The organism is Devosia sp. MC1541 (assembly GCF_012847305.1).
Classification (GTDB): Bacteria; Pseudomonadota; Alphaproteobacteria; order Rhizobiales; family Devosiaceae; genus Devosia.
Genome location: NZ_JABBDZ010000001.1, coordinates 517777 through 575447 on the forward strand (window position 1 = coordinate 517777; position 57671 = coordinate 575447).

General features: G+C 56.9%; 52 protein-coding genes and 7 tRNA genes (2 of these 59 only partly in view). 22 read left to right on the forward strand and 37 right to left on the reverse strand.

Annotated elements, in window-relative coordinates; all coding sequences use genetic code 11:
* The 3 genes from HKD40_RS02370 to yajC form a co-directional block, all read right to left on the reverse strand.
* On the reverse strand, positions 1-360 hold the 5' portion of the coding sequence (locus tag HKD40_RS02370; protein WP_169194105.1) for an MTH938/NDUFAF3 family protein. 33 nt of this gene lie to the left of the window's left edge; only the first 360 of its 393 coding nucleotides appear in the window; the start codon lies at positions 358-360; its stop codon lies beyond the left edge, outside the window.
* A 100-nt stretch (positions 361-460) separates the two neighbouring features.
* Positions 461-3022, reverse strand: coding sequence for a protein translocase subunit SecD (gene secD, locus HKD40_RS02375; RefSeq protein ID WP_169194106.1), 2562 nt, complete (start codon positions 3020-3022; stop codon positions 461-463).
* A 59-nt stretch (positions 3023-3081) separates the two neighbouring features.
* The gene (gene yajC / locus HKD40_RS02380; protein WP_169194107.1) at positions 3082-3429 is read right to left on the reverse strand and encodes a preprotein translocase subunit YajC; all 348 of its coding nucleotides are present in this window, start codon (positions 3427-3429) and stop codon (positions 3082-3084) included.
* 201 nt (positions 3430-3630) lie between these two features.
* Here yajC and HKD40_RS02385 point away from each other — a divergent pair, with 201 nt between their 5' ends.
* On the forward strand, positions 3631-4494 hold the full coding sequence (locus tag HKD40_RS02385) for an ATP-binding protein (RefSeq protein ID WP_169194108.1): 864 nt from the start codon (positions 3631-3633) through the stop codon (positions 4492-4494).
* A 74-nt stretch (positions 4495-4568) separates the two neighbouring features.
* Here HKD40_RS02385 and HKD40_RS02390 read toward each other — a convergent pair whose 3' ends face one another.
* The 11 genes from HKD40_RS02390 to HKD40_RS02440 all read right to left on the reverse strand — a co-directional run bounded on the left by HKD40_RS02390 (position 4569) and on the right by HKD40_RS02440 (position 17004).
* Positions 4569-5798, reverse strand: coding sequence for a M23 family metallopeptidase (locus tag HKD40_RS02390; protein ID WP_169194109.1), 1230 nt, complete (start codon positions 5796-5798; stop codon positions 4569-4571).
* Positions 5799-5967: 169 nt separating this feature from the next.
* Positions 5968-6732, reverse strand: a complete 765-nt coding sequence (surE, locus tag HKD40_RS02395; protein WP_169194110.1) for a 5'/3'-nucleotidase SurE — start codon at positions 6730-6732, stop codon at positions 5968-5970.
* A 5-nt stretch (positions 6733-6737) separates the two neighbouring features.
* Complete coding sequence (gene serS, locus HKD40_RS02400; RefSeq protein WP_169194111.1) at positions 6738-8060, reverse strand: serine--tRNA ligase; 1323 nt, start codon at positions 8058-8060, stop codon at positions 6738-6740.
* 132 nt (positions 8061-8192) lie between these two features.
* Positions 8193-9011, reverse strand: a complete 819-nt coding sequence (gene tatC, locus HKD40_RS02405) for a twin-arginine translocase subunit TatC (RefSeq protein ID WP_169194112.1) — start codon at positions 9009-9011, stop codon at positions 8193-8195.
* The gene (tatB, locus tag HKD40_RS02410; protein WP_169194113.1) at positions 9011-9685 is read right to left on the reverse strand and encodes a Sec-independent protein translocase protein TatB; all 675 of its coding nucleotides are present in this window, start codon (positions 9683-9685) and stop codon (positions 9011-9013) included. Before tatB ends, tatC begins: the two co-directional genes overlap by 1 nt.
* Positions 9686-9741: 56 nt before the next feature.
* Positions 9742-9969, reverse strand: a complete 228-nt coding sequence (locus tag HKD40_RS02415; protein ID WP_169194114.1) for a twin-arginine translocase TatA/TatE family subunit — start codon at positions 9967-9969, stop codon at positions 9742-9744.
* A 113-nt stretch (positions 9970-10082) separates the two neighbouring features.
* Entirely contained in the window at positions 10083-10754 is a 672-nt protein-coding gene (gene scpB / locus HKD40_RS02420; protein ID WP_169194115.1) for an SMC-Scp complex subunit ScpB, read from the reverse strand.
* Positions 10747-11535: a ScpA family protein gene (locus tag HKD40_RS02425; protein WP_169194192.1), complete on the reverse strand. Its 789-nt coding sequence runs from the start codon at positions 11533-11535 to the stop codon at positions 10747-10749. Before HKD40_RS02425 ends, scpB begins: the two co-directional genes overlap by 8 nt.
* A gap of 77 nt (positions 11536-11612) precedes the next feature.
* Positions 11613-13940 carry an SPOR domain-containing protein gene (locus tag HKD40_RS02430; protein ID WP_169194116.1) on the reverse strand — a complete coding sequence of 776 codons (2328 nt, stop codon included), beginning with the start codon at positions 13938-13940 and terminating at the stop codon, positions 11613-11615.
* Positions 13941-14037: 97 nt separating this feature from the next.
* Positions 14038-15783, reverse strand: coding sequence for an arginine--tRNA ligase (gene argS / locus HKD40_RS02435; protein ID WP_169194117.1), 1746 nt, complete (start codon positions 15781-15783; stop codon positions 14038-14040).
* A 30-nt stretch (positions 15784-15813) separates the two neighbouring features.
* A complete protein-coding gene (locus tag HKD40_RS02440; protein ID WP_169194118.1) occupies positions 15814-17004 on the reverse strand; it encodes a deoxyguanosinetriphosphate triphosphohydrolase in 1191 nt (396 codons plus the stop codon).
* Between the two features lie 86 nt (positions 17005-17090).
* Here HKD40_RS02440 and HKD40_RS02445 point away from each other — a divergent pair, with 86 nt between their 5' ends.
* The 3 genes from HKD40_RS02445 (at position 17091) to xth (ending at position 19424) form a co-directional block, all read left to right on the forward strand.
* On the forward strand, positions 17091-17441 hold the full coding sequence (locus tag HKD40_RS02445; RefSeq protein WP_169194119.1) for an iron-sulfur cluster assembly accessory protein: 351 nt from the start codon (positions 17091-17093) through the stop codon (positions 17439-17441).
* Between the two features lie 83 nt (positions 17442-17524).
* The gene (locus tag HKD40_RS02450) at positions 17525-18628 is read left to right on the forward strand and encodes a serine hydrolase domain-containing protein (RefSeq protein ID WP_169194120.1); all 1104 of its coding nucleotides are present in this window, start codon (positions 17525-17527) and stop codon (positions 18626-18628) included.
* 16 nt (positions 18629-18644) lie between these two features.
* On the forward strand, positions 18645-19424 hold the full coding sequence (gene xth, locus HKD40_RS02455; protein WP_169194193.1) for an exodeoxyribonuclease III: 780 nt from the start codon (positions 18645-18647) through the stop codon (positions 19422-19424).
* Between the two features lie 42 nt (positions 19425-19466).
* On the opposite strand, the gene HKD40_RS02460 is transcribed toward xth, so the two are convergent.
* The 8 genes from HKD40_RS02460 to HKD40_RS02495 form a co-directional block, all read right to left on the reverse strand.
* Positions 19467-20276 carry a tetratricopeptide repeat protein gene (locus tag HKD40_RS02460; RefSeq protein WP_169194121.1) on the reverse strand — a complete coding sequence of 270 codons (810 nt, stop codon included), beginning with the start codon at positions 20274-20276 and terminating at the stop codon, positions 19467-19469.
* A 753-nt stretch (positions 20277-21029) separates the two neighbouring features.
* Positions 21030-23780: a valine--tRNA ligase gene (locus tag HKD40_RS02465; protein WP_169194122.1), complete on the reverse strand. Its 2751-nt coding sequence runs from the start codon at positions 23778-23780 to the stop codon at positions 21030-21032.
* A gap of 127 nt (positions 23781-23907) precedes the next feature.
* Positions 23908-24654, reverse strand: coding sequence for a DUF2497 domain-containing protein (locus tag HKD40_RS02470; protein ID WP_248305857.1), 747 nt, complete (start codon positions 24652-24654; stop codon positions 23908-23910).
* A 176-nt stretch (positions 24655-24830) separates the two neighbouring features.
* Positions 24831-26225: a TolC family outer membrane protein gene (locus HKD40_RS02475; protein ID WP_169194123.1), complete on the reverse strand. Its 1395-nt coding sequence runs from the start codon at positions 26223-26225 to the stop codon at positions 24831-24833.
* 125 nt (positions 26226-26350) lie between these two features.
* The gene (locus HKD40_RS02480) at positions 26351-27001 is read right to left on the reverse strand and encodes a protein-L-isoaspartate O-methyltransferase (RefSeq protein WP_169194124.1); all 651 of its coding nucleotides are present in this window, start codon (positions 26999-27001) and stop codon (positions 26351-26353) included.
* A 104-nt stretch (positions 27002-27105) separates the two neighbouring features.
* Positions 27106-27543 (reverse strand): hypothetical protein, encoded by a 438-nt coding sequence (locus HKD40_RS02485; protein WP_169194125.1) that lies wholly within the window; start codon positions 27541-27543, stop codon positions 27106-27108.
* 199 nt (positions 27544-27742) lie between these two features.
* Positions 27743-27816, reverse strand: a tRNA-Cys gene (locus tag HKD40_RS02490).
* Positions 27817-27929: 113 nt separating this feature from the next.
* Entirely contained in the window at positions 27930-28163 is a 234-nt protein-coding gene (locus tag HKD40_RS02495) for a hypothetical protein (RefSeq protein WP_169194126.1), read from the reverse strand.
* Between the two features lie 137 nt (positions 28164-28300).
* On the opposite strand from HKD40_RS02495, the gene HKD40_RS02500 reads away from it, so the two are divergent.
* From HKD40_RS02500 to HKD40_RS02545, 10 genes are all read left to right on the forward strand, one after another.
* Positions 28301-29485, forward strand: a complete 1185-nt coding sequence (locus HKD40_RS02500; RefSeq protein ID WP_169194127.1) for a benzoate/H(+) symporter BenE family transporter — start codon at positions 28301-28303, stop codon at positions 29483-29485.
* A complete protein-coding gene (locus HKD40_RS02505; protein ID WP_169194128.1) occupies positions 29482-30069 on the forward strand; it encodes a molybdenum cofactor guanylyltransferase in 588 nt (195 codons plus the stop codon). The genes HKD40_RS02500 and HKD40_RS02505 overlap by 4 nt, the downstream gene beginning before the upstream one ends.
* Before the next feature lie 105 nt (positions 30070-30174).
* Positions 30175-30250: transfer RNA gene (locus HKD40_RS02510), tRNA-Asn, on the forward strand.
* Positions 30251-30301: 51 nt separating this feature from the next.
* Positions 30302-30377: transfer RNA gene (locus HKD40_RS02515), tRNA-Asn, on the forward strand.
* A gap of 97 nt (positions 30378-30474) precedes the next feature.
* On the forward strand, positions 30475-31695 hold the full coding sequence (locus tag HKD40_RS02520; RefSeq protein ID WP_169194129.1) for an MFS transporter: 1221 nt from the start codon (positions 30475-30477) through the stop codon (positions 31693-31695).
* Positions 31692-32138: an SRPBCC domain-containing protein gene (locus tag HKD40_RS02525; protein ID WP_169194130.1), complete on the forward strand. Its 447-nt coding sequence runs from the start codon at positions 31692-31694 to the stop codon at positions 32136-32138. Before HKD40_RS02520 ends, HKD40_RS02525 begins: the two co-directional genes overlap by 4 nt.
* Positions 32139-32219: 81 nt before the next feature.
* Complete coding sequence (locus HKD40_RS02530; protein ID WP_248305858.1) at positions 32220-33617, forward strand: deoxyribodipyrimidine photo-lyase; 1398 nt, start codon at positions 32220-32222, stop codon at positions 33615-33617.
* Positions 33618-33771: 154 nt separating this feature from the next.
* Complete coding sequence (locus HKD40_RS02535) at positions 33772-34812, forward strand: cysteine synthase A (protein WP_169194132.1); 1041 nt, start codon at positions 33772-33774, stop codon at positions 34810-34812.
* Between the two features lie 135 nt (positions 34813-34947).
* Entirely contained in the window at positions 34948-36399 is a 1452-nt protein-coding gene (gene cls, locus HKD40_RS02540) for a cardiolipin synthase (RefSeq protein WP_248306576.1), read from the forward strand.
* 7 nt (positions 36400-36406) lie between these two features.
* On the forward strand, positions 36407-37120 hold the full coding sequence (locus HKD40_RS02545) for an alanyl-tRNA editing protein (RefSeq protein WP_169194133.1): 714 nt from the start codon (positions 36407-36409) through the stop codon (positions 37118-37120).
* A 6-nt stretch (positions 37121-37126) separates the two neighbouring features.
* Here the strand turns inward: HKD40_RS02545 and HKD40_RS02550 are convergent, their stop codons facing one another.
* The 5 genes from HKD40_RS02550 to HKD40_RS02570 all read right to left on the reverse strand — a co-directional run bounded on the left by HKD40_RS02550 (position 37127) and on the right by HKD40_RS02570 (position 42960).
* Positions 37127-38143, reverse strand: coding sequence for a transporter substrate-binding domain-containing protein (locus tag HKD40_RS02550; protein WP_169194134.1), 1017 nt, complete (start codon positions 38141-38143; stop codon positions 37127-37129).
* A gap of 130 nt (positions 38144-38273) precedes the next feature.
* Positions 38274-39077, reverse strand: coding sequence for an amino acid ABC transporter ATP-binding protein (locus HKD40_RS02555; protein ID WP_169194135.1), 804 nt, complete (start codon positions 39075-39077; stop codon positions 38274-38276).
* Between the two features lie 5 nt (positions 39078-39082).
* Positions 39083-40192, reverse strand: a complete 1110-nt coding sequence (locus tag HKD40_RS02560; protein WP_248305886.1) for an amino acid ABC transporter permease — start codon at positions 40190-40192, stop codon at positions 39083-39085.
* 37 nt (positions 40193-40229) lie between these two features.
* A complete protein-coding gene (locus HKD40_RS02565) occupies positions 40230-41765 on the reverse strand; it encodes an ABC transporter permease subunit (protein ID WP_169194137.1) in 1536 nt (511 codons plus the stop codon).
* Between the two features lie 178 nt (positions 41766-41943).
* A complete protein-coding gene (locus tag HKD40_RS02570; protein ID WP_169194138.1) occupies positions 41944-42960 on the reverse strand; it encodes an amino acid ABC transporter substrate-binding protein in 1017 nt (338 codons plus the stop codon).
* A gap of 218 nt (positions 42961-43178) precedes the next feature.
* Here HKD40_RS02570 and metC point away from each other — a divergent pair, with 218 nt between their 5' ends.
* Positions 43179-44366 carry a cystathionine beta-lyase gene (metC, locus tag HKD40_RS02575; protein WP_169194139.1) on the forward strand — a complete coding sequence of 396 codons (1188 nt, stop codon included), beginning with the start codon at positions 43179-43181 and terminating at the stop codon, positions 44364-44366.
* Here the strand turns inward: metC and HKD40_RS18150 are convergent.
* Positions 44354-45097, reverse strand: a complete 744-nt coding sequence (locus tag HKD40_RS18150) for a phosphatase PAP2 family protein (protein WP_169194140.1) — start codon at positions 45095-45097, stop codon at positions 44354-44356. The two genes, metC and HKD40_RS18150, sit on opposite strands and share 13 nt — an antisense overlap.
* Positions 45098-45183: 86 nt before the next feature.
* On the opposite strand from HKD40_RS18150, the gene HKD40_RS02585 reads away from it, so the two are divergent.
* From HKD40_RS02585 to HKD40_RS02605, 5 genes are all read left to right on the forward strand, one after another.
* Positions 45184-45260: transfer RNA gene (locus HKD40_RS02585), tRNA-Pro, on the forward strand.
* A 105-nt stretch (positions 45261-45365) separates the two neighbouring features.
* A tRNA-Pro gene (locus HKD40_RS02590) sits at positions 45366-45442 on the forward strand.
* Positions 45443-45776: 334 nt separating this feature from the next.
* Positions 45777-45853: transfer RNA gene (locus tag HKD40_RS02595), tRNA-Pro, on the forward strand.
* A 26-nt stretch (positions 45854-45879) separates the two neighbouring features.
* A complete protein-coding gene (locus tag HKD40_RS02600) occupies positions 45880-46185 on the forward strand; it encodes an ETC complex I subunit (protein ID WP_169194141.1) in 306 nt (101 codons plus the stop codon).
* Positions 46186-46292: 107 nt separating this feature from the next.
* Complete coding sequence (locus tag HKD40_RS02605) at positions 46293-47156, forward strand: TraB/GumN family protein (RefSeq protein WP_169194142.1); 864 nt, start codon at positions 46293-46295, stop codon at positions 47154-47156.
* 48 nt (positions 47157-47204) lie between these two features.
* Here the strand turns inward: HKD40_RS02605 and HKD40_RS02610 are convergent, their stop codons facing one another.
* The 8 genes from HKD40_RS02610 to HKD40_RS02645 form a co-directional block, all read right to left on the reverse strand.
* A complete protein-coding gene (locus HKD40_RS02610) occupies positions 47205-48356 on the reverse strand; it encodes a Gfo/Idh/MocA family oxidoreductase (protein ID WP_169194143.1) in 1152 nt (383 codons plus the stop codon).
* A gap of 91 nt (positions 48357-48447) precedes the next feature.
* The gene (locus tag HKD40_RS02615) at positions 48448-49503 is read right to left on the reverse strand and encodes a sugar phosphate isomerase/epimerase (RefSeq protein WP_169194144.1); all 1056 of its coding nucleotides are present in this window, start codon (positions 49501-49503) and stop codon (positions 48448-48450) included.
* A gap of 154 nt (positions 49504-49657) precedes the next feature.
* Positions 49658-50800 (reverse strand): Gfo/Idh/MocA family oxidoreductase, encoded by a 1143-nt coding sequence (locus tag HKD40_RS02620; RefSeq protein WP_169194145.1) that lies wholly within the window; start codon positions 50798-50800, stop codon positions 49658-49660.
* Between the two features lie 5 nt (positions 50801-50805).
* The gene (locus HKD40_RS02625; RefSeq protein WP_169194146.1) at positions 50806-51555 is read right to left on the reverse strand and encodes a sugar phosphate isomerase/epimerase; all 750 of its coding nucleotides are present in this window, start codon (positions 51553-51555) and stop codon (positions 50806-50808) included.
* A 145-nt stretch (positions 51556-51700) separates the two neighbouring features.
* Positions 51701-52783 carry an ABC transporter ATP-binding protein gene (locus HKD40_RS02630; protein ID WP_169194147.1) on the reverse strand — a complete coding sequence of 361 codons (1083 nt, stop codon included), beginning with the start codon at positions 52781-52783 and terminating at the stop codon, positions 51701-51703.
* A 5-nt stretch (positions 52784-52788) separates the two neighbouring features.
* Entirely contained in the window at positions 52789-53712 is a 924-nt protein-coding gene (locus HKD40_RS02635; RefSeq protein ID WP_169194148.1) for a carbohydrate ABC transporter permease, read from the reverse strand.
* Positions 53709-54650: a sugar ABC transporter permease gene (locus tag HKD40_RS02640; protein ID WP_169194149.1), complete on the reverse strand. Its 942-nt coding sequence runs from the start codon at positions 54648-54650 to the stop codon at positions 53709-53711. The genes HKD40_RS02635 and HKD40_RS02640 overlap by 4 nt, the downstream gene beginning before the upstream one ends.
* A 94-nt stretch (positions 54651-54744) precedes the next feature.
* Positions 54745-55986: an ABC transporter substrate-binding protein gene (locus HKD40_RS02645; RefSeq protein WP_169194150.1), complete on the reverse strand. Its 1242-nt coding sequence runs from the start codon at positions 55984-55986 to the stop codon at positions 54745-54747.
* 223 nt (positions 55987-56209) lie between these two features.
* Here HKD40_RS02645 and HKD40_RS02650 point away from each other — a divergent pair, with 223 nt between their 5' ends.
* Positions 56210-57250: a LacI family DNA-binding transcriptional regulator gene (locus HKD40_RS02650; protein ID WP_169194151.1), complete on the forward strand. Its 1041-nt coding sequence runs from the start codon at positions 56210-56212 to the stop codon at positions 57248-57250.
* 55 nt (positions 57251-57305) lie between these two features.
* Positions 57306-57382 (forward strand) — tRNA-Arg (locus HKD40_RS02655).
* 153 nt (positions 57383-57535) lie between these two features.
* Here HKD40_RS02655 and HKD40_RS02660 read toward each other — a convergent pair.
* A protein-coding gene (locus tag HKD40_RS02660) for a DUF4344 domain-containing metallopeptidase (protein ID WP_169194152.1) crosses the window boundary here: on the reverse strand, positions 57536-57671 show its final stretch. Its footprint extends 2480 nt past the window's final position; the window shows 136 of its 2616 coding nt (coding positions 2481-2616); the start codon falls outside the window, past its right edge; its stop codon occupies positions 57536-57538.

Sequence of the window (57671 nt, forward strand, 5' to 3'; positions counted from 1 at the left end):
TGCAACCTGACGGTCTTCGGCGAGCAACACATTATAGGTCCGCACTGCCCCACCAGTCTGCGTCGCTTCTACGATAATGCCACGCGCCCGTAATGCAGTCCGAATGGCAAGGTCAATGGCGGCAACCTTTTCACCCAGTCCGATGAGAAGAACCTCAATCTCGTCGGCGTGGTCAAGGACCGGCTGCAAAGACTCTAACGTCAACTCCTGCGCCTCAGCGATCTCCCATGCGTACATGCCACTGGGCAAGCACAGCAGCGAGCCTTTGTGGGACATATCGGCAAAGCGAAATCCACCATTGCCATAGGCATCAATGCCAACGCGTTGGGGATAGAAACCTGTGGGCGATGAGCTGGTCATAGAGTGCTTTCAGTTCGCCGATCCAAATGGAGCAAAAAATAGCCCCGGCCAATAGGTCGGGGCTATCACAGCTTTTCAGATGTTTAAAGCAGTGCACCGATTAAACGGCAGCACCATCAGCATTGCGCTTCTTCTCAGCGTCTTCTGCGGCCAGCTGCTCATCAGTTTTCTGCTTCAAGCCGAAGTTGATGAGAATTGGACCGTTAACGATGACCGACGAGTACATGCCGACGATAGAGCCGAATGTCATCGCGATAACAAAGCTGCGGAGCGATTCACCGCCAAAGAGAACCAGCGGAATCAGCGCCAGCAGAAGTGTGAACTGGGTGAGCGAGGTACGCACGATGGTCTGGTTGATCGACAGGTCGATCAGCTCTGGCAGAGGCATCTTGCGGTATTTCGTGAGGTTTTCACGAATACGATCCGAGACCACCACAGTTTCGTTCAGCGACAGACCGACTAGCGTCAGCACCGCCGCGATAGAGCTCAAATTGAACTCCAATCCGGTCAGCGAGAAGAGCCCGATCGTCATGATCAAGTCGTGGCTGGTGGTGGTCACCGCCGCCATAGCGAATTGCCATTCGAAGCGGAACCAGATGTAGATCAAGATACAGGCGAGCGCGATGATGACCGCGATAGTTCCGGTCCAAGCCAATTCGCCTGAAACCGTACCACTCACTGCCTCAGTACGTCGTACCTCATAGTTCTCAGCAGCCAGAACTTCGGTGACCTTGGCAACAGCGATCTGGTCAGCGGACTGGCCGCCTTCTTGCGCCTGCACACGAACGAGAACGTCCTGCGGCGTACCAAAGCCCTGAACCTGGATTTCGCCAAGTCCCAAGTCACTGGTCAACTCACGCACGCGACCCACGTCTGCTGGGCCTCCGACGTGCTGGATTTCAATCGCAGTACCACCAACAAAGTCGATGCCGAGGTTGAAGCCCTTGAACACAGCCGAGCCGATGGAAACACCGGTCATGATGATCGAGAAGGCAATCACATACTTCGATATCTTCATGAACGGAATGGTCGTGCCGTCCGGAATGAAGCGGAAGTGCTGGATCTTGAGCGTCTTAGGGCGACGCAGCTTGAACCACAGACCAACCTGATAGGAGGTCACGGTGTAGGAGGTGAAGAGCGAAGTAATAATGCCGAGACCAAGCGTGACCGCAAAGCCTTGGATCGGGCCGGAGCCCATGAAGTAAAGCACCACAGCCGCAACGAGCTGAGTCAGGTGCGAGTCGATAATCGTACCCCAAGCGCGCGAGAAACCCGCGTTGATCGCCTGAATTGGTGTCTTGCCGGCACGCTGTTCTTCACGCATGCGTTCATAGATCAGAACGTTCGCGTCCACGGCCATACCGATGGTCAGGACGATACCGGCGATACCGGGCAGCGTCAGCGTCGCACCGAGGGTAGAGAGCGCGGCAAAGATCAGAATGATGTTGAGGATCAGGGAGACGTTCGCAAACACGCCCCAGATGCCGTAGGCGATGACCATAAAGGCCAGAACAAGCACTGCCGCGACCACACCAGCGGTGAAGCCGGCCTGAATCGAGTCAGCACCAAGGCTCGCGTCAACAGTACGTTCTTCGATGACGTTCAAGCTTGCAGGCAAAGCGCCCGCGCGCAGCAGAACTGCGAGATCGTTAGCAGTTGCCGTGGTGAAGGTGCCCGAGATCTGGCCCTGACCACCGGTGATCGGCTGCTGAATAACCGGAGCCGTGATGACCTGATTGTCGAGAACAATAGCGAAGCGCTGACCGACAGCCTTGCTGGTGATTTCGCCGAACGAAATCGCGCCGCGGGTGTCGAACTTGAACGAAACAACAGGAATGCCGCGCTGCTGGTCATAAGACGGCTGCGCATCAACGAGCGATTCACCGCCCAGAGCGACGTCTTCATAAAGCAGCTCACGACCACCATCCTGGCTTGGCAGGATCATGGTGCCAGCAGGCAAACCCTGCACTTCGGCCTGATCGGCAGACAGACCCGGATAGACCATGTGGAAGGTCAGGCGCGCGGTTTGTGAAATGAGGTTCTTGAGGCGAGTTGAATCGCCGAAGCCTGGCACCTGCACCATAACGCGGGTATCACCCTGGCGCTGAATGGTGGGCTCAGTCGTACCGATTTCGTCGATACGGCTGCGGATGACTTCCATGGACTGAGCAACCAGCGAGCTCATGCGCTGGGTGATGCCATCTGGGGTCAGAGTAATCGACAAGCGACCGTCTGGCGTTTCGCCAAAGGCCATTTCATCAACACCGACGCCGCCAATGAGAGCGTTGCTCAGCGTATTCTGAAGCCCGCGAATTGCGGTTTCGGCCTGCGCCTTCTGGGTCGGATCGGTCAATTCGATGAAGATCGCATTGCGATCAGCATCCGTTGTGATGAGGTTGCCGATACCATTCTGGTTCGCGAGGACGTTACGCGCATCGCGGCGAACATCACTCAAGCGCTGATCCACGATCCCTTTTCGGTCGACCTCAAGCAGAAGGTGCGAACCACCTTGCAAGTCCAAACCAAGGACAAGACCGGGTTTTGGGAGCCAGTCGGGCAAAGCATCCTGCACATTCTTGGGCAAGAAGTTTGGAGCTGCCATGAGAATGCCAGCGATTGCCACGAACAGGATAATGAATACGCGGAACGGCGAGTGATTCATAAATAACGTCCTGAGAAGGATAAAGCCGGAGCCTGATGGCCCCGGCTGATACGGCTAGATTAAGCCGGCTTGTTGTCGTTGACCGGTTCAGACTTCGAACGAACGTCTGCGATCATGCCACGAACAACCTTGACCTTCACGCCCTGCGCGATTTCGACTTCAAGGTCTTCACCGTCGACAGCCTTGGAAACCTTACCGACCAGACCACCAGTGGTCACAACGGTGTCGCCACGACGGATCGCAGAAAGCATGGCCTGCTGTGCCTTCAGGCGCTTCTGCTGCGGACGGAAGATCAGCAACCAGAAGATTACAACGAGCAGAGCAATCGGCATAAGCTGGATGAGAATGTCAGCCATGCCTCCTGGTGCCACGCCGCCGTCCTGTGCAAAGGCAGGGGTTACAAACATCAAGCAAACTCCATTTAATTTTTCTTGTGACGCTCAGGATTGGGTGGCAATGCGCTGATCGAATGCGCTGTGGACGCTATCGGGCTTAACCGCACTTGCGCCCAGGCCAAAATCGGCCGGACTATACAATTGGGGTTGGCTGATTGCAAAGCCCAATCAAGGGCTCCCAACATTGGGGCTGACACAAGGACGGGACTCGTGATGACAGAAGATTATCTGAGCAGAATTGCGGCGGCACTTGAGGCCATTGCTCAGAAACTACCAAATAGCGACAACATCACGCCGAACCCGGCGTTGGGCCCTGAAAACGCTTACCATTGGCAGGGCGAGATAGGCACTCTACTCGCTGTTCCAAAGGTCAGCCGAGTGCCCCTCGAGATGCTACGAGGCATCGACACAGTCCGTGACATTCTGCTGCGCAATACCGAGCAATTCGCGCGTGGACACGGTGCAAACAATGCCCTGCTGTGGGGCGCGCGTGGCATGGGCAAGAGCTCTTTGGTGAAGTCGATTCACGCAGACATCGAATCTCGGAGTGGTTTCGATCGATTGATCCTGATCGAGATCGCGCGAGAAGACCTAGAGACCCTCCCCCAACTCATGCGCCTTATCGCTAATGAACCCGCTCGCTTCATCGTCTTCTGCGACGACCTGAGTTTCGACAAGGGCGAGACCAGCTACAAATCGCTCAAGACCATTCTTGATGGCGGTCTTGAAGGGCGGCCAGAAAACGTCCTCTTCTACGCGACCTCAAATCGACGCCATCTCATGCCGCGCGACATGATCGAAAATGAACGATCGAGCGCGATCAATCCAAACGAAGCAGTCGAAGAAAAAGTCTCTCTGTCGGATCGTTTCGGTTTGTGGCTCGGGTTCCACAATTCTGACCAGGACAATTATCTCGCCATGGTTTCCGGCTATGCCGACTACTATGGGCTCAGCATCGGGACGGAAGCCTTGCGTGCACGCGCCATTGAATGGGCCGCAACACGTGGCGCTCGCTCGGGCCGCGTGGCGATCCAGCTCGTTCGCACTTTAGCAGGTGAAGAAGGCAAGGCAGTTTAAGCCCCTCCCCGCTTCACCAAAGAAAAGGGCCACAGCAACAGCCGTGGCCCTCGAAATTCAATCGGCGCGGAGCTTTAGCTCGCGAGCAGCGGAACCGGATCAACCGGCGTCGCGCCCTTACGCAGCTCAAAGTGCAGCTGCGGCTTGGAAACAGAACCTGTGGAGCCGACCGTGCCGATGGTGTCACCACGGGTAACAGTTGCGCCCTTGTCGACATTCATGCCCTTGAGATGGGCGTAGGCCGAAACGAAGCCGTTCGGATGACGAACGAGGATCAGATTACCGTAACCCTCAACGCCCGAACCGACATAAATGACGGTGCCGTTCTCGGCAGCCTTAACGGCTGAGCCTTCTGGAACGTCGATATTGATACCTGTGCCACGCGATGCGGCAAAATCGGTGATGATCCGACCAGACACCGGCCAACGGAACTTGTCATTGCCCGAAGCGACTGGTTCGGCCTGTGGCAGTGCAGCCTGCTGGATCGGCGCGGCGACAGGGGCAGTTTGAGCAACAGGTGCCGCAGCCAAAACAGGTTGTGGTGCCGCAGCAGCCGGAGTGGTTGGAACGGTGGAAATCGTCGCAACCTTCGTGATTTGCTCAGAACCTGGAGCTGGGTTCAGATCCGAACGGCCAGGAATGATAATTTTCTGACCCACGATGATCTTGTCTGGCGAGCTCATGCCATTGGCATGAACGAGAGACTGGGTCGTGACATCGTAGCGGCGTGCAATTGTGTGCAACGATTCACCGCTTGCGATGGTGTGCGTGTAACCGTTCGTGTTCGCAGCAGGCGAAACCTGCACAGGAACATTTGAGTTAAGCGGAAGCGAAGCGTTCGGATTGCCCATGGCAACGGCCGCAGGCGCAGCCGGCATTGGGGCAAGATTCTGCTGAGCGAGCATGGCTTGCGAATTTCCCATTGGAGACGAGTTCAGTGCAGGCAAATCTTGAGTTTGGACAACTGGCGACGTTGCCCCCATCATAACTGGTGATGTCGGGGCATTGTTTTGCCAGAAACCGCCCTGCGCTGGCGCAGGGGGCAGCATCCCGCCGCCACCACCACCTACATTCGCAGGAGGCAGGAAGGCAGTGTTCTGCGCACCCTGAACTGCACCGAGGCTCGGCGGCATGGGTTGATTTGCAAAGAACGGGGCTGGTTGGGCTGTTGAGCCCGTGACGGTCTGGTCGCCAAACGTACGGCTACCAAGACTAGAGCAGCCGGACAATGCGACTGCTGCAACCATAAGCCCAGCCATAGCGACAGAGACTTTATGGGTCCGCCGGGGAACGCGAATACTCATCGGCTTACTCGTACGCAGATACTAAACAACTAGACCCGAGATTAGGCCGGTAAGGTAAAGACGAGTTTAAGACCGATGCGATTTGAGCGAATTCACATCGACATGATTCAGCACTGGTTAGGGTTAAAACCGAGCGAGCCGTCGAGTGCTAAAATACCACCTGCCACACTTACAGTGACAAGCTGGCAAGGCTCGCTAGAGCATCCTGATGGGTTTGTTGCAGCGCAACCGGAGTAACGGTGATGGCGCTCTGGCGGCGCATCACCTCAAAGTCCGCTTTCGGATCAAGTGGAGTGGGCGTTGAGGGAATCGCCATAAAGAATTTGCCCTCATTGTCGCTGGGATAGTAGCGAATTGGCGATCGGGAGAAACGCTGCTGAGCTGCCGCGCGTATCCCAGTCACAGCCTCCGGCGGGCAATATGGGAAATTGACGTTGTAAAAGACGTCATGGCCCGCATGGCTTCGCAGAATGGCTTCAACGGTTCTCACACCAAAAGCCCGAGCATTTTCCCAGTTTGGCTCCAGCGTCAGCTCATAATCAAGCGCTTGGCTGAGCGCGATACCGATAGCGCCTTGCAGAACGCCTTCACGGGCGCCAGCGGCCGTGCCTGAACAGTTGACGATATCGCCAAGGTTCTGCCCGGCATTGACGCCGGACAAGACCAGGTCAGCCGGCTTGTCACCCAGCAGATGGGTCATCGCGGCAACGACACAATCGGCAGGTGAGCCACCCACCACAGCAAAGGTTTTGTCGTCCTTGCGGTCAAAGCTGAGTTCGCGCCCGAAGGAGAAGCGGTGCCCTACCCCCGATTGATTTCCGTCAGGAGCCACAATCCAAACGTCATCGGAGATAGAGCGTGCAATATCAGCGAGTACGGCAAGACCCGGCGCATCAATACCATCATCATTGGTGAGCAAGATGCGCAGGGACATGGGCCTTAGCCTCCGATTTTGGTGAGGCCGCCCATATAGGGACGCAGCACTTCAGGGATAACCACCGAGCCGTCTTCCTGCTGATAGTTTTCCAACACAGCAATCAAGCAACGGCCAACGGCGGTGCCGGAACCATTGAGCGTATGCACGTAACGCAGTGCCTGCTTCTCGCCGGACGGGCGGTAACGCGCTTCCATACGGCGTGACTGAAAATCACCGCAGACCGATACCGACGAGATTTCGCGGTAGGTGTTCTGACCGGGAAGCCAGACTTCAAGGTCATAGGTGCGACGCGCACCAAAGCCCATATCGCCGGTGCACAGTTTCATGACGCGATAGTGCAGACCAAGCTTGGTCAAAACAGCTTCAGCGGCCGCGAGCATGCGCTCGTGTTCGTTTTCGGCTTCTTCCGCGGTCGTGATCGCGACCAGTTCAACCTTGTTGAACTGATGCTGACGCAGCATGCCACGGGTATCGCGCCCTGCCGAACCGGCTTCGGAACGGAAGCACGGCGTCAACGCCGTGAAGCGCATCGGTAATTCGTCTTCGGCGAGAATAGATTCACGCACGAAATTGGTCATCGGAACTTCCGCCGTCGGAATGAGCGCCAGACGGCTCTCACCATGCGGGGTGAAGAACAGATCTTCTTCGAACTTCGGCAGCTGACCTGTACCAAACAACGCGTCGTCGCGAACGAGGACAGGTGTCTGCACTTCGAGATAGCCGTGTTCGGTCGAATGGAGGTCAAGCATGAACTGGCCAAGCGCTCGCTCAAGGCGCGCAATCTGGCCCTTCAGGACAACGAAGCGACTACCGGCGAGCTTGGCCGCAACTTCAAAATCCATGTTCTTTTCAGAAACACCAATTTCAAAGTGTTCTTTGGGTGCAAACGTAAAGCTAGGCTTTACGGGACGCACAGTGGCAGCTGTCTCAGCATTGCCGTTGAGGCCAAAGTACTCGACGTTATCACTCTCATCCTTGCCGAACGGCACATCCGCTAGCGGAGCGTTTGGAATGGTCGAGAGCGCGTCACGGAGTTCTTTCTCGACGGCGCGTTCGTCTGCTTCCCCCGAAGGGATGAATTCTTTGAGCGAGGCGACCTCTGCCATCAGCTCTTGGGCCTTGGCTTCGTCCTTCTGGGCCTTGGCCTGACCGATCTGCTTGGACAGAGCGTTGCGCTTTTCTTGCGCTTCGTTGAGACGCACAATGATCGCGCGGCGGCGATCGTCGATCTCAATCAGGGTATCGGCCCGCTGAGAGGACCCGCGGCTTTCCATGGCCTGGTTAAAGGCATCAGGATTGTCTCGGACCCATTTGATATCGAACATTGTACGTTACGAGCGAAAGCCCGCCTCTTTATTGGTGTGTGGCTTGTCTAAAGTTGAAGACTGTGGGCCGCAAGTGGGCATTCTCGAAAAGCCAAAAACCAACGCCCCAATCTTGCGAATGGGGCGTTGAAACTAGGCTGTTTCGTTCTCTTGCGCGGCGAGCGCTGCTTTTCGTCGGCGCTCAATCATACGCACCGACAGAATCGAAAGCTCGTAGAGGAGATACATCGGTATCGCCAAACCAATCTGCGAGATCGGATCGGGCGGTGTGATGAACGCGGCCACGATCAGAATACCGACGATAGCGTAGCGACGGCCCTTCTTAAGCTGCTCAACGCTGACGAGGTCAATCTGCGCCAAGAGTGTCAGCACGACCGGCAACTGGAAGCAGATGCCAAATGCCAAGATCAACGTCATCGCGAGACTGAGGTATTCCGACACCTTCGCCAGAAGCTTGATCTCGTCGGTCTGCATTCCTGCAAAGAAACCCAATGCCATTGGCAAAACGACGAAATAGACCATTGCCGCCCCGGCCACAAAGAAGACCGGCGTGGCCACGAGGTAGGGCACTAAAGCCTTACGCTCGTGCTTATACAGCCCGGGCGCGACAAAGCCGTAGATCTGCGTTGCCAAATAGGGGAACCCGAGGAAGATCGAGCCAAAGAAAGCCAGATTAAGCTGGGTGAAGAAGAATTCCTGTGGCGCTGTATAGATCAACTCCATATCGCCCGGATTTGGGTAAATCGAACGGTATGGGTTGAGCAGAATATCGAAAATCTGCCCTGCAAAGAGGAAGCAGACAATCAAGAGGACAACGATCGCAATGGCGCAGTGGATCAACCGCTTACGCAGTTCGATCAAATGCTCCAATAGCGGCGCTTCGCTACCGGCGAGTTCATCAACCGGCTCAGCTTGCGACTTATCTTCGATTTTTGCCTGAGTATCGGCCATTATTCGCTCTTTTCACCCGTGCTGGTGGCCTTTTTGCGAGGCGCACGAGGCTTAGCCGGAGCCTTTTCACCCGCGTCGGCCACAACGGCCTTGGCGAGTGGCTTCTTCACTGGCTTTTCTGCAGTGTCGATTGAGGCAGCAGTCTTCGTGGACGGTCTTGGGCGGGCAGCCTTAACAGGCGTTGGCTTTTCTGCTGCAGGCTCGGCAGCCTTTGGCGCTACGGGCGCTGTGGCAGTATCAGCACTTTGCGCAGATGGCGCCTCAGGCTTAGCGCTAGACTTGAAGCCATACTCGGATGCGAGATCGTCGTTTGATTTCGCAATAGGCGGCATGCCCGCCTTTTCGCGAATTTCGTTGACGACACTTTCTGAGGACGGATCAGCGGGTTTGATTACTCCGCTTGGCTTAGGACCATCCGCCGACATCGTGTTGAACTCGCGCCGGATTTCTTCGGCGGTCTGCTTCAATGGCGACGTGATGGAGTTGCGGAGGCTCCGCACCTCATCCAAACCCGAAGTCTTGTTGATTTCGCGCTGGAAATCACGTCCCATGCGCTGAATTTGGCCAATGATCTTGCCAACCTTGCCCATCATGACGGGCAGGTCTTTGGGACCGATAAAGATCAGCGCAACCACGCCGATCACAAGCATCTCTGTCCAGCTTAGACCGAGCATAAAGCGATCTCCGAAGTACGGCGAAAGCGCCGCGAATATTCAGATGAAGGCGCTGATTAAGCGTCCTTGCTCCGATCAACTTCTGCAGCGTCAACAGTCTGCGGCTTTGCAGCAGTTGCAGTGTCGATACGTTCAGCAGGCTTGTCTTCGTCCTTCATGCCTTTTTGGAAGGCTTTAATGCCCTGAGCGACTTCGCCCATCATGCCGGAAATCTTACCACGGCCAAAAAGCAGGATAACGACAACGGCGACGACGAGAATGCCCCAGATGGATGGCGCGTGCATGGATGGTCTCCCTTAGGCTAACGGTACGCGATACACGCGACACATAATTCGAGAAATAAGTTTAAACTGCACCGAACACAAGGATGTGTTCAAAATCAACATGTGAAAGCGTTTTAGTCACGCTCTTCAACCTCATCTTCCGTCTCTACCTCACCCAGATCATCTGGGCTCAGCGGATCTTCATCTTCGCGCAAAGCATCTCCATCAAAAGGCAGAGGAATTTGCAAATCAGGCGGCAGACGAGACGACAATAGGCCAGCACCTTTCAATTCATCCAGACCCGGTAAATCGGCAAGCGCCTCAAGACCAAAATGGTCTAAAAATGCATCCGTTGTTCCGTAAGTGACTGGGCGCCCAGGTGTGCGACGGCGGCCGCGCATGCGAATCCAACCCGCTTCCATCAACAGATCCAAAGTCCCCTTCCCCGTCGCAACGCCGCGCACTTCTTCTATCTCCGCCCTCGTGGCGGGTTGATGATAAGCGATGATGGATAGGGTCTCGAGCGCGGCGCGAGACAGGGGGCGCGTTTCTTGTTGCTCACGGCGCAGCAAAAATCCGAGGTCTTCGGCTGTCCGAAATGCCCACCCGTCCCCGCGCCTTACCAAGTTTACGCCCCGCGGAGCGTATTGCGCTTGCAGCGCCTTCAACAAGGGGAGCACAGAAACACCCTCCCCCAGAAAGCTCGCCATTTCGTGGGGTTTGAGCGGCTCCGCGGAGGCAAACAAAAGCGCCTCAATAATCCGCAGTTGCCGGGTTCGAACTTCGCTGTCTTCGCCGTCAATCATGAGAGGTCATTCGCTTACGCAGCATGATTGGAGCAAAGGTATCGCGCTGTTTGATTTCCATCACACCTTGCCTGACCAGTTCCAAGCTAGAGGCAAATGATGACGCTCGAGCCGTTCGCCGTTCCTCAGGTGTGGCAAGATAATCATACAAAAATCCATCGAGTGAAAGCCAATCCGCCGTTTCCCCAATCAGCTTTTCGAGCAATTCTCGCGCGTCCTGAAGCGACCAGACAGTGCGGACATAGGGCGAATATTCGACGATTGCTGTGCGCTCGCGCTGGTCGGAGTAGGCTTTGAGAAGATCATAGAGCGTCGCTTCCCAAATCGACTTTCGTTCGATCTCAATGGGTTCAGGCGCCCCGCGCGCAAACACTTTCGCACCGACGCGCGCTCGGTTGATGAGCTGCGTGGAGACATTGCGCATTGCTTCTAGTCGCTTGAGTCGAAAATGAAGCAATGCTGCCAGCATCTCACCACTTGGCTCATCATCATTGACCGCTTGGGGCACCAGCAAACGGCTTTTGAGATAGGCCAGCCAAGCCGCCATTACCAAATAATCGGCGGCAACCTCGATCCGTAACTGACGGAGGTCTTCGATGAACGCGAGATATTGCTCGGTCAACGCCAGAACAGAGATAGCTGAGAGGTCCACTTTTTGTCGGCGGGCGAGATCGAGGAGAAGATCGAGCGGTCCTTCGTAGCCCTTTACGTCGACACGTAGCGCCTGCTCCGCAGCATCGTCAGGAGCCGCCGAGATCCAATCCGTCTGCGCTATACTCATGGACGAAAAACAAAAAAGGCTGTCATCGGCGCACAATGGACACCGATGACAGCCATCGTCAAGTCAGGCAATATTTTTTAGAGCAGCAAGCAGTCGCCGCCCGCAGCCCGCACATTGGTACAGACATTGACGGCCGCTTCACGCGAGGCAGCAGGCACGAGCACGCGATAGTAGATACCGCGTTCGCCCAAGTTCACCTGCTGAATCTCGAGGTTCGCGCCGCCGAACAACACACCAAAGCGTGTCGCAATGGCCTGTGCACTCTCACGCGCAGCCGCTTCTGTGCGCTGGGACGAGAGCTGGACATAGGCACCGCCAGACGCTGGAGCCGAAGCAGGTACCGCCGCAACCGGGGCAGCTGCAGCCGGTGCCGCGAGATCCTGTGGCGCAGGCGCTGCCGCCGCTGCAGAAATTGCGGCCGCTGCAGTCGACGCGAAGTCAGAAGGCTTCACCGACGGAATTGCGACCGTCCGGCCAGCGACAGCTGCGCCGCTTGCGTTCACCACAGGCACGACCGAACCCGGCTGCACAGGTGGGACAGCTGGATTCGCCGGAGTTTCAACAACTGGCGGAGCCGCTGCAGCTGGAACTGTCTCTGACGGCGCAGTTGTATTCGCAGCTGCGGTATTCCCTGGAAGTTCAGGGACGTTTGGTCGATCAACCGGCAACATGGACGTACCAGCCAAACCGCTATCGCCACTCACGATGGTACCGTCCGGACGCACCGTAACCGTTCGCACGCGTCGGTTTACGAGGCCATCAGGGTTGGTCGTGCCCTGATCTATCGAATTGATAACATTGCCGATACCGGAGTTCTGAGTAGCCTCAGAAATGGTTTCAGGATCAGCCTGATCGCGCGGGACGATCTGCTCGTTCGCGCCATTATTGCCACCAGCCATCTCGTTGAAAATGACCGACTGTGCAGGAGCCTCTGTGCTCGGCTCAGGCTCTTCCTTGATCGGAGCTGTGTCCGCGACGATTGTCGGCGCCGGGCCCGATGAGCCGCCCGATCCGAGCATGTAATAAAGCGCACCGCCACCTGCACCGAGGAGGAGAATGGCGAGCAAAGGCCCGAGAACGGCTTTGTTCACGCCGAACGAACGACGGCGACGCGGTTCGCTGTATTCGCCACCATCATCGGCATCGCTTCCGGCCGTATGATCGACCCATTCAACGCGCGCGCCAGAGGCCGCAGCTGCTGCAAGGATAGCATCGTCCACCGAACTGGTGTCCGCTGACGACGCACGGCGGCGTGGTCCGCGTGGAGCCTGTTCAGTTTCCGGCGGTAAAGTTGGTGTTGCCAGGCTTCGCAACGGTGCCGGAGCTGACTTCGGCTCGGCTTGCTCGATGGGTTCAGGCGCAGGGTCCTGCTGGACACTCATGCGCACCGCTGGACCTACAAGCCGCTCAATTTCAGCGAGCGGGTCAGTCCCAAAGCCGGGTTCTTGACGTCGCTGATGTGGTGTCGCCGAGGCAGGTTCGGGAGCAATGCCAAAGCTAGGCTCGTCAAACGGAGAGCTCGCAGCTCTTACTGAATCGGAGAAATCAGCTGCGGCGTACACTGACGGCTGCTCGACGCCACGCGTGTGCGTCGCGACTTGAGAGAAATAGTCGTCAGACTGTGGTGCGACACTATCGGGTTCAACCTCGAACTCGAAATTGCCACCCGTATTATCTTCGCTCTGCAGCTGATCCTTGGCCAATTCAGATGCAATCAGATCGGCCAAGCTATCTTGATCAAGATTGATTGGCTCGGGCTCGTCCTCAACCACAACTGGCGCTGTGGAGACGACCTGAGCCTGCATGGGTTCACGCCGAACAGGCGTCGGTTCAACAGGGCGCTGTGGCGAAACTGGCTGTTGAGGAACGAATTGAGGAGCCTGCTCGCGACTCGCCATTCCTTGGTCGAGCGACGGCTGTGGCGAAGCGACCGCCGGGGCCGATGGCACAGGCGACGTTGGAGCAGATGGCCGCTGAGCAGAACGCAGATCAAAGTCGAACGCAAAGGGTTCAACCGGTGGCTGCGGGGGCTGCGTGAGCGGCTGTGTTGGTGCGGCGGTCACACCCGGGCGAAGAGCGAAATCAAGGCTCGGTGTCGGCGCTTGCGGCGGCACAGGCGCGGGAGATGGCACGCGAACTTGCGGCTGAGACGCTGGTGGAGCGCCTACCGGCTGAGTAACAGGACGCGGCGCGACCGGTGGAGCTGGGGGAACAACGCGCTCGCTGGGCGGTTGCGCGGTAAAATCAAACCGCGGAACAGGCGACATTTGCGGCGAGTCGTCGCCGGGAATACGGACGCGCGGTTGCTCCGGCTCACTCGGAGCGTTTTCAGGGCGCGCCTCTCCCGCCATCAGGCGGGCCAATTCGGCGATCAGATCGTCCGGGGCATCACTTTGTCCGGCCATATGCTGCGGCTTCGCTGACGTACTCCGACAGCGCCTCTAGATAGCGGGGGGGCCCAATGGACACCGCCCCGCGATTGATCACACCAATGCGCCCGAATTATGAGAGTTCATCGGGGGCTGACACACCAAGCATGCCGAGACCATTGCGGATAACCTGGCGAACGGCATCGACAAGGGCGAGTCGAGCCAAGCTCAACTTCGGGTCAGACTGGTTAACGAAACGTAAAGACGGATCATCCTTACCTTTAGCCCAGAACCCATGCAGGGCTCCAGCCAATTCGTGCACGTAGAATGCAATACGATGCGGCTCGTGGGCAACAGCTGCTGCTGCCACCGTCCGTGGCCAAGCGCCGAGCAGTCGGATCAGTTCAATATCCGCGGCACTATCTAGGCGCTCCACTTCGGCCTTGGCGAGAGCCGCTGGGGAAATATCGAGGTCCGGCAGGTCGCGCTGCGCAGTGCGGAAAATCGAACAAGCGCGGGCATGGGCATACTGAACATAGAAAACCGGGTTGTCGCGGGTCTGTTCTTTGACCAAGGCAAAGTCAAAATCCATCGACGCGTCGTTGCGACGGAAGAGCAACATGAAACGCGTCGCGTCAGGACCAACTTCGTCTACAACGTCAGCAAGGGTGACGAGGTCGCCCGAACGCTTGGACATCTTGAACGGCTCACCGTTTTTGAGCAAACGCACCAGCTGGCAGATACGGACATCCATATCCGCTTCTTGGTTCGATACGGCCTTCACAGCCGCCTGCAGGCGCTTAACGTAACCGGAGTGGTCAGCGCCCAGCACGTTGATCATGTGGTTGAAGCCGCGCAGGTGTTTATTGCGGTGATAGGCAATGTCAGCGGCGAAATACGTGTAGGAACCGTCTGACTTGATCAGGGCACGATCCGTATCGTCGCCATAATCTGTCGCGCGGAACAGTGTCTGCTCGCGGTCTTCCCAATCTTCTGGGGTCTTACCCTTAGGCGCTTCGAGGCGGCCTTCGTAGACCATGCCTTCTTCGCGCAGCCAAGCAAGCGTCGACTCAATGTCGCCCCCTGCCCCGTGCAGTGTACGCTCGGAGAAGAACACGTCATGATGGATATTGAGCTTGGCGAGATCTGCCCTGATCAATTCCATCATGCCCTTGAGAGCGACTTCACGCGCGATAAGCGCAGCTTCCTGCTCATCCATTTCCAGAAGCTTGGTGCCGTATTCGGCGGCAAGTTGCTGTCCGACCGGGATCAGATAGTCGCCAGGATAAAAGCCCGATGGAATTTCAATGGTTTCGCCCAGTGCTTCGCGGTAACGGAGCAAGGCCGAACGGCCCAGAATGATCGTCTGACCACCGGTGTCATTGATGTAATATTCGCGGGTAACGTCATACCCTGTCCACTGCATGAGAGAGGCCAATGCGTCGCCGAAAACGGCGCCACGGGTATGGCCGACGTGCATTGGGCCGGTCGGATTTGCCGACACAAACTCAACATTGACGCGTTCGCCCTGACCAAGGTTCGAGCGGCCGAAATGGACGCCCTGCTCTGAAACAGACTTCAGGACCTGGTGCCAAACCGAGTTATTGAGACGGAAATTGATAAAGCCCGGACCTGCAACTTCCACCGAGGCAACGTCTGCATCAGAGGCGAAGCGGCCCGCAAGAGCAGTCGCTAGCTCACGTGGGTTCTTACCCAAAGGCTTCGCAACCACCATGGCGGCGTTGGTCGAAAGGTCACCATGGGTTGCGTCGCGCGGAGGCTCTACAACCACGCGCGCGAGCAGGCCCTCATCGAGATCGGGGTAGTCGGCACGCAGGGCCGCGTGGACCCGGGTAGTGAAGAGCGCAAAGATATCCATGTCGAACCTACGGAATTTGGTCGGGCCGGGTTAACGGAATTCGGGCCGAGCGTCAAACAAGCGGTAGTGCTCATCTAATGCATAAGGGTCCGTCATACCCGCAATGAAGTCAGCTACAACTCGGGCACGATTAGGGCCTGAGCAGGCTTTTGCTTTCTCACCCCAGCGGCCGGGCATGTCAGCGTCCGACATATAGCGCGCAAAAAGGCGTTCCACTACTGCTTCGCTCTCCAAGACTGGCTGCATGACTGACTTGTGCCGGTAAACTCGCGTCAACAGGAAGTTTTTGAGGCCTTTTTCGGCGATTGCCGTCTCTGGGGAAAAAGTGATGATTGTCGTTCCGGCCAGTCTAACATCGTCGACCGACTGCGGCGCAATGCGTGCGATATTGGCGGAACTAAACGAAATTACGTCCTCGATGGCCCGCGTAATCATGCGCCGCTGAACTTCGTGAGTCTGACGATTGACTGGAATGCCCGGATAACGCTCAAGGACTTCGCGTACGATTGGCCCTGCCATTGGCACTTCGAGAAAGTCCTCAAGGTTCAGGACACCAGCACGCAACGCATCGTCAATATCGTGCGCATTATAGGCGATATCATCGGCTATCGCCGCCGCTTGCGCTTCTAAGCTGGCGTAGGTGTCGAGGCGAAGATCGGACACAGCGGGAATGTCATTCACCCCGCTTGGCAGGCCTTCATGCGCGTAACGCCCTACAGGGACGCCAGAAGCATCAATGAGCGGGCCGTTGTGCTTCAGTATGCCTTCGAGCGTTTCCCACGTGAGGTTCAGGCCATCATGCTCGGCGTAGCGATTTTCGAGCTGAGTGACGACGCGGAGTGCCTGCACATTGTGGTCGAATCCACCAAAGTTCGACATTGCCCGATGCAGGGCGCGCTCTCCAGCATGGCCGAACGGCGTGTGCCCAAGGTCATGGCTCAACGCGAGCGCCTCAGCCAAATCTTCGTTCAAGCGCAATGCACGAGCGATTGAACGGGCGATCTGACTAACTTCAAGCGTGTGCGTCAGTCGATTGCGAAAATGCCGCCCCTCATGCGCAAGAAAAACCTGCGTCTTGTGCTGAAGGCGACGAAATGCGGTTGAGTGGATAATTCTGTCCCGGTCGCGCTGGAATTCGGAGCGCGTTGGGCTCGGCCCTGCACCATAAAGCCGGCCCAAAGTGTCTTCGGGCTTGCTAGCATAGGGGGCGGTATCGCTCATGTGTGAATTCCAGGTCTTTGCAATTTGGCGCGACGCGCCTATCTTAGGAAAAGCGTTATGACATTACGATCGCTTTGGGAAAACCCATGACCGCTGCAGCACAAGTAGTACCGACAGTAAGCCTCTCCGACCGCGCCGCAAAGCGCGTTGCTCGCATCCTCTCCAAGGAGGTGCCGGGGACTGTTCTGCGTATTTCTGTGGCGGGCGGCGGATGTTCCGGCTTTCAATATGAATATAATCTTGTTCAGGAAACGGCGAACGGCGACGATCTTGTTCTTCAAAAAGGCGAAGCGACCGTTCTGATCGATTCTCTCTCGCTCGAATTTATGGGCGGCTCGGAAATCGACTTCGTAGACGATCTGATCGGCCAAGCTTTTCAGATTAAGAATCCGAATGCCGTCGCATCCTGCGGCTGCGGCACAAGTTTCGCCGTCTAAGACACTTTACGTTCTACTTTAGTTCCCTATCTTCTATGCAACCCGGGATCGTCGATTCCGGGGTTCTGCTTGGGGAGGTAGGAATGGGACATCGCGTAAACGCTGTCATGGACAGCGCAATTGAGCAGCAGAAAATCGTCGGTGCGGAACTGCTCGTTTTTCAGCACGGCAAGCAAATCATTCGGCGCACCGCGGGCCATTTCGACCGCGAAGCCAATGTGCCGATGATCGAAAACGCGATCTATCGCCTCGCCTCCGTCACCAAACCCATCATTGCCGCGACCGCCTTGGCTATGGTCGACAAGGGCCTGCTGAAGCTTGATGACGCGGTTCGCGACTACCTGCCCTATTTCACACCACGGTTGCCCGATGGTTCTGAGGCGGTGATCACGATCCACCATCTTCTCACCCACACGTCTGGTCTGGGGTACGATTACTCGGCAGATCCGCTCATTTCCGGCGGTGTTGGGCCAACTGACAATAATTTCGAAGAGAATTTTACGCGCGTCGCCAAACTGCCGCTGAACTTTGCCCCAGGCACGGCGTGGCTCTATTCAGTCGCGATTGACGTTCTTGGCGCAGTGCTCGCAAAAATTCATGGTGGGACTCTCGATGAGACAGCGAAAACCTATGTCACCGGCCCGCTGGGAATGGCTGACACCGGCTTTTTCGTTTCTGACCTTACGCGCTTAGCCAAGCCCTATGCCGATGGCGCTCCACCACACCAAATGCGTGACCCCGAACCGGTAATGAACGCCGAAGGAAACACCACTGTCTTTTCGCCAAAGAGGATATTCTCAGCGAAGGCCTGCCAATCGGGCGGCGGCGGTATGGCTGGCACTAGCTCTGATATGGCAACATTCTTTGAGACCATGCGCAAGGGCGGCGGCGATGTCGTCAGCGAGGCATTGGTCAGGAGAGCTTTCACAAATCAGACGGGAGGCTTACTGGGCCCCGACGCCGGACGGAGCTTTGGTTACTTCGGCTCCGTCATAGAAGACACCTCTAGAACGGAGCAACCAGGCGGCCGGGGCGCGGCGAATTGGGGCGGGGTATACGGACATTCTTGGCTTGTGGACCACGCAAAGGAGCTTACGATAGTGTCCATGACCAATACGGCTCTCGAGGGGTGCACCGGGGTTTACCCCAAGGACCTCATTCGCGCCGTCTACGACGACCTGACCTAAGGAAAACCGCATGGCCCTGCGCATCGCCACTTGGAACATTGCCGGCATCAAGGCCCGCCTTGAAGTGCTGGTGCGCTGGCTTGAGGAAGAAAAGCCCGACATCGTGGGGCTTCAAGAGATCAAATCCGTCGACGAATCTTTCCCGCGCGCAGAGATAGAGGCACTGGGGTACAATGTCGAAACGCACGGCCAGAAGAGTTGGAACGGCGTAGCGCTGCTTTCCAAGCTCCCCTTCGATGAAGTCCATCGCGGCCTCCCCGGCGACGACACGGACGAGCAAGCGCGTCTGATCGAAGGCGTGTTCTCTGTGGAAGGCGGCGCAGTGCGCGTCTGCAACATCTATTTGCCGAACGGCAATCCGGTCGACACGGAAAAATTCCCCTATAAGCTTAAGTGGATGGATCGCCTGAACGTGTTCGCCGAGCAGCGGCTAGCGCTCGAAGAACCGTTCATTCTTATGGGGGACTTCAATCTCATCCCTCAACCAATTGACTGCCATGCGCCGGACAAATGGTGGGGCGACGCCCTCTTCCGCCCAGAGAGTCTAGAGCGCTTCCGCAAACTACAGAACATGGGCATGACGGACGCCCTGCGTGCCGTCAGCAGCGAACAGCAATTCACCTTCTGGGACTATCAGGCGGGCGCTTGGCGCCGCAATGCGGGTATCCGCATTGACCATCTGATGCTTTCGCCGCAAGCGGCCGACCGCTTGGATGACGTGCATATCCATAAGGATACGCGCGACTGGGAAAAACCGAGCGATCACGTGCCAATTGAAGGAAGGTTCAGCTTCTAGACCGGAATAAGAAAATGGCGCCGGGTGGCGCCATTTTTCTAATTAGAACTTGCTGGCCGTATCGAAGGCACCAGAGCTTGCCATGGTAATGGCGGCTTCGCGAACATCCGGACTAGCCGAGCGCATGGCGTTGGCCAAAAGTTCGTCTGCGGAGGCCTGATCCGGTGTACCAATACACGTCGCCTGCGCCACATTGAGCCACATGAGCCCTTCTGCCGGACGAGGCGGATAATCATTGAGGCCGTTGTAAAGCAACTCGCCAAGGCGCGCCTGTGCCAAGCAGTGGCCTTTATTCGCGGCATACTGCAGCCAGCGAGCGCTCAGGGTCGGACTGAGGCCCAAACCGTCTTCGACCTGATAAAGAATGCCGACCCGGTACTGCGCCTCAGCGTCACCGAAATAGGTAGCGGCATGCATCAACATGCGGTGATATTCGTTCGGGTTCTGATGAATGCCCACTTCCGGCGCGCCAACGCGGAAGTAATCACCCAGCTTCACGAAGGACCGAGCGACAATGTCAGCTTCAAGGCCCTTTGGCGCCGTGTCCGCGTGCTGGATAGCGATCTGGGAGTAGTAACCGAAGGCCTTAACCGGATCTTTGTCTACGCCCTGACCATTTTCATACATAGTGCCCAGCTGCCACATGGCCAAAGGGCGGCCAGCAGCGGCATCGCTTTCGAGTGCTGACAGATAGGTATCGTCGGAGACGATCACACCGCCCCCGTCGAGAGCACGCGCGAACTGGCCCGCAGCATCAGCGGCAGTCTGTGCCGATGCAGGCATGGTGGCCAACAGAGCCAGAGCCATGCCCCCTGCTGATATGGGAAGGGACTTATCCCGAGGGGTACGCATTTTACTCCTTTTGCCCGTGACAACACGGACCAGACTTTTGCGCGGCGACTGGTGAACCAGCTCCACAGCGTCACTTCTCAGTGCGCAATTTGATGGGTGCCAGTTAATGGGTTTCACCGGGGCTGGCAAAGCAATGTATGAATAAATAGTAAACATGCATTATGACCGCATTCAGGAGCGACCGGCGCGGAAATAAGGCGATATGGCGACGCCAAACCGCCCACACTCTGCCACCCTATCCAGCCTCTGCTTTGCCACGATCACTTCTACCCCCGGTAGATAATTTCTCTGCTGAACGGAACGCTTAGCGCCAAAAAGGATTTCCCCTAGTTGGGCTGAGCTGTGTCCGCTCATGCACATGGGGAAATTTTTAGACTCAGATTGTGGCGGGAAACATGTCCAAACTGTTGTCACGCCGCGGATCTCAACGAATTGGAAATCGTTGTTGCTGAATCGTCACAAGCATTGAAACTATTTTAACTACGTGATGTTGTGAGATGCAAAAACGTCAAGAAATTCGGGGGTCTTACCGCCACCAGTGATCTGGGGGGCATATTTCCGTGGCGGATTATTTGATTCCGGATTTCCCTCTAGAGGCGCTGTCCTCGGTTAGAAATCCGAAATCCACGCCCCCCAAGCCAATTGTGGCAGCGCTAGGCTGTCGGACGCTGCACCCGGACGCTCGAATGGGACCGCCCCCTACCCCTCGTAACAAAAAAAAGGCCCGGATCGCTCCGGGCCTTCAAAATCTGATTAGAGGCGGCTCACCGCTTCGCGGATCTTTTTGAGCAAGGCCCCTGCCGTTTCGAGGCGGGCCTTCTGCTCTTCGATCACCTCAGCAGGAGCCTTAGCAACGAACTGCTCATTGCCGAGCTTCTTTTCGATGCCGTCGATTTCCTTCTCGAGCTTCCCAATATCCTTCGACAGGCGCGCCTTTTCAGCAGCAATGTCGATGAATCCGGTGAGTGGCAGAGCGAAAGTGGCTTCACCAACGACGAACTGTGCGGATTCGCCGGGAACAATATTGCTTGGGGTAATCTGCTCTAGACGCGCCAGACGGGTGATAAGCGAAGTGCCCGCCACCAAGCGGCCCAGCGTCGTTTCGTTGGCGCCGATAACTACCAGCTGCAGCTTGGCGCTGGCTGGAACGTTCATTTCGGCGCGGACCGAACGCGTGTTGGAGATGACATCGACCAGCCAAGCCAGCTCAGCATCTGCTTCAGCGTCTTCGAGACCCGACAGAACTGGCCATTCGGTGAGAATAAGCATGCTCTCGCGCTTGTCGCCGAATTCGCCGGTCTTGGCCCAGAGCTCTTCGGTGACGAATGGCATCATCGGGTGGAGCATGATCAGAATCTGATCGAGTGCCCAGGCAGCGGTCGCACGAGTTTCAGCCTTTGCCGCTTCGTCTTCGCCGCTGAAGACTGGCTTGGCGAATTCCACGTACCAATCGCAGAACGTGCCCCAGACGAAGTCGTAAGCGGAGTTTGCAGCTTCGTTGAAGCGATAGTCCTCGATACCCTTACGAACGTCAGCAAGCGCGCGAACGGTCGAGCCAACGATCCAGCGGTTGAGCGCCAGCTTATTGGTCTTCGGGTCGAAGCCTGCGACGCGGCGTGCTTCGTTCATCTCGAGGAAACGCGCTGCGTTCCAGAGCTTGGTGACGAAGTTGCGGTAGCCTTCTACGCGCTGGATCGAGAGCTTTAGGTCACGACCCTGTGCGGCCATAGCGGCCAGCGTAAAGCGGGTCGCGTCAGCGCCGTACTCATCGACGAGCTTAAGCGGGTCAATGACATTGCCCTTGGTCTTGCTCATCTTCTGGCCCTTTTCGTCGCGGACCAGAGCATGCATGTAGACGGTGTGGAATGGCTCCTCATCGAGGAATTCCAGACCCATCATCATCATGCGGGCAACCCAGAAGAAGATGATGTCAAAGCCGGTGACGAGCACCTGCGTTGGATAGTAACGCGCCATTTCTGGCGTCTTGTCGGGCCAGCCAAGGGTCGAGAACGGCCACAGCGCAGACGAGAACCAAGTGTCGAGCACGTCCGGATCACGAACGAGCTCAACCGACTTGCCATAATGGGCATCAGCGGCAGCCTGAGCTTCAGCTACGTCAGCTGCAACGAAAGCTTCGCCATCGGGGCCATACCAAGCTGGAATCTGATGACCCCACCACAGCTGGCGCGAGATACACCAAGGCTTGATGTTTTCAAGCCAAGCGAAATAGGTGTTTTCGTACTGCTGCGGCACAAACTTGGTGCGGCCTTCGCGAACGGAAGCCAGCGCTGGTTGCGCCATAACATCAGCCTTAACCCACCACTGATCGGTCAAGAAGGGTTCGATAACAACGAGCTTTGACTTCTCGTCATGGGGAACCATGATCTTCTTGTCTTCGATATGATCGAGACCACGGATCGGGTTTTCCTCGGCGAGCGCGGTCATGGCCGCAACGATTGTCTTGCGCGCTTCAAAACGGTCCAGACCACGATATTGGGTCGGGATAAAGTCCGCGTCGATGATCGCCCCACGGGTGGTGAAGACGTTGATTGGCTCAAGACCAGCGCGGGCACCTACTTCAAAGTCGTTGAAGTCGTGCGCAGGGGTGATCTTCACTGCGCCGGTACCGAGGCTCGGATCAGCGTATTCGTCGCCAACCACTGGGATGCGGCGGCCAACCAGCGGCAGTTCAACGAACTTGCCGATGAGGTGCTGGTAGCGCTCGTCTTCTGGATGAACCGCCACAGCAACGTCGCCGAGCATGGTTTCCGGACGAGTAGTCGCAACGATGATGTAGTCGCGAGTTTCCGTACCCGTGACGTTGCCTTCTTCGTCCTTGATCGGAAACTCATAGGTGACACCATCCGCAAGCGGATAGCGCAGGTGCCACATGTGGCCCTTCACCTCGATGTTTTCCACTTCAAGGTCCGAGATCGCCGTTTCGAGGCCCGGATGCCAGTTCACCAAACGCTTGGCGCGATAGATCAGGCCGCGCTTGTGCAGCTCTACGAAGACCTTGATGACGGCGCGAACCATCTGATCGTCGGACTGCCCTGCTTCACCCATGGTAAAGCGCTCACGGCTGAAGTCAGCAGAGGCGCCAAGGCGCTTGAGCTGGTTCATAATGGTACCGCCGCTTTCGGCCTTCCATTCCCAGACGCGTTCGATAAATTTTTCGCGGCCGAGATCGCGGCGGCTAACCTGCTGAGCAGCCAATTGGCGCTCTACGATCATCTGCGTTGCGATACCTGCGTGGTCGGTACCGGGCTGCCAGAGAACATCCTTCTTCAACATACGGTTGAAGCGAACCAGAATGTCCTGAATGGTGTTGTTCAGCGCGTGACCAACGTGCAGCGAACCCGTGACGTTTGGCGGCGGAATGACAATGGTAAATGTTTCCGCGCCGGGTTTTGCGCCCGCACCAGCCTCGAAAGCCTTTGCCTCGATCCACTCAGAATAGATGCGGCTTTCAACGGCGGCGGGTTCGTAGGTCTTTTCAAGCATAACGTCACTCGCAACAGCATCGACCCGCCAGGGTGACCATGGCGGGTCGGAAAGAGATTGGCAGACTTCAAGCAAATGCCGGGTTCGGGGTCAACAGCCGATGTTTAATCAGCATCTCCCAATCCGATCACTCTCCGCGTGATATCTTGGAAATTTCGCGCTCGACCATGCGCTCGACAACAGCTGGAAGGTGCTCGTCGAGCCAGTCTTTCAGCATTGGGCGAAGCAATTCGCGGGTCATCTGCTCAATGGTGATGGTTGGGTTGCCAATACCAAGAGCGTTGAGCTTGCCGATGGAACCACGCACTGCGGCGCGGGTTGCAGGTTCAAGCAGTTCACGAGCGATTTCGGCCGACAGCTCCGGATCAGGCAGCGGCGATGTGTCCGCTACTGCTTCTTTCGGCGCTTCAGGAACGAAAAACTCGTCTACAGCAGTAAGCTTTGGCTGAGAGAACGGGGCGAATACAGGCTCGTCGTGCACGATTGCGGGACGGGCTGGAGCAGGTTCAAAACTGGGCAAATCGGTATCTAAATCGAAAGTGACATCTTCGGGTTCAGTGAGGGCTGCAGCGGCCACGTCAGTCGACGCTTCAGTATCTGCAAGGATCGACTCAAAGCTAAACGCCTCGACTTGACCCTGTTCAACGATTTGCGACGCATCCAATGCGAGTGGCTCGACGTCTTCGAGCATATCGCTCAAATCACGATCGGAGCCAGCGCCGAGGGCGTGAACAGGCGTTGCTTGCATCGGTGGGGGCGCAGACAAAATGGATGGCCGGCGCGGAACGCTCGCTGCGTCATCGTCGGCGATGATCTGTCGAATGGACGACAGGATTTCATCCATGGACGGTTCTTTCGTAGCCGGCTTGTTCATCTGTGCCTCTTACTCGTGCGCCCGATCACAGCGGTCCACCACCATGATTCGTAAACAAGAGATTAGCGCCAAAGACACTCAAAGAGAATCTTTGAATGTCAGCGAGAAAGCGTCATCCACTAAAACTTGTGGCCAGGACGAGCCTGGCCACAAAAGATTAAACTCTCATTAGGAATTTATTGAGGAATCGTGCGCAATTCCTGCCAAACATCCTCGACCGCCTGCGTGTAAGGAACCGCGGTCTTGGTGGCGACACCCAAACCGAGATTCGCGGCAGTCAGACGACCCGTCGCGGAAAGCAGCGAGAACGTCGCAATTGTTTTCTGGCTCGACGCGGTGATCAGGCTCTCACGAGCGCTGGTCAAATCCGCCTGAGAGTTCAGGACATCCAGCGTGGTGCGCGTTCCAAGGTCGCGCTCCTGAATAACGCCTTCGAGCACGGTGTTGCTCGCAGCCACAGCAGCCTGAGCGGCCTGAATCTGGGCGTCAGCACTCTGAATGCCGGACCATGCAGAAATAACAGCCTGACGGATCTGATCATAGGTCGACATAGCATCGACTTCCGACTTGATCTGACCAAGGTTCGCCTGGCGCACAGCCGCTCCAATACGCCCGCCGGAATAAATCGGAACGGCTACGTTGATACCAACGGAACCCGACAGTGTACCCGTGCCGGTGTTATTGCGGTTACCAACGCTGAGCGCGCCACCAACCTGACCGGTCAGCGAAGCCGTCGGCCCACCAGAGGCGGCAGCAATATCGGCACCAGCCTGCGCCGCGCGAATGCTGGCCTTCGCCAAGAGAATAGCTGGGTGACCAATTTCAGCTTCAGCAATTGCGCCATCGATAGAGTTTGGCACCAAGCGCGCAAAGTTGTGGCCAGCGCTTAGACCCTGCGGACGAACCCCAACATAACGCTGGAACGTGGCCTCGGCGGTTTCAAGCGAGCCCTGAGCGGCGCGGAACGCGGCCTGCCCCTGAGCGGCTCTCGCCTGCGCCTGCGCAACATCGATACGCGTGCCTTCGCCGACTTCAAGACGATCCTGCGCTGAGCGTAGCTGCGCCTGGAAGAAAGCTATATTCTCTTGGCGGAGCGAAACGAGTTCGCGGAACCGTAGCACGTCCATATAAGCCTGAACGACGTTGAGCAGCACGTTTTGCTCGGTGTTCCGCAGCTGATACTCAGCCGCTTCTGCACCAGCACGCGCCTGTTCGATCTGTGCGTCGGACTTAAAATTATCGAACAAGGTCTGATCGTAACGCAGGCCAGCATTAAACTGGCTACCGATGACAGGATGAGACCCTGACGCCAAAGTCTGACCCGTGGCGTTACTAATGCTTTCGGAAGCGCCGAAACTGCCCGAAATCGTTGGCAACTTAGCAGACTTCGCCGTCACGATGTTTTCCGCCTGCGACTGCGCATTCAGAAGTGCTGACTGCAACTCAGGCGCATGTTCATAAGCCCGTGCCAGCGCCTCTGCGATAGATTGAGCCTGCGTCGTTCCAACCGAAGAAACAGCTACAGCCAAAGCCAGCGCGCTAACTTTCAGAAAGCCTGTGAACTTCATCATGCCGTCTCCTGCCCCAAAAACTCGAGCACCATGTCCGGGGGCAATAACCGGTTCATGCGCAAATCTTACTATACTTAACGCATTCCAAACGCCGGACCAATCGCCATTTGGCAACATTCGACAACTTAGAACACAAAATCGGTAGGCACGGGCCTATTAAGAGCCGAGGGCAGTATCGCATTGAAATACGACCGCTTCGTTACCCGCTCCCCGTCGCGCTCATAGACCCAAGCGACACCTGTTGGACCATCTTTTAAGACAACAACGAGCCGTCCGCCATCTGCCAATAGTGGCAAAAGCTCGTCCGGCGACTCCGCCAGCATACCGCCGACGAAGATGACCTCGTATTGCTTGCCGGAAGCTTGCGTCGGCAGCTGCGACAGCAAAGAATACCCCACCGCACCAATGGAGGTGAGCGCCGCGGCAGCGTCGCCTCGCAAGTGATCATCAGTTTCGACACCATCGACAGCTGACGCTAGATGCGCAAAGATCGCAACGGAGTAGCTGGAGCCACAACCGACATCAAGGACGCGATCTTCATGCCGACAGTCCGCCAGTTGCACCATTTGCGCAAAAACTGCAGGGGCAGCCAAATAGCGGCCCGACACATTTAAAGGTTGATGCCCATCGGTATAGGCCAGACCGCGGCGCGCCTCGGGCACAAAAGCTTCGCGCGGCACTTGTCCTAGTGCTTGGAGCAAGCGCTCATCATGCACGGCCGCGGGACGAATTTGCGTTTCGACCATAACCCGGCGCGCGGCAGAGTAATCAGCCATAACTCTCGAAACTCCAATTTCTTAGAACGGCGCTCGACCGGCTAATTATCACAGCCATAAGTCGAAGTATGACGATCTGCCAACAGCGATGCCCTAAACACAGCTCACTCTGGCGTCTCGTTCCGGGCATAGAAGCCGTCAATATCGGAGCCCATACCACAGAAACGCATGCTGGCACCGCCATCAACCACGAACGCTCCCTCAGGCCCCACCGCGATCTCGATCACAATATCAGTGCCAGCCAAATCGGCCTCATTGATGCTCGCAAGTTCGCCCTCAAACGGGACCAATCGCGCGGAAATAACACCCTCACCATCCTGCGGCCCCATCGCCCCAAGCTCACAATCAGCAGCCGTCGCGCCGCCATTGGGAAGACCGCCTGCACGGATATAGACCAGCCACTCACTGGCGCTCCGCGTGAGGGTGAGTACAGCATTCGCTGGCTCGCTTCGCTCGAAAACAGCGTCAGGAACCGGAGTTTCACCCCGCGCTTGTCCGCCAATTACCAACGCCAAGATGCCGACAGCAAGAATAATACGCATAACGCCCCTCCAACACTGCGCCACAAGCTATTCAACGCAAGGGTGCAGTCGTCAAGGACGATGCAATCACAGCAGATTTGCGGCAAAGCGCCCAGCACCGCGCGAGAGTGGCCGCGCAACTGCACGTTGAGCAGCCGAACACCACCATCAAGTGGCGAACCACCAGCACTGGGTCAGATGTACGATAAATGGGGGAAGTTGGAGGCCGCGTCCGGAATTGAACCGGAGTACGCGGATTTGCAATCCGCTGCGTAACCACTCCGCCACGCGGCCTCTGCGCGCCTTTTCAGGGGTTTAGGCTAAACTGTCAAGAACTCTTGCATGAGTGAGAGAGGGTCCGTGTGCAAAACTTCGTTTATTCCCCGCAAAGCCCTTATGAGCGGGGGCTAGCTTAGGCTGGCTTTGCCGTACCAAGGATAGCCACTAGCATTGGGTCGCTTGAAATGTTCCGACAGGGCCAGAAGCACCACCATATGAGTTCGCTCGGCTGTTTGGGGATCCTTCAAACAGCGCACTTTGGAGGACACGGTGAACCGATTGCCCTGCACTGCGCCGGTGGCGGTGTAGCTGAGGAAATGATGCTCTGCGTCGTAGTTTGCCGCAACAACTTTGAAATTCATCGCGGACCTCCCTCCCAGATGGCTATTTAAGTCATAAAATCACAATTTCTGCAATCAACCTCCGGTTAAACCAATAATCTGTTGGCCACGTGGCGGGAGGAAGTTAGCGTCCTACCAACAAATGGCTGAGAATCACGATGCCTGACACTGTGTTGACGGGGCGCAGCGCCACTGCCCAGCCGATTATCGCCGGAGTTTTGGCTGCTGTAGTCGGCTATGCCAGCACTTTTACTTTGCTCTTGGCGGCACTTACGGCGTCTGGCGCCTCGCCACAGCAGGCGGGGTCTGGCCTATTTGCCGTCTGTCTCGGCATTGGACTTCTCAACATTGTTGTCGCCTGGCGCTCTCGGCTTCCGATATCCATCGCTTGGAGCACGCCAGGGGCCGCGTTTCTGCTCACTGTCGGCGAGCCGATCGGTGGTTATCCTGCTGTAACGGGTGCCTTTATCGTCTGTGCAGGGATGATCATCCTCACCGGCTTCATTAAACCACTGGGACGACTCGTGGCGTCTATCCCGTCGGCAATTGCCAATGCGATGCTAGCGGGGATGCTGCTCACACTGTGCCTAGCCCCCATTCGCGCGGTTGGAGACCTCCCTCTCCTTGCACTACCGATTCTTCTCGCTTGGGCGTTAGGGCTGAAATTTGCTCGACGCTATGCCGTGCCAATTGCTGTGGTGGTGACAGGAGTTATTCTCGCAACGACCACTCAGCTGCCGACGGGCGTGTTTGATGGCGCGTGGCCCAGTCTAATGCCGGTCATGCCCGTGTTTACCGTGGATGCGATTATCCGTATCGCACTGCCCCTCTATATCGTGACGATGGCATCGCAGAACCTGCCCGGCCTCGCTGTGATGCGGGCAAATGGCTATGCGGTATCCCCTGCCACTATGTTTCTGGCGACAGGAACGGTCAGCGCGCTTACGGCCGTTTTTGGGGGGATCACGTCGAATCTGGCAGCGATCACAGCCGCCATCTGCGCAGGTCCAGAAGCGCATCCTGATCCGGGCAAGCGCTGGCCGGCCCCCATCGCCGCCGGCGGTACCTATATTCTTTTGGGACTTATCGCCTCTGTGGCCGCCGCATTCATCGCAGCGTCTCCACCCATTCTCATTCAGGCCGTGGCCGGGCTGGCGCTCTTTGCAAGCCTTGCATCTTCCTTATCTGCAGCGCTCAACAGTGAGGACACGCGCCTGCCCGCAGTCCTGACTTTTGTCACAACCGCTTCTGGAATCACAATTATCGGCGTTGGCGCTCCGTTCTGGGGCCTGGTTGGCGGCATAGTGCTGCTTGTGCTGCTGCGTTCGCGTCCGTCGGCATGACAGTCTATGGCCTCATCCTCGCCGGGGGCACGGGGAGCCGCTTGGGACATGTGCGCAAGGCCGAGCTAAGGATTGGCGGAGAGCGCCTCGTAGACCGCCTTAGCGGCGTGATGGCAGCGTCAACTGACGCCCTCTATGTCGCGACAGGTATTGCTGAACAGCCCCACCTTAGACTTGCCGCGAGCGTGCCGGACCTCGGGCCGAATGAAGGGCCAATGGGCGGCCTAAGGGCTTTCCTGCACCATATTGAACCTAGCGAAGACTCGATTGTGGTGACGACATCGGTAGATTCGCCTTTTCTGCCCGCACACTATGTCGACGCTATGCGTGCCCCCCTCGCCGCCCAAGGCCTCGCCGTCGTTAGCGTGTGGCAAGGGCAGCGCTATCCCACACATGCGGCATGGCGCGTGTCGGCGCTCAAGCAGGTGGCAGGCCAGAGTTCGCCGAAGCGCGCTTTGGAGAGCCTCAACGCGTCAGAGCTCGATTGGTCGGCCGAAAAGGCTAACCCATTCGCTAATATCAACGATTTCTCGGATCTTTTGGCTGCGCAACGGCGATCCTTGGGCTGGGGAAAAGACAAGTAATTCACAGCCTTTGCGATTAGGGTCTTGGCAAACCAGATCAGTTTGGGTACACCCCACCTCGTTCCCGGCGACACCAATCGCTGAGAACGAAAGAGAAGAAAATGTTCCGCGATAGCTCAGTTGGTAGAGCGTTCGACTGTTAATCGAATGGTCGCTGGTTCGAGTCCAGCTCGCGGAGCCATCTCTCTTTAAAAGTCTTACAGCTTGCTGTAAGCAGCCGAAAGATAAGTGTTCCGCGATAGCTCAGTTGGTAGAGCGTTCGACTGTTAATCGAATGGTCGCTGGTTCGAGTCCAGCTCGCGGAGCCATCTTTCTACCCTCCCCCGAACAGTATTACTTTTGCTCTGTTGCTCTTCGCACCCGACCGGGTTAGGACGTTTGTTCCCTCCGTTCGAAGCAATTTCAATGTCAGAGCATAATTCGCGTGCTGCCCCGGATGCGCAGCGTACAGCCTTGTCCATCATCCTTGCCGTCAGTGGCGCGCATTTGTTGAATGACTTGCTGCAATTCCTTCTTCCGGCACTCTATCCGATGTTCCGTGAGAACTACGGTCTAAGCTATTTCCAGATCGGGCTTTTGACTCTCGGTCAGCAAATCACAGCATGCATTCTCCAGCCGCTGTTCGGTCTTTCAGGCGACCTAAAGCCAAAACCCTATTGGCTGGCGCTATCGCTGGCGATTGTGACGGCTGGCGTGGCGTTCCTAGCGCTCGCTAACGGGTTCTGGTTGCTGTTCTTTGCCGCCGTGGTGATGGGGACCGGCTCAGCACTCTTCCACCCTGAAGCATCGCGCGTGGCGCGTATGGCTTCGGGCGGCAAGCTGGGCTTTGCGCAGTCGCTTTTCCAAGTGGGTGGTAATGCAGGAACAGCGCTCGGCCCGCTCGCTGCGGCGCTCATTCTATTCCCTATGGGTCAGGGCAGCGTCTTCTGGTTCCTACTCGTTGGATTCGCTGGTCTTTTCCTGATGACCTATGTCGGCAAGTGGTTTGCCGAACATCAGCGTCAGATGGCCGGTCAGCCGAAAGCGGCAGTTGCGAAACCAGCACTGCCAAAGCAGCGTCTGATCATTGCCTTTGCCGTCATTGGCGCCCTTTTGCTGAGCAAATTCATCTACATCGAAGGCCTCAAGAGCTATTACACCTTCTTCCTGATCGAGAAGTACGCGCTCTCGGCAGAAGATGCGCAGCTCTATCTTTTCGCCTTCCTTGGTGCAGTTGCCGTTGGCACGTTCTTCGGCGGCCCCATTGGCGACCGTTATGGGCGTTTGGCGGTGATCTGGGTGTCGATTCTTGGCGCCCTGCCCTTTACGCTCATTCTGCCTTACCTCGACCTGTTCTGGACCGGTGTCGTTAGCGTGATGATCGGGCTCATTCTTTCGTCCGCATTCTCCGCTATGGTGGTCTACGCTCAGGAACTGGTTCCGGGCAAAGTCGGCATGGTCGCTGGCTTCGTCTTTGGATTTGCTTTCGGCATCGGAGCGCTGGGCGCAGCCGTTATGGGAGCTTTCGCTGACGTGATCGGGATGATTGCAGTGTTCCAGATCTGTGCATTCCTGCCAGTCTTGGGCTTCCTCACCATCTTCCTTCCGCGTACGGCTGAGCTTCATCCTGAAAGGAAAACAGCATGAGCGCTGAACTGGACGGCGAAAGCCAGATCACCATCACCCGGACCATCGCCGCCAATGTGAGCGATGTGTTTTCGGCTTGGACAGATGTGGCACTGATTGAGCAGTGGCAGGTCGACGAAGCCGAGTTCGACGCCTTCGAAGGTGGTCAGTACCGCTTCGTTACCTATGCGGAAGACGATGAGGATGCCGATCACGAAGTGACCGGGGAAATCCTTAAGTTTGAAGAGGATAAGAAGCTTGTGATGTCCTGGGTATTCAAAGACCCAGAGGAAGAAAGCGAGATGATTTTCGTTCTCGACATCAGCTTTGACGCCATCAACGAAGACAGCACCCGCCTGACTTTGGTGGAACGCGGGCTGCCGCATGAGGACGCGCAAACGCGCATCTTCTCGATGGAAGCCTGGAACTCGGCGCTGGAACAGCTCGCCGAGTTGATGGAATAGAATTTTCCGACAGTTTTACGCATCAGGGGCAAACCAATGCTGCCTCTGGTGCGTATGTCTCCATGAGCTATGGAGACGAGATTGCCCAAGAGCATCGTATGGCTGAGGAACGACCTCCGCCTTTCTGACAATCCGGCACTCCACGCCGCCTGTCAGCACAATCAAGACGTTATCGCCCTTTTCATTGACGAGACCGATGCAGGTCTGCGCCCCATTGGAGGCGCGGCGAGAGTTTGGCGCGAGCAAAGCCTATCCGTCCTGCAAGCACGATTGGCGGCGGTTGGGGTCGAGCTCATCGTGCGCCGCGGCGACGCCCAGAGCGTCTTGCGCCACGCGGTCGACGATTATCAAGCCGACGCGGTCTATTGGAACCGCCGCTATGCGCCAGCGGAGCGCGAATTGGACGCTGAGATCAAACGGGTACTGAGCGCTGATGGCGTCGCTGTGCACTCCAAGATGGGCAATGTTCTGATTGAGCCTTGGGACGTTAAAACCGGGCAAGGCAATCCCTATGCGGTGTATACGCCGTTCTGGAAGTCATTGAAAAATATGCACATTCCACAGCCTTTGCCTGCACCAGAAGGCGGGAATGCGATATCTTATGAACCACTGACTTTCGACATGCCGCATTGGGCACCCAGCGTCATCGCAAATTGGCAGGTTGGCGAAGAGGCAGCGCGAGACCTCGCCGGCGCGTTCTTAGACGCGCAGCTGAGCCATTATTCTGAAGAGCGCGATATTCCAGCCAAGCAAAGCACGTCGCGGCTATCGCCCTATTTGCGATTTGGCGAAATCAGCCCGCGCCAAGTTTGGTATGCCGCCAAGATGGTGGGCGATGCGGATCCTGACAAAGCCGTCGAAGTCGATAAATTCCTTTCCGAACTCGCCTGGCGCGATTTCAATTACCATCAGCTCTATCATCGTCCCGACATTTCCAAAGCTGCAATGCGTGCCAAATATGATGGCATTCCGTGGCGCGGGGATAAGGGAGCTCTAAAGGCTTGGCAGACAGGGCAAACCGGCATTCCTATCGTCGACGCTGGTATGCGCCAGCTGTGGCAGACAGGGTTTATGGAAAACCGCGTGCGCATGCTGACAGCCTCGCTGCTGACCAAAAATCTGCTCATCGATTGGCGGACAGGCGAAGACTGGTTCTGGGATTGCCTATTTGATGCTGATGGGGCGAGCAACCCCGGAAACTGGCAGTGGGTGGCAGGTTGTGGGCTAGATGCCTCGCCTTACTTCCGAGTTTTCAATCCGGTAACCCAGGGTGAGCGCTTCGACCCCCTCGGGAACTATGTGCGCCAGTGGGTGCCGGAAATTGCGCAACTGCCCGATGAGTTCATCCACGCGCCGTGGACTGCGCCAAGTTATGCGCTGCAGAAAGCTGGCGTAAGCCTTGGTAAAACTTATCCAAATCCGATTGTTGACTTAAAAACCAGCCGACAGCGGGCTCTTGAGATATCCAAATCTCTATAAATGCAAAAATCTATTCTAGTGCTTTGCGCTGGCGCAGATTTGCATTCTTCGTGGCCGCGTTGAATGGAAACCCTTATCGCTTCCAAGCCTTAGTGCTTGCGAGCGCGTTAGCGCGCCCCTACACATTTAGGCAAGAGCCACCAGCACGCAGACCATGTCAAAGCACCTAGATCTCATCGCCGCGATTGGCAACACGCCGCTTATTCGTCTCAACCGCGTCTCGACGCTCACAGGCTGTGACATTTGGGGCAAAGCTGAATTTCTCAATCCGGGCCAATCGGTTAAAGACCGTGCAGCGCTGTTCATCATCCACGATGCGGTGAAATCGGGGAAGCTCAAGGCGGGCGGCACGATTGTTGAGGGCACGGCTGGCAACACGGGCATAGGGCTGACGCTTGTGGCCAATTCTCTCGGCTTTAAAACGGTGATCGTGATCCCGGAAACTCAAAGCCAGGAAAAGAAAGACGCGCTGCGCCTATTTGGTGCGGAAGTGATCGAGGTTCCGGCCAAGCCGTATCGAGACCCGAACAATTACATCAAGATTTCCGGGCGCTTAGCGGAAAAGCTCAATGCAGAGCTGCCCAATGGGGCGATCTGGGCGAACCAGTTCGACAACACCGCAAACAAGCGCGCGCACATCGAAACCACAGGTCCAGAAATCTGGAACCAGACCAATGGGCGCATTGATGGCTTCATCTGTGCTGTTGGCTCGGGTGGTACGCTGGCTGGCGTGTCGGAAGCGCTAAAGGCACGCAATTCCGACGTTAAGATCGGTCTTGCTGACCCGGAAGGGGCAGCGCTCTATAATTATTACACCCATGGCGAGCTGAAGTCCGCGGGCGACTCGGTGACCGAGGGCATCGGTCAGGGACGTATTACGGCGAACCTGGAAGAGCTCAAAGTGGACCTAGCCTATCAGATCCCTGACTCTGAAGCCCTGCCCTATGTCTTTGATTTGCTTCAGCATGAGGGGCTTTGCCTCGGCGGTTCGAGCGCTATCAACATTGCTGGTGCGGTGCGTATGGCGCGCGATTTGGGTCCGGGCAAGACCATTGTTACGGTGCTCTGCGACTATGGAAATCGCTATGCTACCAAGCTGTATAACCCCAGTTTCTTGCGGGCTAAGGGCCTACCAGTACCACCTTGGCTTGAAGATCGTGAGGCCACCGACGTCAGTGGCGTTATAGTGGCATAACGCTGGCCTTTATGGGCGCCTCGGTGGGCGTCGCATTGGCACTTTCAAGGGCTGCGCCAAGCGCGGCCCTTAGCTTTCAGCCTTGCAAAGACCCCGCTGCTTGGTAGTCTGGCCGCCCAAACATTCGAGGCGGACGTGATCGGCATAGACGATATTCTGCGCACGATAATAGCTGAGTTCCATATTATCGCGCTCATCACCGGAGCGCTCTACCTCCTCGCAGGGATTTGTGCGGTTCGCGAAATCCTCAACTCACGAACATCGCAGGGTTCGATTGCCTGGCTTTTGTCGCTAGCGCTGCTGCCCTTTCCAACGGCCTTTCTCTACCTGATCTTCGGGTGGAAGTTGTTTGACGACTATGCGACCGACCGCGTTAAAAACGGTCGTGCCGACCGCCCGCTGCGCGCCAAAGATCTGGCGCTTATCGATCGCGAGACCGATGCCAAATGGCCGGTGCAGGTGGCGGTGTCGGAACTGCCCTTCCTCAAAGGCAATGAGGTCGAGCTGCTGATTAATGGCAAGGCGACTTTTGACTCCATTTTTGCTGGGATCGAAGCGGCCCAAGAGTATCTGCTCGTGCAATTCTACATTGTGCGTGACGACAAGCTGGGCCAGCAGCTGGCAGAGCGCTTGATTGCCAAGGCCAAGCAAGGTGTCCATGTCTATCTCCTCTACGACGATATCGGCTCGACGGGCATGCCGAAGCGATATCGACGCGAGATGCGGGAAGCAGGCGTCAAAGTCGCCGGGTTTAACCAGCGCCATAAGTTCATGCGGTTTTACGGTCCGATGCGGATCAACTATCGCAACCACCGCAAGATTGTTGTGGCCGATGGTAAGCACGCTTGGGTCGGCGGGCATAATGTGGGCGTCGAATATCTCGGCGAGGACCCGAAATTCGGCAATTGGCGCGATACGCATGTGCGGGTTTCCGGCCCCGCGGCACTTGGATGTGCGCTGTTGTTCCGCGAAGATTGGCACTGGGCGACGGGCGAGTTACTACCTGCCCGGCCGCCAGCAGAACTCACCAGCTATGGCGAAGAGTCGGTGCTGGTTATGGGGTCTGGTCCGGCCGATAAGTTGGAAGAATGCGCTATAGCGTTCACCGACATTATCGGGCGGGCACGCAAGCGGCTTTGGATCGTCAGCCCCTATTTTGTGCCGGACACCGACATTCGCACCGCACTTTATGCCGCGCAGTTGAGGGGCGTTGATGTGCGCATCATGCTCCCGAACAAACCTGACCACAAAATCGTCTGGCTGGCGTCCATTGCCCATGCCGATTTGATGGTGACGCACAACGTCAATGTCTATCGCTACACCGATGGGTTCCTGCATCAAAAAGTGGTGCTGATGGACGATGAGATCGCGACAGTCGGTAGTGTGAATTTCGACAACCGTTCTTTCGCGATCAATTTCGAGATCACGCTGTGGTTCACGGACCCAGCGACGATCAACAATATTGAAGCCATGCTGCTTGAAGATTTTGAACTGTGCCGGAAGGTCGAGCTGTCGGAAGTGCGCAGCCGCAACTGGCTATTTTACGTAGCCACTCAGGCTGCCAAGCTTTTCTCGCCCGTATTGTGAGTTCTTGATGACGAGATTTTTGTTCCGCGACGATGCCTATCTCAAGACCACGCCAGCGCAGGTGACTGAGATCACAGAAGACGGCGGCGTGGTGTTGGACCAAACCATCTTCTACGCCACCTCGGGCGGGCAACCGGGCGACAGTGGTACCATCACTTATGCGGACGGGCGCGTTGCCGAGGTCGTGACGGCAGAGCATCCTGCGGGAGACAAGACAGCGATAGTGCATCGCCTCGCAGAAGGGGCTGACGTGCCTTCGGTTGGTGACACCGTGACGCTGAACCTTGATTGGGACAAGCGCTATGCGCTGATGCGGATGCATACGGCGCTGCACCTTCTGTCCGTGGTGCTGCCCTACCCTGTTACCGGCGGATCGATCGGCACGGACAAGGGGCGGCTGGACTTCGATATGGAAACGCCACCAGAGGATCTGGCGGCGGTTGAAGCGGCGCTCAACGGTTTGGTTGAGGCGGATCACCCTGTTTCAACCGAATGGATTACCGACGAAGAGATGTTGGCTCAGGCCGACCTCATCAAGACCATGAAGGTCAAGCCGCCCATGGGTCAGGGCCGCGTGCGACTGGTCCGCATCGGCGACGTGGATTTGCAGCCGTGTGGCGGTACGCACGTGGCGCGCACCGGCGAAATCGGCAAGCTCACGCTTGGGAAAATCGAGAAAAAAGGCAAACAAAACAGGCGTGTAAGCCTGCTTTTTGCTTAAATGAAGCTAGCGGATTGGCGGGGGATAATGGAGGCCCCCGTTGGTCCATAGTGCGTTCTGACCGCGCAGCATCGCCGCACCCGTCTGCGGACCGAAGTGACGGTCATAGAGCTCTGCGTAATTGCCAACAGCGCGGATGGCATCGGTCATGAACGATTTGCGCAGGCCCAAGGCCGCGCCATAGTCCTGCTCAAGCCCCAGAAGGCGGCGGACAGCGGGGGTGCGGGCAGCAGAAAGCGAGTCGATGTTGAGGCTGGTGACGCCAATCTCTTCGGCCGAGAGCAGGACGTAGATGGTCCAGCGCACAATATTGAACCACTGATCATCGCCCTGACGAATGACCGGGCCGAGCGCTTCCTTGGAGATACGCTCCGGCAGGATGCGGTGTTGCGCGGGTTCGGCAAGATCGCGGCGAATGGCTTGCAGCACGCGACCGGACGCGGACACGACCTGACAATAGCCAGCGCGATAGGCAATGCTGAGGTCGGCCACGTCCTCATAAAGAATTTCAGTGAAATTGGTCTGGTTGGAGAAAAAGAACTCGTCGAGCGCTTTTACCCCTTCGTCGTCGACCACGCAGATGGAAACATCGTCGAGCTCATAGGCCGAAACAACGCCGAGCGAAGACGGGGCGAGGAAACCCTGACCATCATAAAAGCTCGGCGCCACGTAGCGCGCGCCGTGGCGAATATCGCGACCCGCATCAAAAGCGCCATTGCGCATGAGCACGTCCACCGCCCCCGTCTGGAGCGGCGCAAAGCGTGCTTCGCCATTGTAGCGACGGAAATCGATTAGATCGGGATTGCCAAAGATCGCCGCTGACAAGGCGCGGCAGAGGTCAACGTCAAACCCATGCCAGACACCATCGGTGGTCTGGAAGGCAAAGCCAGCAAGGGGGTTAGCGACGCCACAAATGAGAAAGCCACGTTCACGCACGATTTCAAGCGTCGAGCGCGTTTCGGCCGGCGTCTGCGCACTGGCTGGCGAGGCGATCATGGATACCAAGGTTGCGGCGAGCGCCACCAATGGCTTGCAGAATATTCTCAAAGGACGATGCTCTCGTTTTCCGCCCCCATATTGTCAGGGACGAAAAAGGGGTCAAGCCAAGTGATGGCCTGCCCCCACTATTCTGCATGTAATTCTTCGTGTCCGCTTAATGCAGGATTTGGCTCAAGAAGAGCTTGGTCCGTTCATGCTGCGGATTGGAGAAGAAGTTCTCTGGATCATTTTGTTCAATGATCTGACCTTGGTCCATGAAAATGACGCGGTTTGCCACTTGGCGGGCAAAGCCCATTTCGTGGGTCACGCACAACATGGTCATGCCTTCCTCGGCGAGGCTGATCATCACTTCGAGCACTTCTTTGACCATTTCAGGGTCAAGCGCCGAGGTGGGCTCATCAAAAAGCATGATCTTGGGCTGCATGCAGAGCGAGCGGGCGATGGCCACACGCTGCTGCTGGCCGCCCGAGAGCTGGCCGGGGAATTTGTGCGCCTGTTCCGGGATTTTCACGCGCTCAAGGTAATGCATGGCCGAAGCTTCTGCTTCCGCCTTGGGAATACCACGCACCCAGATGGGCGCGAGGGTGAGATTTTGCAAAATCGTCAGGTGGGGAAACAGATTAAAGTGCTGGAACACCATGCCCACCTCGCGGCGCACTTCGTCGATGCGCTTGAGATCGGCGGTTAGCTCTGTGCCGTTGACGATGATCTGACCCTGCTGATGCTCTTCCAGACGGTTGATACAGCGGATCAGGGTCGATTTGCCCGACCCAGATGGTCCAGCAATAACGATGCGTTCGCCACGCATGACCTTGAGGTCAATGTCGCGCAGAACGTGGAAATCGCCATACCATTTGTGCATGCCGATAACATCGACGGCGACGTCGGTTTCAGACACCGTCATTTGGCTGGCTTTGATGGCGCGCTCGTTGACGCCGTTTGCGGATAGATCGCTCATTCGCGTTACCTCTTGTGCCCAGTGTCCAGACGCCGTTCCATGTAGATGGAATAGCGCGACATGGCGAAACAGAAAGCCCAGAAAATGAAACCGGCGAACAAATAACCGGTGATGGCTTGTGTGGGCGAAGACCAGTTGATGTCGGCACTGGCGGCCTGCGAGGCATTGAGCAGGTCGAAAATGCCAACAATCGAGACGAGGGACGTGTCCTTAAAGAGGGCAATGAAGGTGTTCACAATGCCCGGGATCACGTGCTTGAGCGCCTGAGGCAGGATGATAAAGCCCATCGACTTCCAATAGCTCAGCCCAAGGGAAGACGCGGCCTCATATTGCCCACGCGGGAGCGCTTGTAGACCGCCACGGATCACTTCGGCCAGATAGGCTGAAGCAAAGAGCGTAACGCCTACTAGAGCCCGCAACAGCTTATCGACCGACGTGCCCTGAGGCATGAACAGCGGCAGCATGATCGACGCCATGAAGAGCACGGTGATCAACGGAACCGCCCGCCACAGCTCGATAAACATGACGCAGAGCGTCTTGATGATCGGCATTTTGGACTGGCGGCCGAGGGCAAGCAGAATGCCCAATGGGATGGAGCAAATGATGCCCACCATCGAGATGATCAGCGTGACCAGCAAACCACCCCACTGCTCGGTTGGCACCGGACGCATGCCGAAGACGCCACCATTGAGCAGGTAGAAGCAGATGACTGGGTAGACGACGAAGAACAGCACCGCATTGATGATCTTGAACGGAACGCGTGGGATCAACAGTGGGATGATCAGCAGCGCGCCCAGACCAAAGACGATGTTAGGGCGCCAATATTCTTCCATGGGGTAGAAGCCATAGATGAAGAAGGTGATGCGCGCGGAGATAAAGGCCCAGCAGGCCCCCGCCCCTAGAACGCGGCAATCTTCGACTGTTCCGCCCGGCGCTACCGCATGGCCACCCAAGAAGGTGGGCATGACGAAGTTGTAGATCGGGGGAATGGCCCAGAGAAGGAAGATGATGCCGATGAGGGTGAGGAGAGCATCGCTCGGGGTCGAGAGAAGATTGCGACGAACCCAGGCAATCACGCCATCACTGCGCGAAGGCGGTGTGGTTGGTGCGATCATTTCCTGACGAACGAATGAGACTGACATAAGCGCGCTCCTACCGTTCGACCAATGCGACGCGCGCATTGTACCAGTTCATGAAGGCCGACGTGGTGAGCGACAGGGTGAGATAGACCAGCATGGTGATGGCGATCACCTCAATGGCCTTGCCTGTCTGATTGAGCGTCGTGCCCATGAAGACGTTCACCAATTCCGGATAGCCAATGGCTGCGCCCAGAGATGAGTTTTTGGTGAGGTTGAGATATTGGCTCGTCAGCGGGGGAATAATGACGCGCATTGCCTGTGGGATCACCACGAGACGCAAGCGGTCCCCTTCCTTTAAGCCAAGCGAGGCAGCGGCTTCTGTTTGCCCCTTATTGACGGCACGAATACCGCCACGGACGTTTTCGCCGATGAAGGCCGCCGTATACAGGGCCAGACCTACGGCCAGTGCCACCATTTCGGGCACGAGCTGCAAACCACCCTTGAAGTTGAAGCGTTCCAGAACCGGAACTTCAAAACCAAGGTTTGCGCCGGTCACCCAATAGACGAAGGCTGGAACGCCAACCATCACCAGAATAGGCAGTGCCCAAGGAAGCTTGGCCTCAGCGCCCTGCGGACGACGATCTGAAACCAGCACAGACCAGACGACGCCTAGGGCGAGGACCAGTGCCAGGCCGATGACGGCGACTTCGGGCAGTGCTAACATGCCGCCCAGAAGGAAGACAGCCACGGCCCAGCTGAGGAGGAATGTGACGAAGACGCGCCCGTAAAACGCAAATGCGCTGAAGGTGAGCGCAGCTGTTGCAACCCCGACAATCAGGGGCAACGTGCCAAAGCGGGCGAGAACTGGGATGAAGGTGCTGACCAAGACAGTGCCCAGATAGGCAAGGCCAAAGGCCAGAATGGCGCTAGCAATGCGACCTGCCCACACAATGGCCGGCGAATAGTAGCCGGTGAGTGCGCGCTGGCGCTGCGCAGTGCGGACCAGAACAATAGCGCCGATGATTGCAGCGATCGCTGAAATGACAACCCAGATGATTTCGGCGTCAGGCAGTGGCCGCGGGACAATGATGCCGCGCTGATTGATGAAGATGTTGAGCGGAAGCTGATAAGATTCGCGCACCGCTGGCATCGCCTTGAGAACCGCGAAGTACCAAAAGAACAGCTGCAGCAGCAGCGGGACGTTACGTACGATCTCAATGTAGACAGTGGCAACACGCGCGACCAGCCAGTTGGACGACAGACGCGCTACGCCCAGGATGAAGCCGAGGACTGTGGCGACCACAATGCCAATGACGGCGACCAGCAAGGTGTTGAGTAGGCCGACGAAGAATGCCTGCCAGTAAAAAGATGAACGATCGAAGGGAAAGAGGGTGAAGCTAATGCCGAAGCCAGCGGTTTCCCAAAGAAAGCCAAAGCCCGTTGATTTGTTTTGCGCAGCGAGGTTCTGCGCGGTGTTGGTGACGATCCACCCTAGAAATGCGACCACCGCCGCCGCGACGAGCACCTGATATATGATGCCGCGGATGACGGGGTCATTATAGAATGCGGTGCGTGGCGGCGCCGCAGCAGTATTGTCATGGACAGCCATGAGGCAGAGTCCCCCGAATAGAGAAAACGCAGCCACATCCAGCAGGATCAAGGTACACTGAGAGGCCCCTGAGCCAAGGGCTCAGAGCAAAGAAAAACTTCAGGCACGATCACTACGGAATAGATATGCGCTGAGACGAACTGGCGCCCGCGTGGGGCGCCAGAACCAGTTTCACTCTTTAGCGGATTGGCATTGCGTACTGCAGGCCGCCGTCTTTCCAGAGGGCGTTCAGGCCGCGTTCCAGACCAATTGGGGTGGCTGGGCCGACGTGGCGATCATAGGACTCGCCGTAGTTACCGATGTGCTTGACGATGCGGTATGCCCAATCAGCGGTGAGACCGATTGGAGTGCCAAAGTCGCCTTCAACGCCCAGGAGACGCTTGATCACCGGATTATCGGAGCCGAGCATTTCGTCAACATTGGCCTGGGTTACGCCTTGCTCTTCAGCTTCGAGCAGCGCGAAATAGGTCCAACGTGTGATCGAACGCCACTGTTCGTCGCCCTGACGAATAACTGGGCCAAGTGGCTCCTTGGAGATGATTTCTGGCAGGATGGCGTAATCATCCGGATTGGAGAACTTGGAACGTTCAGCAGCGAGCGCGGAAGCGTCGGTGGTGTAGACGTCGCAACGGCCATCTTCGAAGGCCTTCACAACTTCGTCCTGATCGGTGAACACGACTGGCGAATAGTCGAGACCGTTGGTTTCAAAATAGTCAGCGGCATTGAGTTCGGTGGTGGTGCCGGATTCGATGCAGATGGCAGCACCGGACAGATCCGCTGCAGAGGCAATGCCGTCTGCCTTGCGGACCATGAAGCCCTGCCCGTCATAGTACATGGTACCGATGAAGCTGATGCCCAAATCGGTATCGCGGCTCATGGTCCAAGTGGTGGTACGCGACAGAATGTCGATTTCACCAGCGGACAGCGCAGCGAAGCGTTCCTGCGAAGTCAGTGGGGTGTAACGCACAGCGTCTGCATCATCGAAGATGGCAGCAGCTACAGCGCGACAGAAGTCAACTTCCAGGCCAGCCCAGTTGTTGTTCGCGTCCGGCGCGGAGAAACCGGGCACACCACCGGTTACACCACATTGGACGAAGCCTTTTGCTTTGACGTCATCAAGAGTTGCAGCGTTTACAGCAGTTGCGCTCAGCCCCAAGGAAGCGGCAACGGCGATCGAAAGAAGCGTCTTTTGCATGTCGTTATTTGCCTTTTGTTTCCTGACCCTGTTTTTTAACATCGCCTTGCTGACGACGTCACAGGTGCATCACCGCTTTATTTATCGGTTTTGATGCTGATAAGCATGCAAACCGCTATTGACCGTAACGTCAAGGGTCGACGACACTTTGGGTCAACCTCTCTGTCGCTTTATTAGACACGTGTGCAGAGTGATCCGTTTTTAAGCAGAGTACGAAAATGTCTCAGTCCAGCCGTACAGGGCGCCCCAAGCAGTCATTCGAGACCATCCTTACTCATAGTGGACGGGAACCGGATGATCAGTTCGGTTTTGTGAATACCCCCGTATATCGGGGCTCGACAGTTTTGTTCAAAACCCTCGCAGAGCTTGAGACTCAGGGGCAAAGGTTCACCTACGGCCGGCACGGCAATCCCACCACCCAATCGGTGGAAACCACCATCAACGAACTCGAAGGCGCATACCGCACGCGCCTCGTGCCATCGGGGCTCGCCGCGATCTCCATCGCGCTTATGTCGTGCCTAAAAAATGGTGACGACGTTTTGATCTCGGACAGTGGTTATGAACCCGGCCGAACCTTCGCAGACGGGTATTTGACCCGCATGGGGGTGAGCGTTCGCTATTACGACCCGCGAATCGGTGCGGGACTTTCTGAATTGATGCAGCCGAACACGCGCGCGGTTCTGGCCGAAGCGCCCGGCTCGCTGACGTTTGAAGTGCAGGACATTCCAGCGCTGGCAAAAGCGGCGCATGCGGGTGGCGCGCGGCTCATCGTCGATAACAGCTGGGCTAGCCCCCTCTTCTTCCGTCCGCTTGAGCATGGCGCAGACATAGTGGTGCATGCGGCGACCAAAATGTTCGTCGGCCATTCGGATGTTATGGCCGGGACAATTTCAGCCACTGAAGAGGCCTGGGGCGATGTCGATGATATCCGCCGGCTGCACGGCTATTTCACCTCGGGTGATGATGCCTATCTCGTGGCACGCGGTTTGCGCACGCTGGCGATCCGGATGAAAGAGCACCAGGCGCGGGCAATTGAGATTGCCAGCTGGCTGGAAGGTCAGGATGAGGTTCTGCGGGTAATTCACCCTGCACTGCCAAGCCACCCGGACCATGAAATCTGGAAGCGTGACTTTGACGGCTCTGGGAGCTTGTTCGGCTTCATACTGAAGCCGGCTGCCCGCGCCAGCATTGCCGCCTTTGTCGACGGGCTCGAACTGTTCTCAATGGGATATTCGTGGGGCGGCTATGAAAGCCTGTGCCTACCGGTGAAGCTCGGCGCTAATCGCACGGCTAAGCCGTGGACCGAAGAAGGCAATCTCTTCCGCGTGCATATTGGCCTTGAGGGCGTTGAAGACCTCAAGGCTGATTTGGCAGCAGCGCTCGAGCGTTACACTCAGGCGCGCTGAAACAAGGATTTGACGGCCGTCATTGGCTTACGCACGTAGCGGCCGTCAGCAGTCTTTTCAAAGAGCCAACCGCGATCACCAAAGAAGTTGCGGACGGCATAGCACCCCAACATGCCGACAACGAAGCCAGCGAAAATGTCGGTTGGGTAATGCATGCCCACTGGGACGCGAGAAATGCAGACGATAATTCCGAGGATCAGGAACGGAATGTAAGAGCGCGGCCAGAAAAAGCCGAAGGTGAAGGCCATGGCAATGGCCGTCGTCGAGTGCCCGCTCGGGAAGCTCTGATACACCCAGTTTTGCAACGGCTGGAACGCAAACGCCCCGACCTGCTCAAACTCTACTGGGCGCACACGACCGATAATGCGTTTAAGGATCATCGTCATCAGCCCGGGGAAACCGGTGCCGATAAAGATGAAGGCGAAGAACAGTGCCATTTCGCCGGAGGCTTTCTTCCAAAGCCCCTGCAACGGGAATCGCAGCAGTCCGAACAGAATCATCCCGATCAGGCCCGGATAAAGCGTCCAATCAGCCAAACCGTAGTCGGTGATGAGGAAAAATGGCCGACGCCATTCCTCTGGCCAGCCGATGCTGGTGCGGGAAAGGTAGACGTCCAAACTGGCCAAGACCGCCAGAACAACGAGGAAGGCCGCTGCAAAAGCTGGCCAGGTGCGGGGAAGGCCCAGAGGCCATGGCTTTTGAATGTCATACATGTCGGATTTGTCGTACACAGTGGAAAACCCGTCAAGGTCGCAGTTAAGTGATTGGAGGGGCTTGCACATAACTGCGGCATACCTTAGTCACACCATTGCAACGTCGGAGTGTAGCTCAGTCTGGTAGAGCACCGGTTTTGGGAACCGGGGGTCCAAAGTTCGAATCTTTGTACTCCGACCATTTGCACCTCAGGCAAGCGCCTGATCAGACTGCAAGAATGCTTATTTAGGCAGATTGCAGCAGCGACATAGAGAGCCTTAAGAAGCCTCCCTGTCGATACATCGTCGGAGTGTAGCTCAGTCTGGTAGAGCACCGGTTTTGGGAACCGGGGGTCCAAAGTTCGAATCTTTGTACTCCGACCATTTTCTTCCCCACATCCTTCCTAGTTTAGAACGTACGACCTCGCGTCGTATGGATCTCCTCGCGCAAAGTCGCTGTGTGGTGCACGCCCCTCCTAGCCTGCTGCCGGGTTCAATCTTGAAATTAAAACAGCGCCTTAGGGGAATCGGTTCTCATTTTGATTCATGCAGGCTCTGGTCTTGTGGCGCTGTCGTGCCGTCGATCACGAGGCAAAGGATTGCGCTGATCCGAACCGACCAAAACTTGTCCAAAGTTTTTCACGCAATAAACGAAAACTCCTGACACGAGCCTCTTGCACTTCCCTGCGGCATGGCTTAGTCACTGCCTTGCAAACGTCGGAGTGTAGCTCAGTCTGGTAGAGCACCGGTTTTGGGAACCGGGGGTCCAAAGTTCGAATCTTTGTACTCCGACCACTTGCACCTTAGGGATGAGGTTCAAAATGACGGCTCGTATTTATCGACCTGCTCGTAACGCCATGCAATCTGGCAAGGGTAAGTCGAATGACTGGGTTCTGGTTCACGAGCCAAGTGTTGCCCGCACTATCGAACCTCTTATGGGCTATACAAGTTCCAGCGATATGGCGCAGCAGATCCGCCTCTCCTTCGATAGTCTCGAAGAAGCTGAGGCCTATGCGCAGCGCAATGGTATCGCCTACACTGTGCAGCCTGCTTACGACCAAATTCCAAAGCGCGTCAGCTATCCGGATAACTTCCGTCATGATCGCAAGACGCCTTGGACACACTAATCCAAGACAATTGACGCTGAGTTGTGTGAACGCCGCAAGACATTGCGGCGTTTTGCGTTTTCAGCCATTGCATTAGAATGATCCGCCAACTCAGGAGCACGACGCACATGATCTTCCGTACACTCACCGGAATAGCGCTCGCTCTCGGGCTGAGTGCAGGCGCGCAAGCGGCCCCTGCCCTGTGGAAGGTGAGCGACGACGATAGTGCGATCTACCTGTTCGGCTCGGTGCATATGCTGAGGGCCGACCAAGAGTGGCGCACCCCTCTGCTCAATAAAGTGGTCAGCAAGGCCGAGCGGGTTTATTTCGAGACCGATATTTCCCCAGTTGGGCAGGCAGAGGCCGCGTCGCTCAGTATCCTGCACGGGTTTAATACGGATGGGCGACTGCTCAACGACATCATATCACCCGAACTAATGGCGCAGCTGCGTGAAGCGGCCGAAGCCCATTACGTGCCAATGGCATCGCTTCTGGCGATGAAGCCGTGGATGGCAGCGACCACAATTTCGTCAATGCCCATGATCAATGCCGGATACGCCGCCAATTTTGGCGTTGAGACCGTGCTCTCTGCTGAATTGGCTGAAGAGCGCATCGGCATGCTCGAAACAGTGGAAGAGCAAATGGGGTTCCTCGCTGGCGGAACCGAGGCTGAAGGCATTGAGATGCTGCAAGCCAGCCTCGACACACTCGAAACTGTTACGGCCGACGTCGAAGATCTGACGAGAAGCTGGGCGAATGGCAATCCGGAAGAACTCGGTGCTCTATTCATGGACCAGATGGGCTCGTTTGATAGCATCATGGTCGAGCGGCTCATCGACAATCGCAATAAGAATTGGACCGATCAAATCGCGGACATGCTGGAGCGCAATGAGGGGGCGCTTCTCGTCGTAGGCGCAGCGCATCTGGCAGGCGAGATGAGCGTGGTGAAGCTCCTAGAAGACAAAGGCTTTACCAGCGAGCGCATTCAATAAAAAAGGCCGGGAGCGATCCCGGCCTTCATTATAAGAGAGAGCGAGTGATTAGACGTCGCTGAGCTTGGTCCAGCGGCTGTCGTTCTGGCTCGATTTCACCGAGGCGGTGATGAACTGCATACCCTCGATGCCATCGGCGAGGGAGGGCAATACGTCGACATAGTCCGCACCGTCACCACGGATGACCGCAGCGAACTGGCTGTAAAGGGTCGCAAAGGCTTCGAGATAGCCTTCTGGGTGACCGCCCGGAATACGGACGTTCATGCCAGACGCAGCAGGCGAGGAGATTGCCCCGCCACGGGTCAGCAGCTGCTTTGGCTTGCCGAATTCAGAATACCACATGTAGTTCGGGTTATCCTGACGCCACTCGATCGAGGCTTTCTCGCCGTAGACGCGCAGCTGCAGGCCGTTTTCGTGACCAACTGCAACCTGACTGGCCCAGAGCATGCCCTTCGCGCCGCCTTCGAAGCGCAGCATGATGTGGACGTTGTCATCGAGCTGACGGCCGGGCACGAAGGCATCGAGATCGGCCGCAACGGCTTCGGTCTTGAGCCCCGTGACGAAGCGCGCGAGGTTATAGGCGTGGGTGCCAATGTCGCCAATGGCGCCGCCTGCCCCGGACTTGCTGGGGTCGGTGCGCCAAGAGGCTTGCTTATTGCCTTCATCGGCTTCGACGGCGAGCCAATCCTGCGGATATTCAACCTGCACGACACGGATCTTGCCCAGAGCGCCGGACTTCACCAGCTGGTGCGCCTGACGGATCAGCGGGTAGCCGGTGTAGTTGTGGGTGAGGAGGAATTTCGCGCCGTTCTTGGGTTTGATGTCCAAGAGTTTGCGCGCGTCTTCGAGAGTGGACGTGATCGGCTTATCGCAGATGACGTGGATGCCAGCCTCAAGGAATGCCTTGGTCGGACCAAAGTGCATATGGTTCGGGGTGACGATGGCAACAGCCTCGATGCCGTCTGGACGCGCGGCTTCGGCGCGAGCCATTTCCTCGTAAGAGGTGTAGATGCGGTCTTCGGCGAGGCCGATGTTGCGGCCGGATTCTTTTGCAACTTCGGGCCGCGACGAGAGTGCGCCCGCGACAAGGTCATAATCGCCATCAATGCGCGCGGCGATCCGGTGCACATAGCCAATGAAAGCCCCCGTGCCGCCGCCAACCATGCCGAGGCGAATGCGCTTTGCGCCATTTTCAGCCATTGAATTCCTCCAGAGTGCAACTGCTCAGATGTCTAGCATTTTAGCGCGTCCGCTGAGTTTGGGGCGCGCTTTTACGATTGAAATAGGACGATTAGAGGCCGAGCATCTTGCGGTTAGCCGCCTGATCGGAGCCGCCGCTGGCGAAGTCATCGAACGCCTTTTCAGTGACGCGAATGATGTAGCTCTCGATCAGTTCCGCGCCTTCCCGTGCACCATCCTCTGGATGCTTGAGTGCGCATTCCCATTCGAGAACGGCCCAGCCCTGGAAGTCATTGGCGGCCATTTTGGCAAAGATCGCCGGGAAATCGACCTGACCATCACCGATGGACCGGAAGCGCCCTGCCCGATCAACCCAAGACTGGAACCCGCCATACACGCCCTGACGGCCGGTTGGGTTGAATTCAGCGTCCTTCACGTGGAAGGCCTTGATGCGGTCTTTGTAGATGTCGATGTAGTCGAGATAATCGAGTTGCTGCAGAACGAAGTGGCTTGGATCGTAGAGAATGTTGGCGCGCGGGTGGTTCTTCACGCGATCGAGGAACATCTCGAACGAGACGCCATCGTGCAGGTCTTCGCCGGGGTGAATTTCGTAGCAGACGTCAACGCCAGCATCGTCGAAGGCATTGAGGATCGGCGTCCAGCGGCGCGCCAATTCGTCAAAGGCTTCTTCCACGAGACCCGCGGGGCGCTGGGGCCATGGATAGATATAGGGCCAAGCGAGCGCGCCGGAGAAGGTCGCATGGGCCTTTAAACCGAGGTTCTGTGAGGCCTTGGCGGCGTTCAGCATGGTTTGAACAGCCCATTCTTGGCGGGCCTTTGGATTGCCATGCACCGAGGCCGGCGCGAAACCATCAAAGGCTGCGTCATAGGCTGGGTGAACGGCAACGAGCTGCCCCTGCAAATGGGTCGATAGCTCGGTTATTTCGAGGCCGTAGCTGTTGATCTTGCCTTTAAGTTCATCAGCATAGGTCTTGGACGTCGCGGCCTTTTCAAGGTCGATCAGGCTCGAAACCCAAGTGGGGATCTGAACACCCTTGTAGCCGAGGTCTGCAGCCCATTTGCAGATATTGTCGAGTGTATCGAACGGGGCTTTGTCGCCGGCGAACTGCGCCAGGAAAATAGCGGGGCCTTTGATAGTGGTGGCCATAGTGTCCTCCTCTGGCTCCGTGCCTTAATAGACAGGAGACCCTTTCCTCCGCGGAATGGATACCGCTTAGTTTTCGGGCGGCAATTGCTCGCCGCCCAAGTGCTGTGATCACAGTTTTGTCTGCACTAGACAGACTGTCAATGACGCACGTCAATCAAGCTCTTAGCAGCGCCCGCGCCTCTTCTATGCCGAGCGCACGAGGACGTTCGCATGTCGTTCTGAGCGTAAGAACTTTTCCGCTCTCGCCGGCTTCGAGCAGCCCAGTCATCACTTCAACAACATGCAGTGCTGAATCCAAACCACAGCGTGGCGTCTGAGAAGTCTCGATTGACTGCATCATGTCCGCGAGACCGGCGCAGCGGTAGTTGGCGCGAGGCTCGGCTTTGTCGAGGTCCTGATTGGCTACGCCAAACGGATGGGCCCATGGATCGACCGCAGTGCGAATGCCTTCGATGCCGGTGGTGACCAGATCGCCGCCGAAGAAGTTCGGATCGGGAACAAAGATCGAGCCATCGGTGCCGTAAAGCTCGATGTTGTGGTGGCCGTGCGAGGCCACATCCCAGCTCGCGCCAATGGTGACGATCGCGCCGTTGTGGAACTCAAGGATGCCGTGGATCGTGGTTGGGGTGCCAACCTTGATCGAGGAACCCTTGTATGGGCCTTCAGCCGAGACTATACGTTCTGTGCGTGCCATGTTGGTGAAGGCCGAGAGGCGCTTCACTGGGCCGAGCAGATGCACGAGATCGGTGATGTAGTATGGACCAAGATCAAGGATCGGGCCGCCACCGGGCTGGAAGAAGAAGTCCGGATTTGGATGCCAGTGTTCCATGCCACGGCTCATGACGTGCATGGTGCCGCTCATGATCTTGCCAAGCTTGCCGCTGTCGATGATTTCGCGGGCCTGCTGATGCGCGCCACCGAGGAAAGTGTCGGGAGCCGAACCAACCTTGAGGCCACGCTCGTCGGCGGCCTTTTTGAGCGCAAGGCCTTCTTCAACCGACAACACAAATGGCTTTTCGGAATAGGCGTGCTTGCCAGCGGAGATGATGTCCTTGGACACTGAGAAATGGGTCGACGGAATGGTCAGATTGACGATTACGTCCAGCTCAGAATTCTTGAGCAGCTCGTCAGGTGTCTGAGCCGCAACGCCGAATTCATCCGCACGGCGCTTGGCCGCTTCGGGGAGAATGTCAGCGACAGCGCGCACTTCGAGGCCCTTGAATAGCGGCGCGAGGCGCAGATAGGCCGCCGAGATATTGCCGGCACCCATGATGCCGACGCCGTATGTCTTCGCCATGGCGATTACTTCCAGTTCTTAGCGTTTGCGATCGACTGGGTGGCAAAGCGCACCGGGTCGGATGGCTTGTCGTGTTCGGCAACGAAATACTGGGCCTTGGTCTTAGCCTCGACCTTCTTGATCAGCTCTTCCCAGCCGACAACGCCAGTGCCAACATCAGCCCAACCATCTTCGTCGGTCTTTTCGCCCGCTGGAGCGATGTCCTTGACGTGGACGGCGGTGATGCGGTCGCCATACTTATCGAACCAAGCGACAGGATCGGTCTTGCCGCGGATCACCCAGGCGACGTCGCATTCCCATTCGATGTTCGGAGCGGTTTCGAGGATGATCTCCATCGGGGTACGGCCGGAGGTCGTTGGATGGAATTCAAAATCGTGGTTGTGCCAGCCAAAGCCGTAGCCAGCCTTGGTGTAAACTTCGCCGAGCTCGGCAAGCGTTTCGGCCAATTCGAGCCACTTGCTCTCATCTTCCGAGCGCTGGTCCGGCATGATGAACGGGCAGTAGATGCGCTTTACGCCGATGATTTCGGCGGTCTTGAGCGCGGTAGCCGTATCCTTGAGCTGATCGAGGCCGAAGTGGCCGGTCGGCATGGACAAGCCATTGTTTTTGAGGTGCGCAGCAAAGCTTGCAGGATCTTCATAGAGACCGCCGTAGCCTTCGACCTGCGTGTAGCCAAGTGACGAAAGCTTGGAAAGAAATTCTGGCAAGGATGGATAGTTGCGCGCGCTATACAGCTGGAATGACAATTGAGTCATTAGGGTCTCTATTCATACGGTTCATGCGGTGACGGTGAGGCTAAGTCGCCTGTTCCGCTGCGTCTGTCTCATTGGGCAGAATGACCACCGCGAAAGTAATACTGGAGGTAAAGAACGGCGCCCCGTAGGACGCCGTTGCTAAATCTTAGAGGCGGTTCTCAGTCTGTGCGTTGAACAGCGAGCCGCGGGCGATATCAAAGCCAAGAGTAACCTTGTCGCCGACGTTCAGATCGATGTCGCTCGAGCACCGGAAGGTCACCGAAATACCAGCGACCTTGGTCCAGGCCAGAGTTTCCGAACCCATAGGCTCAACGATTTCGATTTCCGCCTGTGTGGTGAAGGGCGAACCCTGCGCCGCGTCGCCAAGGAAGATGTGTTCTGGGCGAACGCCGAGAACAGCCTTGGTTGCGCCTGTTACGGGCTTGACGAAATCATACGTGCCGACCGGAATTTTGGTGCCATCTTCAGCGGTGAAAGTGGCGCCATCCAGCGTTCCGTTGAGGAAGTTCATCGACGGCGAGCCGACGAAACCCGCGACGTAGAGATTGACCGGCTTGTTGTAGATGGTGTGCGGATCAGCAAGCTGCTGAATGACACCATTCTTCATGATGGCAATGCGGTCAGCGAGCGTGAGCGCCTCGATCTGATCGTGGGTCACGTAAATCATGGTGTTCTTCAGGCGCTGGTGAAGGCGCTTGATCTCAACACGCAGGTCCGAGCGCAGCTTGGCGTCAAGGTTGGAGAGTGGTTCGTCAAAGAGGAAGACGTCCACGTCACGTACCAGTGCACGGCCAATGGCGACGCGCTGGCGCTGACCACCGGAGAGGTTCGCTGGCTTACGGTGGAGAAGTGGCTCGATCTGTAGGATTTCGGCAGCACGCTTGACGCGCTTGTCGATCTCTTCCTTTGCCATGCCGGCAACGCGAAGACCAAACGAGAGGTTCTTCTCGACGGACATCTGCGGATAGAGCGCATACGACTGGAACACCATGCCGATGCCACGATCCTTGGGCTCTTCCCAAGTGACGTTCTTGCCGTTGATGAAGATCTGGCCGTCAGAAACTTCGAGCAAGCCCGCGATGCAGTTGAGCAAGGTCGACTTGCCACAACCCGATGGGCCCAGGAGAACGATGAACTCGCCCTGCGCGATGTCGAGGTTGAGGTTTTCGAGAACCTTGACGGAGCCGAAGTTGAGGGACAGGTCTTTAATGGAAACGCTTGATTGCATGGTCGTTATCCCTTCACGGCGCCAGCGGCGACACCGCGGACAAACAGCTTGCCGGAGACAAAGTAGACGATCAAAGGCACGAGGCCGGTGAGTACGGTAGCCGCCATGTTGACGTTGTACTCAGGCGTACCTTGGGCGGAGTTGACGATATTGTTCAGCTGAACGGTCATCGGCTGGTTATGCGTGCCTGCGAAGACAGCGCCGAAGAGGAAGTCGTTCCAGATGCCGGTGATCTGCAGGATGAGCGCAACCACGAAGATTGGCAGCGACATTGGCAGCATGATTTCAAAGAAGATGCGCCAGAACCCTGCCCCGTCGACACGCGCAGCCTTGAACAGCTCTTGTGGCAAGGAAGCGAAGTAGTTGCGGAACAGCAGCGTCAGTATCGGCATGCCGAAGATGGTGTGGATCAGAATGACGGCTTCGAGCTTGCCGAAAATGCCCAGTTCACGGGTGATCATCACGAGCGGATAGAGCATCACCTGATAGGGGATGAACGAGCCGAAGATGAGGATCGAAAAGAAGATTTCCGAGCCCTTGAAGCGCCAGTTGACCAGAGCATAGCCGTTAATCGCGGCGATGAAGATCGAGACGATCGTGGAGGGAACGGTGATCTTGACCGAGTTCCAGAACCCCGGGGACAGGCCATTACAGGTCAGACCCGTACAAGCACTGGTCCAAGCACTGACCCAAGCATCAAAATTGATCTGATTGGGCAGTGCGAAGATCGACCCGAAGCGGATTTCCGGCATGGTCTTGAACGAGGTCGAGACCATCACATAGAGCGGGAACAGGAAGTAAAGCGCGAAGAAAACCAGCGTCGTGTAGAGCATGATCTTCTTCGGGGTGAAGAAGGGCTTTGGCTTGGGGCCGCGCGGTTCGGTCGACGAAACAGGCGCAGCGCCAGTCATGGTTGCAGTGGTACTCATGTGCGTTTGCCCTTCCCGCCGAATTCCAGATAGGCCCACGGGATCATGATGATCATGACGGAAATCAGCATCATGGTGGCTGCGGCCATCGCCTGGCCGATATTGCCGCCAGAGAACATGTAGTTAACGACGTATTTGGCTGGCACTTCGGACGAAATACCGGGGCCGCCATTGGTGAGCGCAACGACCAAATCGTAAAGGCGCACGATGCCGGAGCCGATCAGCACCACAGCGGTGACGAGAACGCCACGCATCATTGGCAAAACGATCGAGATATAAGTGCGCCAGGTCGGAATGCCATCGACGCGCGCGGCCTTCCAGATTTCTTCATCAACGCCGCGCAGACCGGCAAGCATGAGAACCATGCAGAAGCCAACGCCCTGCCATAGGCCGGCGATCAGCAACGCAAACAGCACCATGCGCGGATTGGAAATCCAATCGAAGGTAAAGTTAGCCCAGCCCAGATCGCGCATCGCGCCCTGAAGGCCGAGAGTGGGGTTCATGATCCACTGCCAAACAAGGCCAGTAACGATGAACGACAAAGCGAAAGGATAGAGCATGATGGTGCGGAAGGCGCTTTCAAAGCGGATCTTCTGGTCCATCAAAACTGCCAAGAGGAAACCCAGTACCAGCGTCAGCACCAGGCTCATGGCGCCATAGGTCATCAGATTGGTGACCGAGATGTTCCAACGGCTGGTCGCAAACAGGCGATCATACTGGTCGAAGCCAACGAACTTGCCAGTCGGCAGGAGCTTCGAGTTGGTAAAAGAATAATAGATGGTCCAGATCGTGCACCCGACGAAGACGACGAGAACTGTCGCGATCATGGGCAGCGCCGCTATTTTGGCGGGCAGGTTTTTCCGGAAGGTTTTTTGCAGGAGACCAGGTCGAGCGACGTCGCGACCCTCCTCCGCCGTTTGAACGGCTATGTCCGCCATTTTTCTCTCCATTGAGAAGATGGTCGACCTCCAATCCGGAGATCGACCACCGCTTTCAGGAATGAGAACTAGTCCTCATTCAACTCAGGCAGGATTAGTCAGCCTGAGCGACGATTTCGGCACGGCGCTCGATGTAGTCATCAACAGTGATGTTTTCATCGGCGAAGAACTCGAGATCGAGATCCTGCAGCTGCTGCTGGGTATCGCTCGAGAGCGAGAAGTCACCCGATGGCAGCAGGCCATTGCCGAGCAGGTCGATGGCCTTCTTCATGCAAGCATTCGCGCCCGACAGGTCGATGTCGGTACGGATCGGCATGGAGCCCTTGACCATGTTGAACTTCAGCTGAGCTTCTGGAGAGATGAGCAGGCGAGCAAGATCTGCCTGTGCATCAAGAACTTCCTGAGAAGTGCCTTCTGGGAGCTTAGGGAAGTAGAAGCTGTCGCCACCGCCGGTGAGCTGAGTGCCAAGGCCGAGGCCTGGAAGGCATTCATAGTCTACGCCTGGTACGCCGCCTGCGATCTGCAGGTCGCCAGCGAGCCAGTCACCGTGGATGTTACCAGCAGCTTCACCAGCGAGGAGCTGATTGCCAACGTCGCCGAAGGACGGAACCATGGTTTCTGGTGCAGTGACCTTACGGAGCGAGTCCATAGCTTCCGCAACCTTGCGGAACTCTGGCGAACGCACAGCTTCTGGGTCCTTGTCGCGGTTGATCTTGAGAACCAGATCAGCACCACCGATACCAGCCATCAGAACGCCTGGTACGCCGTTGATCGGCCAGCCGGTTGCGAGACCGAATGGCAGAATGCCGGCTTCCTGCAGAGCAGGCCAGGACGCTACGTATTCGTCCCAGTTGGTTGGAACTGGCTGACCAATCTTTTCGTAAGCCTTGGTGGAGAGCCAGAGCCAATCCCACGAGTGGATGTTGACTGGCAGGCAGTAGAGACCGCCTTCGTACTTGCATGGCTCAAGCTGGGTCGGATCGACATAGAAGCTTTCGATGTCCATGTCGGCGACGATGTCGGTCAGGTCGCGCATCAGGCCAGCCTGGATCAGCTCTTCAGCGTCACGGCCGGTGTTCATCATGGTCGCGCCCATTGGGTTGCCACCGATGATGCGGGAAATGATGACTGGGTTTGCGCCAGTGCCCGAACCAGCAAGGGCGCTATCGACCCACTTGTTGCCGGTTTCAGCTTCAAAAATCTTGGCGAATTCGGAGACCGCTGCCGCTTCACCAGCGGAAGTCCACCAGTGGGTGACTTCAAGATCAACAGCGTAAGCAGCAGTCGAGCCGAGGAAAGCGGTTGCCATAGCGGCAACCACTGCGAACTTCTTCATGAGATTGTCCTCCCGAGACACGGGGCGCCACCGCCCCAGTGATGCACCTGATGCAACCCTCCTCTTCCCAGAACAGGAGCCGCATCGGTGTGTAATCGATTGCATGTGCCCCCTAAAATGGCATTGCAATCGATTTCAGGAGTTTCATACACGCCTTGCGCTGCTGTCAAGAGTGTTTTACATCGATTGCATAAGCTGTCAGCACAGAGGGGAGCTGCCAGACGTGTCTGAGCATAGAAAAACACCTACAATTCAAGATGTTGCCCTAGCAGCGCAAGTATCGACTGCCACTGTGAGCCGCGCTTTATCTCACCCAGATCGGGTGAGTGAGACCACGCGTGCAAAAGTTGCTGATGCGATCCATGTAACCGGTTACACCCTCAATTTAGCGGCCCGCTCGCTGCGGCAAAGGACTACCAAGACTATATTAGTTGCACTTCCGGATATCAGAAACGGCTTCTTCTCGTCTATTCTGGATGCAATTGAGCGCGAGGCCACGGCCCGCGGATACGGCGTTTTAATTGCCAATCTCTACATCGGCGCCGAGAGTGCTATGCAATTGCAAAGCTATTTGCTTTCCAATCGCGCCGACGGCCTTTTGCTGTTGGATGGGTCGCTCGACGCGCGGACTCTGCAAATTCTGACCTCAGAACCGCATGCAATTCCCCTTGTGGTCGCCTGCGAGGAGATCATGAACGCAGGGTTCCACACGGTGCTCACCGACAATGCGCAGTCTGCTGACCGCGCCACCCAGCATTTAATCGATCTTGGCCACAAACGGATTGGGCACCTGCTCGGACCTGAGAGCAATGTTGTCGCCAAGGAGCGGCTCAAGGGATTTCTGGCAGCGATGAAGCGTGCAGATCTGCCAGTGTCGCCAGAGTGGCTGCTGCGCGGCAATTTTGAAATGGACAGCGGGTTCGGCGCGGCATCACGCTTTGCTTCGCTGTCTGAGCGCCCGACGGCCGTGTTCGCAGCCAATGACGAATCGGCGATCGGGTTCATGTCCGGCTTGCGTCGACACGGCATCCTCTGCCCGCGCGATATTTCCATTATCGGCTATGACGATCTCGACGTGGCGGCGCACTATACCCCTGCCCTGACGACGATAAGACAGCCACGGCAAACGCTGGGCCGGATGGCCGCAGAAACGCTGATCGACATGCTGGAAGACGGCTACACCAAGCGCGGACAGCTGCGTATTGTGTTGAACTCGGAGCTCATTGTTCGGGAAAGCACCAGTCACCCACAGGCAGACGCGTGAGAGCGCAAGTGGGGTGTGGTAATTTCAGCAAAATGCTGTAAAGCAAAGCCCGCTAGGCCCCTTAGCTCAGCTGGATAGAGCAACGGACTTCTAATCCGTAGGTCGCAGGTTCGAATCCTGCAGGGGTCGCCAGTTTCCTGAAATTGTTATCGAACTTTCGGCAGAAGGGGCAGCGTTTGCGCACTGCCCCGGAGCATTCGGGTACGATTGCACTGGTGGGTCACCTGATCCATCAAGCCTAGCGTTGTTTGACGACGCCAAGGCAGGATGGGTCAGTGACATCGGCTAGTCGATTTGTCCGGCCATGGGCAGACCGTTGGAGCGCCAGGCCTCGATACCGCCACGGTACCAATAGGCCTTCCAGCCGGCCATGCCAGCCCGCAGAGCGGCATTGTAGGAGGAGCGGTCCTGCATGCCTGCG

Excerpts from the sequence above, each read along its gene's own strand:
- HKD40_RS02470 (WP_248305857.1), bottom strand. The coding sequence starts at position 24,654 with ATGAACAAGCCGGCTACGAAAGAACCGTCCATGGATGAAATCCTGTCG.
- scpB (WP_169194115.1), bottom strand. The coding sequence starts at position 10,754 with ATGATTGACGGCGAAGACAGCGAAGTTCGAACCCGGCAACTGCGGATT.
- secD (WP_169194106.1), bottom strand. The coding sequence starts at position 3,022 with ATGAATCACTCGCCGTTCCGCGTATTCATTATCCTGTTCGTGGCAATC.
- HKD40_RS02620 (WP_169194145.1), bottom strand. The coding sequence starts at position 50,800 with ATGGCGAAGACATACGGCGTCGGCATCATGGGTGCCGGCAATATCTCG.
- metC (WP_169194139.1), top strand. The coding sequence starts at position 43,179 with ATGTCTCAGTCCAGCCGTACAGGGCGCCCCAAGCAGTCATTCGAGACC.
- HKD40_RS02565 (WP_169194137.1), bottom strand. The coding sequence starts at position 41,765 with ATGGCTGTCCATGACAATACTGCTGCGGCGCCGCCACGCACCGCATTC.
- HKD40_RS02415 (WP_169194114.1), bottom strand. The coding sequence starts at position 9,969 with ATGCACGCGCCATCCATCTGGGGCATTCTCGTCGTCGCCGTTGTCGTT.
- HKD40_RS02635 (WP_169194148.1), bottom strand. The coding sequence starts at position 53,712 with ATGAGTACCACTGCAACCATGACTGGCGCTGCGCCTGTTTCGTCGACC.
- HKD40_RS02440 (WP_169194118.1), bottom strand. The coding sequence starts at position 17,004 with ATGAGCGATACCGCCCCCTATGCTAGCAAGCCCGAAGACACTTTGGGC.
- HKD40_RS02570 (WP_169194138.1), bottom strand. The coding sequence starts at position 42,960 with ATGCAAAAGACGCTTCTTTCGATCGCCGTTGCCGCTTCCTTGGGGCTG.
- HKD40_RS02430 (WP_169194116.1), bottom strand. The coding sequence starts at position 13,940 with ATGGCCGGACAAAGTGATGCCCCGGACGATCTGATCGCCGAATTGGCC.
- surE (WP_169194110.1), bottom strand. The coding sequence starts at position 6,732 with ATGTCCCTGCGCATCTTGCTCACCAATGATGATGGTATTGATGCGCCG.
- HKD40_RS02495 (WP_169194126.1), bottom strand. The coding sequence starts at position 28,163 with ATGAATTTCAAAGTTGTTGCGGCAAACTACGACGCAGAGCATCATTTC.
- HKD40_RS02525 (WP_169194130.1), top strand. The coding sequence starts at position 31,692 with ATGAGCGCTGAACTGGACGGCGAAAGCCAGATCACCATCACCCGGACC.
- HKD40_RS02500 (WP_169194127.1), top strand. The coding sequence starts at position 28,301 with ATGCCTGACACTGTGTTGACGGGGCGCAGCGCCACTGCCCAGCCGATT.
- argS (WP_169194117.1), bottom strand. The coding sequence starts at position 15,783 with ATGGATATCTTTGCGCTCTTCACTACCCGGGTCCACGCGGCCCTGCGT.
- HKD40_RS02385 (WP_169194108.1), top strand. The coding sequence starts at position 3,631 with ATGACAGAAGATTATCTGAGCAGAATTGCGGCGGCACTTGAGGCCATT.
- HKD40_RS02445 (WP_169194119.1), top strand. The coding sequence starts at position 17,091 with ATGACCGCTGCAGCACAAGTAGTACCGACAGTAAGCCTCTCCGACCGC.
- HKD40_RS02560 (WP_248305886.1), bottom strand. The coding sequence starts at position 40,192 with ATGATCGCACCAACCACACCGCCTTCGCGCAGTGATGGCGTGATTGCC.
- HKD40_RS02485 (WP_169194125.1), bottom strand. The coding sequence starts at position 27,543 with ATGCGTATTATTCTTGCTGTCGGCATCTTGGCGTTGGTAATTGGCGGA.
- HKD40_RS02605 (WP_169194142.1), top strand. The coding sequence starts at position 46,293 with ATGATCTTCCGTACACTCACCGGAATAGCGCTCGCTCTCGGGCTGAGT.
- HKD40_RS02600 (WP_169194141.1), top strand. The coding sequence starts at position 45,880 with ATGACGGCTCGTATTTATCGACCTGCTCGTAACGCCATGCAATCTGGC.
- tatC (WP_169194112.1), bottom strand. The coding sequence starts at position 9,011 with ATGGCCGATACTCAGGCAAAAATCGAAGATAAGTCGCAAGCTGAGCCG.
- HKD40_RS02535 (WP_169194132.1), top strand. The coding sequence starts at position 33,772 with ATGTCAAAGCACCTAGATCTCATCGCCGCGATTGGCAACACGCCGCTT.
- HKD40_RS02630 (WP_169194147.1), bottom strand. The coding sequence starts at position 52,783 with ATGCAATCAAGCGTTTCCATTAAAGACCTGTCCCTCAACTTCGGCTCC.
- HKD40_RS02460 (WP_169194121.1), bottom strand. The coding sequence starts at position 20,276 with ATGCGTACCCCTCGGGATAAGTCCCTTCCCATATCAGCAGGGGGCATG.
- HKD40_RS02610 (WP_169194143.1), bottom strand. The coding sequence starts at position 48,356 with ATGGCTGAAAATGGCGCAAAGCGCATTCGCCTCGGCATGGTTGGCGGC.
- HKD40_RS02555 (WP_169194135.1), bottom strand. The coding sequence starts at position 39,077 with ATGAGCGATCTATCCGCAAACGGCGTCAACGAGCGCGCCATCAAAGCC.
- HKD40_RS02505 (WP_169194128.1), top strand. The coding sequence starts at position 29,482 with ATGACAGTCTATGGCCTCATCCTCGCCGGGGGCACGGGGAGCCGCTTG.
- HKD40_RS02640 (WP_169194149.1), bottom strand. The coding sequence starts at position 54,650 with ATGGCGGACATAGCCGTTCAAACGGCGGAGGAGGGTCGCGACGTCGCT.
- HKD40_RS02465 (WP_169194122.1), bottom strand. The coding sequence starts at position 23,780 with ATGCTTGAAAAGACCTACGAACCCGCCGCCGTTGAAAGCCGCATCTAT.
- HKD40_RS02520 (WP_169194129.1), top strand. The coding sequence starts at position 30,475 with ATGTCAGAGCATAATTCGCGTGCTGCCCCGGATGCGCAGCGTACAGCC.
- tatB (WP_169194113.1), bottom strand. The coding sequence starts at position 9,685 with ATGCTCGGTCTAAGCTGGACAGAGATGCTTGTGATCGGCGTGGTTGCG.
- HKD40_RS02615 (WP_169194144.1), bottom strand. The coding sequence starts at position 49,503 with ATGGCCACCACTATCAAAGGCCCCGCTATTTTCCTGGCGCAGTTCGCC.
- HKD40_RS02480 (WP_169194124.1), bottom strand. The coding sequence starts at position 27,001 with ATGGCTGATTACTCTGCCGCGCGCCGGGTTATGGTCGAAACGCAAATT.
- HKD40_RS02645 (WP_169194150.1), bottom strand. The coding sequence starts at position 55,986 with ATGAAGAAGTTCGCAGTGGTTGCCGCTATGGCAACCGCTTTCCTCGGC.
- HKD40_RS02475 (WP_169194123.1), bottom strand. The coding sequence starts at position 26,225 with ATGATGAAGTTCACAGGCTTTCTGAAAGTTAGCGCGCTGGCTTTGGCT.
- HKD40_RS02545 (WP_169194133.1), top strand. The coding sequence starts at position 36,407 with ATGACGAGATTTTTGTTCCGCGACGATGCCTATCTCAAGACCACGCCA.
- serS (WP_169194111.1), bottom strand. The coding sequence starts at position 8,060 with ATGTTCGATATCAAATGGGTCCGAGACAATCCTGATGCCTTTAACCAG.
- HKD40_RS02450 (WP_169194120.1), top strand. The coding sequence starts at position 17,525 with ATGGGACATCGCGTAAACGCTGTCATGGACAGCGCAATTGAGCAGCAG.
- HKD40_RS02390 (WP_169194109.1), bottom strand. The coding sequence starts at position 5,798 with ATGAGTATTCGCGTTCCCCGGCGGACCCATAAAGTCTCTGTCGCTATG.
- HKD40_RS02625 (WP_169194146.1), bottom strand. The coding sequence starts at position 51,555 with ATGACTCAATTGTCATTCCAGCTGTATAGCGCGCGCAACTATCCATCC.
- HKD40_RS02425 (WP_169194192.1), bottom strand. The coding sequence starts at position 11,535 with ATGAGTATAGCGCAGACGGATTGGATCTCGGCGGCTCCTGACGATGCT.
- yajC (WP_169194107.1), bottom strand. The coding sequence starts at position 3,429 with ATGTTTGTAACCCCTGCCTTTGCACAGGACGGCGGCGTGGCACCAGGA.